Origin of the sequence: Ruminococcus sp. AM42-11 (assembly GCF_003480145.1) — a bacterium.
Classification (GTDB): Bacteria; Bacillota; Clostridia; order Lachnospirales; family Lachnospiraceae; genus Blautia_A; species Blautia_A faecis.
In genome coordinates this window covers 57672-115342 of the sequence record NZ_QUIO01000009.1, presented here as the reverse complement: position 1 = coordinate 115342, position 57671 = coordinate 57672, and the positions used below count along the sequence as shown (strand labels likewise).

Annotated in this window: 50 protein-coding genes, 1 tRNA gene and 1 pseudogene (1 of these 52 only partly in view); 45 read left to right on the top strand and 7 right to left on the bottom strand. The window is 41.0% G+C overall.

Annotated features, from left to right (window positions below; genetic code table 11):
* The first annotated feature begins 37 nt into the window (after window positions 1–37).
* The 4 genes from DW904_RS07545 (at window position 38) to DW904_RS07530 (ending at window position 3376) form a co-directional block, all read left to right on the top strand.
* Window positions 38–253: a hypothetical protein gene (locus tag DW904_RS07545; protein ID WP_118578947.1), complete on the top strand. Its 216-nt coding sequence runs from the start codon at window positions 38–40 to the stop codon at window positions 251–253.
* 25 nt (window positions 254–278) lie between these two features.
* Window positions 279–620: a phosphoenolpyruvate-utilizing N-terminal domain-containing protein gene (locus DW904_RS07540; protein WP_118578944.1), complete on the top strand. Its 342-nt coding sequence runs from the start codon at window positions 279–281 to the stop codon at window positions 618–620.
* Window positions 617–1984, top strand: a complete 1368-nt coding sequence (gene ptsP / locus DW904_RS07535) for a phosphoenolpyruvate--protein phosphotransferase (RefSeq protein WP_118578941.1) — start codon at window positions 617–619, stop codon at window positions 1982–1984. Before DW904_RS07540 ends, ptsP begins: the two co-directional genes overlap by 4 nt.
* 84 nt (window positions 1985–2068) lie before the next feature.
* Window positions 2069–3376 carry a DUF362 domain-containing protein gene (locus tag DW904_RS07530; RefSeq protein ID WP_226854567.1) on the top strand — a complete coding sequence of 436 codons (1308 nt, stop codon included), beginning with the start codon at window positions 2069–2071 and terminating at the stop codon, window positions 3374–3376.
* Window positions 3377–3527: 151 nt separating this feature from the next.
* On the opposite strand, the gene DW904_RS07525 is transcribed toward DW904_RS07530, so the two are convergent.
* The gene (locus DW904_RS07525; RefSeq protein WP_118578938.1) at window positions 3528–4409 is read right to left on the bottom strand and encodes a homocysteine S-methyltransferase family protein; all 882 of its coding nucleotides are present in this window, start codon (window positions 4407–4409) and stop codon (window positions 3528–3530) included.
* A gap of 315 nt (window positions 4410–4724) precedes the next feature.
* On the opposite strand from DW904_RS07525, the gene DW904_RS07520 reads away from it, so the two are divergent.
* The 32 genes and pseudogenes from DW904_RS07520 (at window position 4725) to DW904_RS07365 (ending at window position 40158) form a co-directional block, all read left to right on the top strand.
* Complete coding sequence (locus tag DW904_RS07520) at window positions 4725–6371, top strand: LCP family protein (RefSeq protein ID WP_118578935.1); 1647 nt, start codon at window positions 4725–4727, stop codon at window positions 6369–6371.
* Between the two features lie 237 nt (window positions 6372–6608).
* A complete protein-coding gene (locus tag DW904_RS07515; protein ID WP_118578932.1) occupies window positions 6609–6929 on the top strand; it encodes a hypothetical protein in 321 nt (106 codons plus the stop codon).
* Between the two features lie 380 nt (window positions 6930–7309).
* Window positions 7310–8452 carry a site-specific integrase gene (locus DW904_RS07510; protein WP_118578929.1) on the top strand — a complete coding sequence of 381 codons (1143 nt, stop codon included), beginning with the start codon at window positions 7310–7312 and terminating at the stop codon, window positions 8450–8452.
* Window positions 8453–8699: 247 nt separating this feature from the next.
* Window positions 8700–9884, top strand: coding sequence for a transposase (locus tag DW904_RS07505; RefSeq protein ID WP_118579001.1), 1185 nt, complete (start codon window positions 8700–8702; stop codon window positions 9882–9884).
* A 259-nt stretch (window positions 9885–10143) separates the two neighbouring features.
* Window positions 10144–12207: a nucleoside-diphosphate sugar epimerase/dehydratase gene (locus DW904_RS07500; protein ID WP_118578926.1), complete on the top strand. Its 2064-nt coding sequence runs from the start codon at window positions 10144–10146 to the stop codon at window positions 12205–12207.
* A gap of 14 nt (window positions 12208–12221) precedes the next feature.
* Window positions 12222–12719, top strand: coding sequence for a PglB (locus tag DW904_RS07495; protein WP_118578923.1), 498 nt, complete (start codon window positions 12222–12224; stop codon window positions 12717–12719).
* 30 nt (window positions 12720–12749) lie between these two features.
* On the top strand, window positions 12750–14813 hold the full coding sequence (locus tag DW904_RS23730; protein WP_243110333.1) for a sugar transferase: 2064 nt from the start codon (window positions 12750–12752) through the stop codon (window positions 14811–14813).
* A gap of 17 nt (window positions 14814–14830) precedes the next feature.
* Window positions 14831–17128, top strand: coding sequence for a glycosyltransferase (locus DW904_RS23725; RefSeq protein ID WP_243110332.1), 2298 nt, complete (start codon window positions 14831–14833; stop codon window positions 17126–17128).
* Window positions 17128–18261, top strand: coding sequence for a glycosyltransferase (locus tag DW904_RS07475; RefSeq protein WP_118578921.1), 1134 nt, complete (start codon window positions 17128–17130; stop codon window positions 18259–18261). The genes DW904_RS23725 and DW904_RS07475 overlap by 1 nt, the downstream gene beginning before the upstream one ends.
* 11 nt (window positions 18262–18272) lie before the next feature.
* Complete coding sequence (locus tag DW904_RS07470) at window positions 18273–18710, top strand: oligosaccharide flippase family protein (protein WP_118578919.1); 438 nt, start codon at window positions 18273–18275, stop codon at window positions 18708–18710.
* A complete protein-coding gene (locus tag DW904_RS07465; RefSeq protein ID WP_243110331.1) occupies window positions 18632–19690 on the top strand; it encodes a polysaccharide biosynthesis C-terminal domain-containing protein in 1059 nt (352 codons plus the stop codon). Before DW904_RS07470 ends, DW904_RS07465 begins: the two co-directional genes overlap by 79 nt.
* A complete protein-coding gene (locus DW904_RS07460; RefSeq protein WP_118578915.1) occupies window positions 19687–20409 on the top strand; it encodes a DapH/DapD/GlmU-related protein in 723 nt (240 codons plus the stop codon). Before DW904_RS07465 ends, DW904_RS07460 begins: the two co-directional genes overlap by 4 nt.
* A gap of 2 nt (window positions 20410–20411) precedes the next feature.
* Window positions 20412–21737: an oligosaccharide repeat unit polymerase gene (locus DW904_RS07455; RefSeq protein WP_118578913.1), complete on the top strand. Its 1326-nt coding sequence runs from the start codon at window positions 20412–20414 to the stop codon at window positions 21735–21737.
* Window positions 21724–22713 carry an acyltransferase family protein gene (locus tag DW904_RS07450; protein ID WP_118578911.1) on the top strand — a complete coding sequence of 330 codons (990 nt, stop codon included), beginning with the start codon at window positions 21724–21726 and terminating at the stop codon, window positions 22711–22713. Before DW904_RS07455 ends, DW904_RS07450 begins: the two co-directional genes overlap by 14 nt.
* 10 nt (window positions 22714–22723) lie before the next feature.
* Window positions 22724–23761 (top strand): polysaccharide biosynthesis protein, encoded by a 1038-nt coding sequence (locus DW904_RS07445; protein WP_118578909.1) that lies wholly within the window; start codon window positions 22724–22726, stop codon window positions 23759–23761.
* A 19-nt stretch (window positions 23762–23780) separates the two neighbouring features.
* Window positions 23781–24959, top strand: a complete 1179-nt coding sequence (gene wecB, locus DW904_RS07440) for a UDP-N-acetylglucosamine 2-epimerase (non-hydrolyzing) (RefSeq protein WP_118578907.1) — start codon at window positions 23781–23783, stop codon at window positions 24957–24959.
* A gap of 18 nt (window positions 24960–24977) precedes the next feature.
* Complete coding sequence (locus DW904_RS07435; RefSeq protein ID WP_118578905.1) at window positions 24978–26174, top strand: NAD-dependent epimerase/dehydratase family protein; 1197 nt, start codon at window positions 24978–24980, stop codon at window positions 26172–26174.
* Window positions 26175–26224: 50 nt separating this feature from the next.
* Window positions 26225–27462: pseudogene (locus tag DW904_RS07430) on the top strand (nucleotide sugar dehydrogenase).
* 68 nt (window positions 27463–27530) lie between these two features.
* Window positions 27531–27698, top strand: a complete 168-nt coding sequence (locus tag DW904_RS22800; RefSeq protein ID WP_202187686.1) for a hypothetical protein — start codon at window positions 27531–27533, stop codon at window positions 27696–27698.
* Window positions 27699–28080: 382 nt separating this feature from the next.
* Window positions 28081–28701 carry a hypothetical protein gene (locus DW904_RS07425; protein ID WP_202187685.1) on the top strand — a complete coding sequence of 207 codons (621 nt, stop codon included), beginning with the start codon at window positions 28081–28083 and terminating at the stop codon, window positions 28699–28701.
* Window positions 28701–29039 (top strand): hypothetical protein, encoded by a 339-nt coding sequence (locus DW904_RS07420; protein ID WP_118578903.1) that lies wholly within the window; start codon window positions 28701–28703, stop codon window positions 29037–29039. The genes DW904_RS07425 and DW904_RS07420 overlap by 1 nt, the downstream gene beginning before the upstream one ends.
* Window positions 29040–29066: 27 nt before the next feature.
* Window positions 29067–30905 carry a glutamine--fructose-6-phosphate transaminase (isomerizing) gene (gene glmS, locus DW904_RS07415; RefSeq protein WP_118578901.1) on the top strand — a complete coding sequence of 613 codons (1839 nt, stop codon included), beginning with the start codon at window positions 29067–29069 and terminating at the stop codon, window positions 30903–30905.
* An 81-nt stretch (window positions 30906–30986) separates the two neighbouring features.
* The gene (gene glmM / locus DW904_RS07410) at window positions 30987–32375 is read left to right on the top strand and encodes a phosphoglucosamine mutase (protein ID WP_118578899.1); all 1389 of its coding nucleotides are present in this window, start codon (window positions 30987–30989) and stop codon (window positions 32373–32375) included.
* Window positions 32376–32651: 276 nt separating this feature from the next.
* A complete protein-coding gene (locus tag DW904_RS07405) occupies window positions 32652–33110 on the top strand; it encodes a hypothetical protein (RefSeq protein ID WP_118578897.1) in 459 nt (152 codons plus the stop codon).
* 27 nt (window positions 33111–33137) lie between these two features.
* On the top strand, window positions 33138–33329 hold the full coding sequence (locus DW904_RS07400) for a hypothetical protein (RefSeq protein WP_118578895.1): 192 nt from the start codon (window positions 33138–33140) through the stop codon (window positions 33327–33329).
* Window positions 33330–33376: 47 nt separating this feature from the next.
* A complete protein-coding gene (locus tag DW904_RS07395) occupies window positions 33377–33814 on the top strand; it encodes a DUF3990 domain-containing protein (protein WP_330634130.1) in 438 nt (145 codons plus the stop codon).
* On the top strand, window positions 33807–34250 hold the full coding sequence (locus DW904_RS07390; protein WP_118578893.1) for a hypothetical protein: 444 nt from the start codon (window positions 33807–33809) through the stop codon (window positions 34248–34250). Before DW904_RS07395 ends, DW904_RS07390 begins: the two co-directional genes overlap by 8 nt.
* Window positions 34251–34295: 45 nt before the next feature.
* Complete coding sequence (locus DW904_RS07385) at window positions 34296–35114, top strand: SIR2 family protein (protein ID WP_118578891.1); 819 nt, start codon at window positions 34296–34298, stop codon at window positions 35112–35114.
* Window positions 35090–37468, top strand: a complete 2379-nt coding sequence (locus tag DW904_RS07380) for a hypothetical protein (protein ID WP_118578889.1) — start codon at window positions 35090–35092, stop codon at window positions 37466–37468. Before DW904_RS07385 ends, DW904_RS07380 begins: the two co-directional genes overlap by 25 nt.
* Before the next feature lie 286 nt (window positions 37469–37754).
* Window positions 37755–38789 carry an Rpn family recombination-promoting nuclease/putative transposase gene (locus DW904_RS07375; RefSeq protein WP_202187684.1) on the top strand — a complete coding sequence of 345 codons (1035 nt, stop codon included), beginning with the start codon at window positions 37755–37757 and terminating at the stop codon, window positions 38787–38789.
* A 149-nt stretch (window positions 38790–38938) separates the two neighbouring features.
* Window positions 38939–39286: a PD-(D/E)XK nuclease domain-containing protein gene (locus DW904_RS07370; RefSeq protein WP_330634131.1), complete on the top strand. Its 348-nt coding sequence runs from the start codon at window positions 38939–38941 to the stop codon at window positions 39284–39286.
* 491 nt (window positions 39287–39777) lie between these two features.
* A complete protein-coding gene (locus tag DW904_RS07365) occupies window positions 39778–40158 on the top strand; it encodes a hypothetical protein (RefSeq protein ID WP_118578885.1) in 381 nt (126 codons plus the stop codon).
* A 180-nt stretch (window positions 40159–40338) separates the two neighbouring features.
* Here DW904_RS07365 and DW904_RS07360 read toward each other — a convergent pair whose 3' ends face one another.
* The 5 genes from DW904_RS07360 to DW904_RS07340 form a co-directional block, all read right to left on the bottom strand.
* Entirely contained in the window at window positions 40339–40932 is a 594-nt protein-coding gene (locus tag DW904_RS07360) for a hypothetical protein (protein ID WP_118578883.1), read from the bottom strand.
* A gap of 123 nt (window positions 40933–41055) precedes the next feature.
* Window positions 41056–41823 carry a CpsD/CapB family tyrosine-protein kinase gene (locus tag DW904_RS07355; protein ID WP_118578881.1) on the bottom strand — a complete coding sequence of 256 codons (768 nt, stop codon included), beginning with the start codon at window positions 41821–41823 and terminating at the stop codon, window positions 41056–41058.
* Window positions 41823–42572, bottom strand: coding sequence for a Wzz/FepE/Etk N-terminal domain-containing protein (locus tag DW904_RS07350; RefSeq protein ID WP_118578879.1), 750 nt, complete (start codon window positions 42570–42572; stop codon window positions 41823–41825). The genes DW904_RS07355 and DW904_RS07350 overlap by 1 nt, the downstream gene beginning before the upstream one ends.
* Before the next feature lie 75 nt (window positions 42573–42647).
* Complete coding sequence (locus DW904_RS07345; RefSeq protein ID WP_118578877.1) at window positions 42648–43130, bottom strand: LCP family protein; 483 nt, start codon at window positions 43128–43130, stop codon at window positions 42648–42650.
* Window positions 43124–43657, bottom strand: a complete 534-nt coding sequence (locus tag DW904_RS07340) for a hypothetical protein (protein ID WP_118578875.1) — start codon at window positions 43655–43657, stop codon at window positions 43124–43126. The genes DW904_RS07345 and DW904_RS07340 overlap by 7 nt, the downstream gene beginning before the upstream one ends.
* A gap of 448 nt (window positions 43658–44105) precedes the next feature.
* Here DW904_RS07340 and DW904_RS07335 point away from each other — a divergent pair, with 448 nt between their 5' ends.
* The 3 genes from DW904_RS07335 (at window position 44106) to selB (ending at window position 49127) form a co-directional block, all read left to right on the top strand.
* Window positions 44106–45488: an exopolysaccharide biosynthesis polyprenyl glycosylphosphotransferase gene (locus DW904_RS07335; protein WP_118578873.1), complete on the top strand. Its 1383-nt coding sequence runs from the start codon at window positions 44106–44108 to the stop codon at window positions 45486–45488.
* 24 nt (window positions 45489–45512) lie between these two features.
* Window positions 45513–47351 (top strand): glutamine--fructose-6-phosphate transaminase (isomerizing), encoded by a 1839-nt coding sequence (gene glmS, locus DW904_RS07330; RefSeq protein ID WP_118578871.1) that lies wholly within the window; start codon window positions 45513–45515, stop codon window positions 47349–47351.
* 135 nt (window positions 47352–47486) lie between these two features.
* A complete protein-coding gene (gene selB / locus DW904_RS23720; protein ID WP_243110330.1) occupies window positions 47487–49127 on the top strand; it encodes a selenocysteine-specific translation elongation factor in 1641 nt (546 codons plus the stop codon).
* A 34-nt stretch (window positions 49128–49161) separates the two neighbouring features.
* Here selB and DW904_RS22795 read toward each other — a convergent pair.
* Window positions 49162–49258: transfer RNA gene (locus tag DW904_RS22795), tRNA-Sec, on the bottom strand.
* A 261-nt stretch (window positions 49259–49519) separates the two neighbouring features.
* Here DW904_RS22795 and plsX point away from each other — a divergent pair.
* The 6 genes from plsX to trpS all read left to right on the top strand — a co-directional run.
* Complete coding sequence (gene plsX / locus DW904_RS07320; RefSeq protein WP_118578869.1) at window positions 49520–50545, top strand: phosphate acyltransferase PlsX; 1026 nt, start codon at window positions 49520–49522, stop codon at window positions 50543–50545.
* A 79-nt stretch (window positions 50546–50624) separates the two neighbouring features.
* Entirely contained in the window at window positions 50625–51308 is a 684-nt protein-coding gene (rnc, locus tag DW904_RS07315; RefSeq protein WP_118578867.1) for a ribonuclease III, read from the top strand.
* An 18-nt stretch (window positions 51309–51326) separates the two neighbouring features.
* A complete protein-coding gene (smc, locus tag DW904_RS07310; protein WP_118578865.1) occupies window positions 51327–54887 on the top strand; it encodes a chromosome segregation protein SMC in 3561 nt (1186 codons plus the stop codon).
* A gap of 14 nt (window positions 54888–54901) precedes the next feature.
* Window positions 54902–55843 carry a signal recognition particle-docking protein FtsY gene (gene ftsY, locus DW904_RS07305; protein WP_118578863.1) on the top strand — a complete coding sequence of 314 codons (942 nt, stop codon included), beginning with the start codon at window positions 54902–54904 and terminating at the stop codon, window positions 55841–55843.
* Between the two features lie 29 nt (window positions 55844–55872).
* Window positions 55873–57084, top strand: a complete 1212-nt coding sequence (ilvA, locus tag DW904_RS07300; protein WP_118578861.1) for a threonine ammonia-lyase — start codon at window positions 55873–55875, stop codon at window positions 57082–57084.
* Window positions 57085–57326: 242 nt separating this feature from the next.
* A protein-coding gene (gene trpS / locus DW904_RS07295) for a tryptophan--tRNA ligase (protein WP_118578859.1) crosses the window boundary here: on the top strand, window positions 57327–57671 show its start. 717 nt of this gene lie beyond the right edge of the window; only the first 345 of its 1062 coding nucleotides appear in the window; its start codon is at window positions 57327–57329; its stop codon lies beyond the right edge, outside the window.

Below are 57671 nucleotides of genomic sequence, written 5' to 3'. Positions count from 1 at the left end.
ATTAATTCAGTAAAAGGATAACATCAGGAAAGAGCCTGTGAGTGAACCATTCGGGAGAAAAACGGATAAATCACTGTGCAGGCTCTTTTTTTATGTAATAGAAAAGTCCTACCGGGCAGGATTGCACTGCGGAGAAAGGAGAGAGGTCGCTGGAGGTGGAGAATGCTTGCACATATATGTTTCCGGGGCCAGAGAAAACAACACTGATATTGACAAAGTTTCGCCAGTGTGTGATTATTATTTACAGAAATAAATGAGTTTTTTAGAGGAGAAACAAAATGGAAATATACAAGGGAGCTTCCGCCTTTGCGGGGATTGCCATTGGGAAAATCAGGTTTTATCGGAAAGGTGAATATCAGATCCGACAGCATCAGGCAGATGATGTAAAAAAGGAACTGAAGAATTTTGATGTGGCTCGTCGGCATGTGATGCAGACCTTGAAGGAAGAGTATGACAGAATGTCAGAAAAACAAATGGACACAGCTGATCCTGAATTGGATATGGAACCCCAACCTTTGGATAGAATTGTGAAAGTGAATGGGGAAAATGGAACAAACCAGATCCTGGAGCAGGCAGAGCTTCTGGCTCTGGCAGCTTTCTCCGTGCGGTACAGAGTATGATCACAGGGGAAAAGGTGACTGCTGCTTATGCAGTGCAGACCACAAGAGATGAGATGCAGAGTACTTTTTCCAGGCTGAACGATCCGACCATAAAGGAACGAATCCACAATGTAAGCCGCATCTCCAGTCTCCTTCTGGAAATTCTCGGGGAAGATGAGAACAAAATTGATCTGGGAGAGGAACCAGTCATTCTGGCAGCAGATGCCCTTTCTCTTGCAGAACTGATGGAAATGGATAAGGAGAAGCTTCTGGGTATTGTCACCCGCAAAGGTTCTGCTACCTCTCACGCTGCGATCCTTGCGAAAAATATGGATATTCCCTGTGTTACAGGTATTGGGATTCCACAGTCAGAAGAAGAGTGGGAAGACAGCATTGCCATTATTGACGGATATACGGGAACCATCTATCTGGAACCGGATAATGAGGTACGAAAAGAATACGAGATTCGCCGAAAAGCAGATCTGGTAGAGCGGGAATCCCTTTTGAAGCTGAAAGACAAGGGCGATATTACGAAAGATGGACGTGAAGTGGGAATCTACGCGAATATTGGCAGTCTAGATGATTTAAACAGTGCCCTTTATTATGGGGCAAAGGGAATCGGACTGCTGCGAAGCGAGTTCCAGTATCTTGGCAGGGAGAATTATCCCGGGGAAGAAGAACTTTTTCAGGCATATAAAAAAACTGCTGAGACTATGGGCGACCGCCTGGTAGTTATCCGCACCGCCGATCTCGGGGCTGATAAGCAGGCTTCCTACCTTGAAATTCCGGTAGAAACCAACCCTCTCATGGGTAATCGCGGAATCCGTCTCAGTCTGGACCGGAAGAACCTGTTTAAAACCCAGATCCGTGCCATTTACCGCGCGAGCTGGTATGGCAATCTGGGGATGATGTACCCTATGATCTGTTCGGAAGAGGAAATGGATGAGGTTGAAGCTCTGGTGTTGGAAGTAAAAGAAGAGCTGAAGGCAGCAGGTATACCCTTTAAGAAAATCCGGACTGGAATTATGATGGAGACTCCGGCAGCAGTGATGATTGGGGAAGAGCTGGCGAAACGTGTGGACTTTCTGGGAATCGGAACCAATGACCTGACCCAGTACACCTTGGCCATGGATCGTCAGAATCCGCTTTTACAGAAGAAATATGATGATCATCACCCTGCAATTTTGAAAATGATAAAGATGATTGTAGATGCAGGACACGCGCAGAATTGCAAAGTATGTCTCTGTGGGGAACTGGCGGCAGATACCAGATTGACGGAGACATTTTTGCAGATGGGGGTAGATGCATTGTCTGTGGTACCGGCATGTATATTACCAGTGAGGAAGGCACTGAGGGCGGTTTTCATCGCAGAAATGAGATCTTAGCTTATCCTCTGCGACTGTATTGAGGCGTGCATGTATATGTGAAGAATTGCAGAATAATTACAAAATAAAACGAGAGCACCAGACATGCAGATCCAGATTACAGGCTGTATGTTTGAAAATATGGGTAGAAACATGAACACAAAAAGCAAAGTAATTGTACTTCCTTGTAAAGCTTATGACGAAGAACGAATTTATACATTTATGAAAGAAGGTATGGCTCAGCTGGGCGGTCTGGACAACCTTATAGATAAAGGAGAAAAAATCCTTTTGAAGCCTAACCTTTTGAAAAAAGCAGAAGTGGAGAAAGCGGTCATCACTCATCCGGTTGTGGTGGGTGCCTTTGCCAGGATTCTACGTGAGGAAGGTTATAAGAATATTGTGCTTGCAGATTCCTGTGGCCACGGAACTACGAAACAGGTGATCCAGGGCACCGGAATGGACACTTATCTGGAAAAATACCAGATTCCGGCTATTGATTATACGAAAGGCGTTCGTGTGGAAAATCCGGATGGTGTCCAGGCGAAGGAATTTATCCTTCCGAAAGAACTGCTGGAGGCAGAGTGTGTGATTTCTCTTTCCAAAATGAAAACCCACGCTCTGGAGCGAATTACAGGAGCAGTGAAGAACAGCTATGGATTTGTATATGGGAAAAATAAGGCCATTGGTCATACTAAATATCCCAGCGCGGACAGCTTCGCCCGGATGCTTATTGATCTGAACCAGTATGTAAAGCCAAGACTTTATATTATGGATGGAATCACTGCAATGGAGGGAAATGGACCGGGCTCCGGAGACCCGGTAGCCATGAACCTGATTCTGATGTCCACAGATCCGGTGGCACTGGACAGTGTGTTTGCAAGACTGGTTTATCTGAAACCGGAGATGGTTCCTACCAATTACCATGGGGAGAAGATGGGACTGGGAAATTGCAGGGAAGAAAATATTGAGGTTGTGGTAGTTGAGGAGAATCCTTCGACATCAGCAGTGCGTGATGAAGGAAGTGAAATAACTGGGCGAGAGAAGCAACACCAGAATGCAAATGTCTCTGTAGATAAAAAGCAGATTGGTATTGATGTGGTTTGTAATGTAATTTCGATGGAAGCCTTAATAGAAAAATACGGCAATCCCAATTTCAACGTAGACCGCACGAAAGTACGAAACAATGTCTGGACAAAGCTTGCCAAGGCTCTGAATATTTTCCAGAAGAAACCATACATTGAGCCTGACAAATGTATCCGTTGTGGAATCTGTGTAAACAGCTGTCCCGTGCCTGGAAAAGCAGTAGATTTTCGAAATGGCAAAAATAATCCGCCTGTTTATGATTATAAGAAGTGTATTCGTTGCTTCTGCTGTCAGGAAATGTGCCCGAAGAAGGCAATTAAGGTGAAGTGAGTGTAAAATACTCCGAAGGGAACATCGGAGAAACATCGGAGAAACATCGGAGAAAATATCGGAGAAACATCAGAAGAATTTCGGAGATAAAGAAGAAAAGCCACTACCGAGCGTCAACTAAGTTGTGACGTTCTACAGTGGCTTATGTATTTTATCGTCCGATCATCTTCGCCACTTCCCTGATATATTCTGGTGTGGTACCGCAGCAGCCCCCTACAATACCGGCACCTGCATCAATCAGAGCTTTCACATGTCTGGCAAAATCCGGCGCATTCATGGAATAAATGGCGTTTCCATTATCATCAATGAACGGCATACCGGCATTCGGCTTGGCAATGACCGGAATGGAAACATTTTCCTTAATATTGCGGATAACAGAAACCAGCTGATCGGGACCAACAGAGCAGTTCACGCCCACAGCATCTGCACCAGCAGCCTCCAGAGAAACAGCAGCCTCGATAGCATTTCCACCGCTGAAAATACTTCCGTCTGCGTCTACCGTCATGGTACACATAATCGGCAGCTCGCAAACTGTAGAAGCAGCATCCACAGCTGCCAGAGTCTCTTCAATATTGATCATGGTCTCAGCAACGATCAGATCCACGCCGGAATCCTTCAGAATTCCAATCTGCTCCTGATACATTTCGAAAGCTGCCTCATAGGTCATCTCCCCGGCAGGAGCCATCATTTTACCACTGGTGGTAATATCCGCAGCAACGTAAACCTTATGGTCTGCCGCATCAGCGACTTCTCTTGAATAGGAAACCAGAGTGCGGTTGATCTCCTCCATACGGTCCTGCAGACCATGCATGGTAAGACTTACACGGTTGCCGCCAAAAGTAGGAGCGTAGATAATATTGCTTCCCGCTTCGATATAAGCTCTCTGAAGATTCTGGATCACATCCTTATGCGCCAGCACCCATTCCTCTGTGCATACACCCTTCGGCATACCGGCTGCCATCAGGTTGGAACCTGTAGCGCCGTCCAGAAGAACAATATTCTGTGCCAGTTCCTGAAACTCTTGTTTTGTCATATTGTAATTCCTCCTTAAATTGGCAGAATATTGCATTCAAATGATATTTGCATAACATGCCGCCCATTGTGGTCTGCAACCATCTGGCGAACATTTATCCTGCCGGATACGGTTGATTTCGTCATATTCCTGTCCGCGTCCTGGAAGTTATAACGTTTTCATAAAAAAATTTTATAAATCTTTCGTATTATAACACTATTTAACTTGATTTTCCAGTTGTCAGCGTATAAAATATAAGATATGCTTTTGATAGGTGCTGACTATAAAGTGAACAGCAGCCCTTAATGACAAAAGAAATAAAAAAGGAGCTAAAAGATGAGTAGAAGGAGAAGAAGAAACGACTGGATACCAGGCGCGGTGATCACCATCATCGTCATTATGCTTTCTGTTGTTTTTATGGGACTTCTGGCAATGACCAAGATGATCCCGACCATTTATATGCTGATCATCGGCATTGTACTTGCGGTGATCGCAGCCATTATCTGGCTGTTGGTATGGCATACCAGATACACAGGCCGCTTTATTGGCGGAACTGTTTTGGCAGTGATCATGATTGCCATTCTGGCATTCGGCGGTTTCTATATTAATAAGACAAGATCCGCCATCAGCAATATTTCCGGTGAGACTACAGAGGTCACACAGATGGCTGTTTACGTAAAGAGCGATGATGCCGCTGATTCTGTAGAGGCAACTGCCGGATATACTTATGGTATTCTTTCCTCACTTGACCGTGAGAATACAGATGGCGCTGTAGCACATCTGAACAGTCAGTTTGGTACAGAAGTACAGACTAAGGAATACGCAGGTCTGACAGAGCTTGCTGACGGAATCCTGAACGGTGAAGTAAATGCCATGCTGCTGAACAGCGGATATCTCAGTGTATACGAGGATATGGACGGATATACAGATTTCAGCACCAAGATAAAAGAGGTTGGAACGGTAGATGTTGAATCCACAATTCAGTCTGCGGAAGAGTCCACCCCTGTAGAGCCAATCACTACATCCAATGGCGGTAAGATTTACACCATCTATCTCAGCGGTATTGATACCAGAGGTGAGATGACAGCCAAGAGCCGAAGCGATGTTAACATCATTGCTACTATTAATACAGATACACATGAGGTTCTGCTGGTTTCCACACCTCGTGATTACTATGTACCGCTTTCCATTTCAGGTGGAGTACCGGATAAGCTGACACATGCCGGTATTTATGGTATTGATGTGTGCATGGACACTCTTGGAATGCTGTATGACATTGATATTAACTATTACTTCAGAATCAACTTCGGTGGATTTGTGAAAGTAATTGATGCACTTGGTGGAATTACAGTTTATTCTGATTATGACTTTAATTCCGGAAATATTACAGGATATCATTTCAACCAGGGTGAGAACTATTTGAATGGTGAGCAGGCTCTTGTATTTGCAAGAGAGAGATATGCGTTCCAGGAGGGTGACCGCCAGAGAGGTAAGAACCAGATGGCAGTTATCCGTGGTGTTATAAAGAAGGCACTTTCTCCGGAAATCCTTACCAGCTATTCCTCCATTCTTTCCAGTCTGGATGGATGCTTCGGTACTAACATCACATATGAAGAGATCGCACAGATCCTTCAGCAGCAGCTTACCAACGGCGGCGACTGGACAATCGTTTCCTACAGTGTAGACGGAACCGGTGCTACTGAGAAGCCATATTCCATGAGCCAGAAGGCATACGTTATGGTTCCGAATTACGACACAGTAAATAAGGCGAAGAGCCTTATGGAAAAGGTTCGCAACGGTGAGGTGGTTACCCAGGAGGAAGCTGACGCACCAGTTAGTGGAAGCACAAGCACTGACAGCACCTCCACAGAAACTGTGACTGAGCCAGGTACAGTAGCATCTGAGACACAGGCTGCGACAGATACCACTGCAGCAGATGGAACTACAACCGAAGGCGCAGCTGATACTATTACACAGCAGTAAAGAGAATGAGATTCCTCTGGTGAGAGGAATCTAAATATAGAAAGAAGCAAATCATTATATAACGTGGTTTGCTTCTTTTTTTGATGAATTTATAAACTTTTAAGATGATTTTTATATTACATTGTGATAAAATGTTGATATAGCAGAAGGAAAGGCGGGTGAATCTGAGCTTACATTCTTGGATTTTACAGAAGATGACATCGCACAGCTTAGTATGACACCACTTATGGGGGCCAGATGAGCCGTAAGGATAAGATTAAAGAAGGAATTCTAATAGCGAAAGAAGAGCATAATGATATGGCGGATAAAGTGATGGCTATGTTGTATACTCTGGCAGATAAATTTCTGGATGGAATAGAGCTTGATGAGATTAAGGAGGCGATGGTTATGACGAGACTGGGACAGATGATAGAGAAAGATGGACGTGAAAAGGAGCGTATAGCCTTAAATACGCTGAATAAAAAATTACTTTCTTCCAATCGTATTGAAGATTGTATAAAAGCTACAGAAGATGAAGAATATCAGAAAAAACTCATGAAAGAATTTGGTATAAAATAAATAAAACCTGGCCGGGACATCACTTACCTGATCGTTCCCGGCCCTAACTATGTTAAATGGGTAGTTTAAAAGCAAATTTGCATAACCCACCACCCAACCGGAAACAATAAAAAAAGATGACCTCCAAGTCGCATTATTTCAGTAATGCGACGGTCATCCAGGCAGTTTTTCTGCTTTCTTTCCCATCGTCGTTTTACATTCTATCGCGAATAACAGGGAAAGTCAACCAATTATAGCGACTATAGACTCTTTTTGTCGAATTATACCATAATTTATTCCAAATTCACCTTTTCCCATTAGTTTTTCAAAGGGATTTTTTCGATATAAAATAATTGAGTGGTCATATAATTGGTACATACTTATAGAATAAGGAGGCAGCTATGTGCAGAAAAGGTGAAAACATACGCAAACGCAAGGACGGACGCTGGGAAGCCCGTTATATCAAATACCGTGATCCGGAGGGAAAAATCCACTACGGTTCCCTCTATGGCAAAACATATGGCGAAGTAAAGGACAAACGAAACAAAAAAATTGCAGAGGTACCAAGCTATGGACATCTGGTGCGAAATCCTGGCATTTTAAATTACCAGACTACCTTCGAAACAGCCGCAGAACATTGGAAACAGGAAATCCGCTATACCATCAAGGACAGTACTTTTTCCAATTATGAAGCGATTCTGAAGAATCAGCTTCTTCCGGAGCTTGGCAGCACCCAGATACGGAAAATCAGCAATTCTCAGATCACGCAGCTTATTCATAAGAAAAAAGAGCTGGCATTGTCTGCAGGAACCATTCATGTAATTTTAAGCGTACTCCGCAGCATTTTGAACTTTACATCAAAGGGAGGCGTCTATACCAGTGAACCAATCCGCTACCCCCATTTGGCTGGCACCAGCCAGGAGGTGCAGATTATGAAGCTTGCAAACTATAACCAGCTGGAGAAATTTCTTATTGACAATATCAGCGATTTCCATTTCGGTCTGCTGCTTTGCATGCATACCGGCATCCGTGTAGGCGAACTCAGCGGCCTGCGCTGGGAAGATGTGGATTTCACCCAGCACAAAATCCGCATACAGCGTACTGTGATCCGCATCAAAAATCTAGATCAGACCGCTAATCCGGACACTGGAAAAATTCCAAAAACCATTCTGTATATCGGTCCGCCGAAGACAGAGCATTCCAACAGGGAAATTCCATTGCCAGACAAGCTGCTGTTTTATGCGAAACGTTTTCGCAAAGATGGCTCCGCATATATTTTGTCTGGAACTGCCAGATGCATGGAGCCACGGGTAATCCAGCGCAGATATGCAGCACTGCTGAAAACATGTGGAATTCCCCCCATTAAAATCCATGCTCTCCGGCATCAGTTTTCCTGTCGCTGGGTAGAGCATGGCTTCGATACCAAGTCCCTGTCCGAAATACTTGGACATACTTCCGTGCGAACCACACTAGATCTGTATGTGCATATCCAGGCGGAAACGAAACGGCAGTATATGAATCAGATGATGGAGCAGGCAATATAACAGAATGAACAATTTCAGAAAAGGCAGTTATGCCAGAGAATTCTCTTTTGAGAGACCTCTGGTGTGACTGTCTTTTTTTGCTGTCTGGAAAAGGTGACCGGATACTGAAAAATCTCAATTTCCAAAATAAGGGGTCTTTATTCGTGGTCGATAGTCCAAATTGTACTGATTTTCTGCTTGTTTGCAGCGCAAATCCGCATTACTGAAATATTACGAAAGAAACCAGCAGAAATCACAGACAAAATTTATGAAAACAGGATACAGCATCCGAACCTGGCGCATGCGCCTGGTTTGTCCGGAGCCTATATGGCTGGCCAGAACAGAAGAATATTTTCAGAACGTGGTGGAGTTTTACTACCACCTTCTGAGACAGCATGAAGAACTGTGGAACAGCAGCCTCTTCGACATCCAGCGCAGCCTGGAGCTCCTGACCCTGGCAGGTCGGGACGGCAGACAGCCCACCAACCCCTTACCAATGGGGAAAGTACCTGTCTACCTGAGACGCGCAGCCATCAACAAAGCATCTGCCACAGTAAAAAGCACCCAGGAGCTTCAATCCGGATTCCCTGAGAAGCTGGAAGCCAAGGTTACTTTTTTCAAAGGAATGTATTCCGACCTCACCGACAGATCCATCTGCCTGAAGCTGTGGAACGGTGAGAAATGGATCTGGACAGACTGCAATCTGAAAGGACGCCCCTTTCCCCAAGATGGTCAGCTAATGTCGCCCACCCTGGTAAAAGAGGGCAGGCGCTACCTGCTGAATATCCCGGTGAAACAGGAGAACAGCGATGCCCGCACTGCCAAAGAACGAATGGCAGAAGGCACGAACCTGTGCAGTGTCCGTTTTACAAACACAGACACCTTCGCAGTGTGCTGCATTCTGGATGAGCAGGGAAATCAGCTGGCTGTACACACCTGCCGGGGCGGAGATGCGTACCGCCACCGCTACAAGCTGCTGGAGACCAGAATACAGAAATCCAGACCAAACACAGTGGGAGACAATAGTCCCCAGCCCAACCGGAAGTACTACATGCACCTGAAGAACCTGTCCGAGCATTACGCCCACCAGGTCAGCCGGGAAATCCTGAATTTCTGCAAAGAGAATCAGGCAGGAATCATTATCCTCCCCGATTACGACCAGAATTTCACCCGAATGGCAATGGTAAAAAGTGGCAATTTTTCCCCGCTTCACTTAAGCAGTAAGATCCGGACCAACCTGCAGTACAAAGCCTGGGCAGAAGGCATTCTGGTACTGGAAACCAGAACAGACGGCCTGAAAGACAAATGTGCCATCTGCGGCGGCAAGGTTCGCCGGAAGGGAAATGAATTCCTCTGTGAAAATGGTCATCAGGGAAACCGCTTCCTGAATGACGCCAGAAATCTTGGCAGGAAATGCCAGGACAGTTTTTTTCGCGGAAGTAGAACAAAATAATTATTGACAACAAAGAAAAAATGATAATAAGCAGCGTTACGAACGCTCTTATCTATAAAACCGGGTAACCGGGCAAAGAGGCTGCGCCAGTGACGCAGGCTTTTCGGCAGACCACCGCCGGTGCGGGTTCCGGACTTCCCCAAGATATCATGGGAGTCGCCGAAGCACCAGACAGGAAGCTATCTGGTAAGTGGTCAAAGTTATGAAAAAATGGGAGGAAAGGACTGGGGGGGGGTAACTCCGTCCATATGATTAAGAAATGACAACGAAAAAACAAAAAACCGAACGCAAAAAAAGAAAGTTGGAGCATTGGCAGGTAATCGCACTTTACCTGATTATTTATGATGTGATCGCCGTAAACGCCGCATACTTTCTTGGACTGTGGTTCCGCTTTGATTGTACATACTCCGCAATACCTGGAGAATATTTGTCTGCCTATCTGAAATTTGCACCATGGTATACAGTATTCTCTGTTTTTGTCTTTTGGGCATTGCGCCTCTATAACAGCGTATGGCGTTTCGCAAGCTACAGTGAGCTGTTAAGAGTTGGCTTATCTACTATACTTACATTCCTGTTCCAGATAATTGGAATCACATTTTTTATTCAGAAAATGCCACTGTCCTATTATCTCTTCGGAACAATCATTCAATTTTGCCTGATTACAGGAATCCGTTTTTCATATAGATTTGTTCTTCTGGAAAGAACACGGAAACAGAAGGAAGAGGAGGGTCCGCTTCATCACATTATGCTGATCGGTGCCGGTCAGGCAGGACAGATCATTCTCCGCGACGTGGAACGTGCCAAAGAGCCAAAGGGAAAGGTCTGCTGTATTATTGACGATAACCCCAACAAATGGGGACGCTATATGGAGAGTGTGCCCATTGTAGGCGGTCGTGATGACATTCTCGCAAGTGCAAAGAAATACAAAATCGACCAGATCCTTCTGGCAATTCCAAGCGCAAGTGCAGCAGAGCGAAGAGATATCCTGAACATCTGCAAAGAAACCAAATGTGAAATGAAGATTCTTCCAGGTGTGTATCAGTTCGTCACCGGAGAGGTGTCCCTCAGCAAAATGAAAGATGTGGCAGTGGAAGACCTTCTTGGAAGAGAACCGATCAAAGTAAATATGGATGAGATTTTTCGCTACATCAGTGGAAAAACCATTCTGGTAACTGGTGGCGGCGGTTCTATCGGTAGTGAGCTTTGCCGTCAGATTGCAGCCCATGCGCCGAAGCGACTGGTGATCTTCGATGTATATGAGAATAATGCCTACGACATTGAACAGGAGCTTCGTTCCAAATATCCCCATCTGGATCTGGTAGTACTGATCGGTTCCGTGCGTGATACCAGAAAGATTAATGATGTATTTGAAACATACAAGCCAGACATTGTTTACCATGCAGCTGCCCATAAGCATGTACCTCTTATGGAGACAAGCCCATGTGAGGCCATCAAGAACAATGTAATGGGAACCTATAAAACAGCTCATGCAGCTTTGAAAAATGGCTGTCAACGTTTCGTACTGATCAGTACAGACAAAGCCGTTAACCCAACCAACATTATGGGAGCCAGCAAGCGTCTCTGCGAGATGGTTATTCAGACAATGGATAAGATCAGCAGAACCGGAAGAGAAGATCTGCTTCCATTACTGGGAAGCCACTATGAGGACAGCGAGGAAGCACTTGCAGAGGTGGCAGCGACTTGTGAAAATCCAGGAGCAAATGGCGAGAGAAAATACAGGACTGAGTTTGTGGCAGTGCGCTTCGGAAATGTGCTGGGAAGTAATGGATCTGTTATTCCGCTGTTTAAGAAACAGATTGCCAAAGGTGGTCCGGTAACCGTTACCCATCCGGATATTATCCGTTACTTTATGACCATTCCGGAAGCGGTAAGTCTGGTGCTTCAGGCCGGAACCTATGCAAAAGGCGGTGAGATATTTGTACTTGATATGGGAGCCCCGGTAAAGATTGATACATTGGCAAGAAACCTGATTAAGATGTCTGGTCTGACTCCGGATGTAGATATCAAAGTGGAATATACTGGCTTGAGACCAGGTGAGAAACTCTATGAAGAAAAACTGATGGCGGAGGAAGGTCTGACCAAGACGGATAATGATCTGATTCATATCGGTAAACCGATTCCGTTTGATACAGATGAGTTCTTGCATCAGCTTGAGAATCTGGCTCTAGTAGCTTATGGAAATGATCCAGACATTAGAAGTTATGTGGAAGAGATTGTACAGACTTATCATCCGGCAGCAGATGACTTGAAGATACATGGTGACACCTATAAAAAGCTTTTTCATGAGGCTGTTAATAAGTAATAAAGGATAATTATATGGATAAAAAAATATTGATTATAGGTGCTGGAGGCCATGGAAAAGTAGTTAAGGAAGTAGCCGAAGCATGCGGATACAAAAAAGTAGATTTTCTAGATGATAATAGTAGTGATGCTATTGGAAAAATAGAAGAATTAAATTTGTATCTAAATGAATATGAAAATGCAATCGTAGGAATTGGAAATAATTTATTTCGAAATGAGATGTTAGACCGGTTAAAGAAGGCTGGATATCAGATTCCTGTGCTGATACATCCTACTGCGTATGTCAGTCCATCTGCAATAGTATCAGAGGGGACGGTAGTTGAACCGCTAGCTATTGTGAATGCGAATTCTCAAATTTATAAAGGTTGCATTATTTCGGTTGGTGCGATTGTAGATCACAATGTTGTGTTGGAAGAATGTGTACATGTAAATGCTGGAGCTATTGTAAAGGCTGGTGCCAGGGTGGTACAAAATCGCAAGCTTGAAGCAGGCGAAGTGGTCCTTGGTTATTAAAGTAATGGAAATGATGAGGAGTAAGTGTATATGTCTGGTAACAAGAAAGTAAAAAAGTTCATAGGTGTTGCAGGAACATTGTTTGGAACAGTATTTGCAGGTTTGAAGTTATGTGCAAAGAAACAAGAAGGAAAATCTGTATATAGTGATGAACCCTCTGAGCAGAATCCTATGGAAGGGAAAAAAGTTGTTTTTGTGCAAGACGACAACGATTGTGAAAATGCGGATGGAGTACGAGGACATCTTGAAGCGGTAGGAGATAGTGATTATAATCCAGGTTTTTATGAAAAGTATGTAAAAAGAGCATTAGATGTAGTGTTATCTTTTGGAGGATTAGTGGTTCTTTCTCCGGTTTTTATAGGACTTTCTCTTGCAATTTTTATTGATGATCCGGGACCAATTTTTTTTACACAAAAAAGACTTGGACAGAATAAGAGATATTTTAAATTACATAAATTTAGAAGCATGAAAATGTGCACACCACATGATGTTCCGACTCATATGCTTGAAAATCCAGATCAGTATATTACAAAAGTTGGTAAATTTATTCGTGCACATAGTTTAGATGAACTGCCTCAGATATGGGATATTTTTGTTAATAATATGAGTGTTATTGGACCGAGACCGGGACTTTGGAATCAGGACGTGCTGACAGCAGAACGTGATAAATATGGTGCAAATGATGTAAAACCAGGACTTACCGGATGGGCACAGATTAATGGAAGGGATGAATTGGAGATTTCCGAGAAAGCAAAACTTGACGGTGAATATGCTAAGAAGATTGGTTTATTAATGGATATTAAAGTATTTCTGGGATCTCTTCATGTGTTTGGAAAAGACGATAGCGTTGTAGAAGGGGGTACTGGGGAGTTAAAAAAACATTCGGATGAAGGTGCAGATACCGAAAAAAAAAAGATTCTTGTAATATGTCAGTATTATAAACCTGAACCATTTAGGATTTCGGATATTTGTGAAGAAATGGTTTGGCGTGGACACGAAGTTCATGTTGTTACAGGATATCCGAATTATCCAGAGGGAATTCTTTATGAAGGATATGGAAAAGGAAAACATATTGATGAAGTTATAAATGGCGTAAAAATACATCGATGCTTTACAATTCCCAGAGAATCAGGAACACTGAAGCGTATGTTGAATTATTATAGTTATGCTATTTCGGCGTCTGCATATGTTCTCTCTAAAAAATGTGTTTCGTCAGATGGAAAGTCTTTTGATGTTGTTTTTTGTAATCAATTATCTCCAGTTATGATGGCTGATGCAGCAATTGCATATAAAAAGAAATACAAAGTTCCGATTATAATGTATTGTTTAGATCTTTGGCCAGAGAGTCTTATTGCAGGTGGAATTACCAGAGAATCAATAATATATAAATATTATCATTTGGTAAGTAAAAGAATTTATAAAAAAATGAACAAAATTTTAATTACAAGTCGTATGTTCTCTAAATATCTTACAAATGAATTTGGAATTGCAGATGAAGTAATTGAATATTTACCGCAATATGCAGAAGGGATTTTTGAGTTAATGCCGGTTAAACCGGAAAATGGAGTATTTGATTTCATGTTTGCAGGCAATATTGGGGCTGTGCAATCTGTTGAAACTATTATTAAAGCAGCAGAGTTGCTAAAAGAGGAACCGATAAAATTCCATATTGTAGGTGGAGGATCTGATTTAGAGAGATTACAGGCGTTAGGCGCTAATTTAGATAATGTTATATTTTATGGAAGAAGACCTGTAGAAGAAATGCCTGAATTTTATGCAAAAGCGGATGCAATGTTAGTAACTTTGGCAGCAGACCCTGTCCTTTCATTAACTTTGCCCGGAAAAGTACAAAGTTATATGGCTGTTGGAAAGCCAATTATTGGATCAATAGATGGTGAAACAAGAAAAGTTATAGATGATGCAAAATGTGGCTTTTGCGGTGAGGCAGAAAATGCGGAGCAATTAGCCGAAAATATCAAAAAGTTTATCAATGTTGCTGATAAAAATATTATGGGACAGAATGCTCGAAAATATTATGAGGAAAATTTCGAGGAAAAATTATTTATGGATATGCTTGAGATGAAGTTTAGTTAAAAGAGTAGAGAATGCGTATGAAAATATTAATGATTAATGTAGTTTGTGGGATTCGTAGCACTGGAAGAATTTGTACTGATCTTGCTACGGTATTAGAGTCGCAAGGCCATGAAGTAAAAATTGCATATGGTAGGGAAAATGTGCCGAAACAATATGAAAAATATGCAGTGAAAATCGGAAGCAATTTTGATGTAAAAATGCATGCCGTAAAAGCTCGATTATTTGATGGTGCGGGATTTGGGAGTAAAAGAGCTACAGAAAAATTTATTGAATGGGTGAAATGTTTTGACCCTGATGTAATTCATCTTCATAATATTCATGGATACTATATTAATGTTGAGATATTATTTCGATATTTGAAGTTAAGTAGGAAAAAGGTAATATGGACTTTACATGATTGTTGGAGTTTTACGGGACATACTGCTTATTGTGATGCAATTGAATGCAAAAAATGGATAAATGGGTGTCATCATTGTTCGCTTCGTAAAGCATATCCAGCTTCGCTTATTGACAACTCTTATAGGAATTGGTTAAAGAAAAAGAAAATATTTACAGGTGTTTCTTATATGACAATTATTACACCTTCTGAGTGGCTAAAAGATTGGGTAATGAATTCTTTTCTAAAAGAATATCCAGTAAGAGTGATTAATAACGGAATTGATACTAGTCAATTTGAATCATTGGAAAGTGATTTTAAAAAGAAAAATGGCATTGAAAATAAATTTATGTTATTAGGTGTATCTACTTCATGGGATGATATGAAGGGATATTCTGATTTTATTAAAATCGCTAAAGTGCTAGAAGATGATTATGTAATTGTTCTTGTGGGACTAACAAAGACGCAATTAGAAACATTACCCTCAAATATATTAGGAGTTGAAAGAACATCAAGTGTTAGAGCATTAGCTGAAATATATACAGCGGCAGATCTGTTTTTGAATTTGTCGTATTGTGAAAATTATCCTACTGTAAATATTGAAGCAATGGCGTGCGGAACTCCAGTATTAACATATAAAACTGGTGGGAGTCCAGAAATTGTGCTTGAAAATAACGGATATGTTTGTACGAGAGGTGACATATCTTCTATCATAAATAAAATAAGAGAAATTAGAAAAAATGGTACAAATAGAATTACGTTGGAAAAAACATTATATGATAATGCTAGTATGATGAAAAAGTATATGAAAGTATATAATGACGATATTATGAATAAGAATTTAAAAGTCCTTTTTTTAACAAATGTTCCGTCACCATATAGGGTGAATTTTTTTAATGAACTTGGGAAAAATGTAAACTTAACTGTCTTGTATCAAAAAGAACAGTCTTCAGAAAGAAATGAAAAATGGAGTGCAGAGGCAGAGAATAACTATAAGAGTATTTTTTTAAAAGGAAAATCGACAGGGGTTGATAATGCATTTTGTCTGGAAGTAATTAAATATATTGATAGATCCTATGACGCAATAGTTATATGTGGAAATGCTTCACCAACAGAAATATTAGCAATTGAATTTTGTAAATTACGGAAAATTCCATATATTTTGGAAGGGGATGGTGCATTTATAAAAAAGGGTAATTATTTTAAAGAGAAATTAAAGAGACACTTAATTGCTGGTGGAGATTTATTTTTATCTACTTGTAGTGAACATGACAAATACTACGAATATTATGGTGCAAAATTAAACAAAATAGTAAGATATAGATTCTCATCTCTTGTAGAAGAAGACATTTTATCGCAGCCAATAGAGAAGGAAGAAAAGAAAAGGCTAAAAGAAAAAAATCATATATATGAAGAAAAAATTATATTGGCAGTAGGACAGTTTATACCTAGAAAAGGTTTTGATGTTCTTTTGAAAGCTGTGGTAGGTTTACAAAAAGATGTTGGAATTTATATTGTTGGGGATAATCCAACTTCAGAATACCTGGAATTTATAGAGAGAAAAAGTATTAAGAATGTTCATTTTGTTGGATTCAAAACTAAAGAAGAGTTGAAAGAATATTATAAGTTAGCTGATATATTTGTATTACCTACAAGAGAAGATATATGGGGATTAGTTATTAACGAAGCAATGGCTTATGGATTACCGATTGTTACAACAAATAAATGTAATGCGGGTCTTGAACTGGTAAAGAATGGTATAAATGGATACATAGTTCAAGTAGGGAATGTTGAAGAGCTTAGGTGTGCAATAATTGATTCACTTTTACGGAGTGATGAGATGGGATATAGCGCATTAAAAGCAATACAATCGTACACCATTGAAAATATGGTAAAAGATCATGTAGATATATTAAAGAAGTATAAAGGAGTCTTGTAATGAAATTATTATATGTTGCACCTGTCCCTATTGATTTTAAAAATCTAGATGGAGTGCCGAAGAAAATATTATGTCAAGCAAATGCTTTAGCAAATGCATTTGATGTTGAGATTATATATTATTTTGCTGATAATGTTTGCTTATATAGTTTAAAGGATAAAAAAAGAAAAGTTATAGGAAAGGCTTCGTCAAAATTGTCGGTATTACGACAGGCTTATAAACTACTTGATAAAGAAGAATATAAAGGAATTTATATTAGATATCCTCGTTCTGATTATTACTTTGTTAGATTACTAAAAAAGATAAAAAGGCAGTGTATTTGCAATATAGTAGAAATTCCAACATATCCATATGATATGGAGGGGGCGGAAACTATAAAGGGGTGTTTTATAAATTTTTTAGATCATGTTTACAGGAATAAATTGTCAAAATATGTAGATAGGATTGTGACATATTCTAATGATGTAGAAATATTTGGAATTCCAACTATTAATACTATAAATGGAATTGATTTTGGAAGTATATCTTATGATGATGAAAAAATTGATACTGATAAGTGTATTAATTTGATTGCTGTATCAGCAATGTTTAGAGTTCATGGATATGAACGGCTAATTGAGGGAATGCATGATTATTATTCGTGTGGTGGTTCTAGAATGATAATTTTAAAATTAGTAGGTGAGGGAGATGAATGCGAAAAATATAAGGAACTTGTAACAAAATATGGTCTTCATGATAATGTCATTTTTTACGGTGCAAAGTTTGGAAAAGAACTTCAAGATATTTATAGGGGGAATGCAGTAGGAATTAATTCATTGGCAATTCATAGACAGGGGTTAAGTAGTGAAAGTACATTAAAAACAAAAGAATATGCTGCTAAGGGATTACCTGTGCTCTCTTCGTCATATGTTGATTCATTTTCACCAGAAGGAAATAAAAGATATGTGTTACAGATTCCACCAGACGAAACAAATGTTGACATTGAAAAGATGATATTGTTTGTAGATTCCTTATATAGTCAAGAGATTTCTGAAGTGAGAAAACTAATTAGAGAAGATGGAATGAAGACCTGTGATATATCTATAACAATGAAGCCAATAATTGATTTTTATAAAGGGAAATGTAAAGGATGATTATAAAATAAATGAAAGGACTAAAAAAAAATTTAATAATAAATGTCAGTTATCAGTTGTTTGTAGTAATAATTCCCTTGATTTTAGCGCCTTATGTAAGTAGAACTATAGGAGCAGAGGGTGCTGGGATTTATTCTTATACATATAGTGTTTCTTATTGCTTTGCTTTAGTAGGAATGCTAGGGGTGGCAAACTATGGAAATCGTACTATTGCATCAATTGGAAGTGATATAAAAAAAAGAAGTAAAGCTTTTTGGGAGATTTGGTCAATACAGGTGGCTGTTTCAGTAATGGCATGTACGGCATATATTATATACTGTACCTTTTATATTGAAATAAAATTATTGCATATATACAAGTTATTACTGTTTTGTGCTCAGTCTTTGATATTAGTTGGTTTTTTTATGGAATTGAAAAATTTCAAATTACTGTTTTTAGAAACTTGGTAGTTAAATTATTAAATTTAATACTGATTTTTTTGTTTGTAAAGTCAAGAAATGATTTGAACATCTATACTCTTATTATGGCGTGTGGAACATTGTTGAATGGATTATTATTGTTTCCTTTTTTAAAAAAAGAAATAACATTTGTAAAACCTAGATGGAATTCAGCAAAAGAACACATTAAACCTATTGTAATATTATTTTTTCCAGTTATTGCAATTAGTATTTATAAAATAATGGATAAGGTAATGATAGGAACGTTATCTACAACAATTCAAACAGGATATTATGAATATGCTGAAAAAATAATCGGGCTACCGGGAACGGTAATAACTGCAGTGGGGGCGGTTATGCTTCCAAGACTAGCTGCATTGATTGGTCAGAATGATGATAGAAAAGCAAAATATTTGATACAGGTTACAATGGAAATAATGATGTGTTTAACTTGTGCTATGGCTTGCGGAATATTTGGAATTGCCAATGATTTTGCTTCGATTTTTTTTGGTAAAGAATTTGCAGCAAGTGGTTTGATAATGATGGGATTGGCTCCTGCAGTTTTGTTTCAAGGATGGGCAAATGTTATTAGAACTCAATACCTTATACCGGCTGAAAAAGATGCTATATATGTTCAATCGGCATGGCTTGGGGCAATAGTTAACTTAATAATAAATGCATTACTAATACCTCATTTCAAAGCATTAGGTGCTGCTATAGGAACGGTATGTGCTGAATGTGCGGTTGCTAGTTATCAAACTTATAGAATAAGACGTGAGCTTCCGATATTGAATTATTTAAAACAATGCATATATTATGTGGTGCCCTCAATCTTCATGATTATTGCAATTAAAATGATTTCAAACTGTTTAAAAGTCAATTCTGTAATATTGTTGATTGCAGAAATTGTAATTGGAGGAATAATATATGTTGCGGTAGCAGCACCATTTGTACTAAGAAGATATAGAACCTTAAAAGGTGAAAAAATATGAATTTGAAATTGTTATTTATAAAAGTTAGATTAAAATATTTTCCTAAAAAAGCGGGAAAATATGACTTTAATAAAATTTTAAAAGCATCTGGAATAGAAGTGGGCGAAAATACTATTTTTTATGATCCAAATTCTATGTCTATAGATAGAGAGAGACCATGGATGCTGAAAATAGGAGATTATTGCAAGATAACTAAAGGCACAATAATTTTGACTCATGATTATAGCCGATCGGTGTTGAGGAGGTTTTACGGTGAAATTATTGGAGAAGCTGGAGAAACTGTAATTGGTAATAATGTTTTTATTGGAATGAATAGTATTATTTTGATGGGAACTAAAATTGGAAATAATGTGATTGTAGGTGCGGGGAGTGTAGTAAGTGGTGAGATACCGGATAATTGTGTTATTGCAGGGAATCCTGCAAAAATAATCAGATCATTGGAGGATCATTACAAAAAGAGAAAAGAGAGAAGTCTTTGTGAGGCTGAAATATATTATAGAAAATTTAAGGAAAAGTATGGAAGAAGACCATCGGTAAAAGAGATGGGGCCTTTTTTTCCTTTATTTTTAGAACGATCAAAAGATGCGATTAATAGAGAGAATGTTAATGTGAATTTGAATGGTGACGATATGCAAGATATAATTGAGTGTTTTCTAAAATCGGAGCCAATGTTTGAAAATTATGAGAGATTTATCAATTATTTAGAAAGAGATGATTAAGAATGTATATAGTAGTGTATACTCTAATGTTATTAATCACATTATGTGTTGGGCTTCGAATTTATAAAGTCGCTTTTAACCCAATTACTGTATGGGCGTCTTTATGGTGTCTAATTGGTATGTTAAGTAATATTGCTTTTTATGATTATTATCCTCCATCTAATTTTGTTAATAATTTTATTATAGTAGGAATTATTATATATACAATTTATTGCGCTTTTTATGGATTGCATAATTTACGTATATGTAGAAGTTCATTTTATTCTGAGGACATCTGCGATAATTTAAAACAAAATGTTTTTTGGACAGTTAATATAGTGGCAATTCTATTTGAAATTCCATATCTGTTGCGAGCTATTCGTACATTAATGAATCACGGATTTCAATTAGTATATTTGAGGGGAGTGTTAACTGATTCTACAGAGGGAATTGTTTCTGGAGGTTTGGCAAGTATTATTAGAGATAGTGGGGTGAAAAATGTTTTCACGTTAACTGCATTATATGCAGCTGTTTTGATATTTACTGAGAAGAATACAAAACAAAAAAGAAATATTATCATATTGGCAATTGCTGAAACTGTTGAATATTGTGTCGCAAATGCTGCACGTGCATATTTAGTTAATTTCATTTTTTATGTTATATTTGCACTATTATTTTTAAAAAGAAAAAGCATTATATCAATGATTAAGAGCAATAAAAAAGTAATTTTATTATTTTCAGTATTGCTTGTAGTAGGACTAATAATACAAAACTCAAGAGCGTCTGATATGTCAATTCTTAAAACTATATATATGTATTATTGTTCGGGTCCTAGCTATTTGACAAAGCTGTTAGGTGATAGTTCTACTGCTATTCGAGTTGGAAGAGATTATTATTATGGAACAGTTACATTGGGATTTATTGCTAATTTATACTATTATTTAAAAATTGGATTAGTAGGAATCAATAATTCTACGGTAAAACTAATCGCCAGTGTTATTACAATTAAGCAGTATTTTGTTGGTTCTCATACTTTACTTAATGCGATGTGCACATGTTTTTATGCTTTTTTAGTAGATTGGGGAATATGGGGAGCTGCTATTGGACCGCTTATTGCGGGTATATTATCATGTAGATATTATAAATTGATGAAAAAAAGAAGGTCTGTTGGAAGTATAGCTATTTGTATTTATGTTTTTTATTTAATGTTTCGTACTGTTTTTAAATGGGATTTATTATATATTGATTTCTCGGTTGTTCTATTATTGAACTATTTTATATGTCCAATACCTGGACAAAAAATTGTATGGGGGAAGGTAAAACAGGAGGCTTTTTATGAGGCAAAATAATAGAATAATAGTTTTAGATCAATTAAAAGGATTGGGTATCCTTTTTATGATAATTGGACATATAGAATTTGCGGAATGTATAAATAAGTACATATATAGCTTTCATATGCCGTTGTTTTTTGTAGTATCTGGTTATGTTTATAAAAAAAGTACACTAAAGTTTGAGAAGTATATAAAAAGACAAGCTAAATTGCTATTAGTTCCATATTTAGTATGCGGAATATTTTTTAGTATTATATTTTATTTGAGTGGACACAGTTTTAATGTTGAAAAGGTATTTCGCAATTTTGTTTTTCCTAATAAGTATCCTTTTGATTGGTGTGGTGCAATTTGGTTTTTAATGGCAATATTTATTGTAAAAATCATATTTGAGGCAATTAATAGAATTAGAATTGCTGGGGTGAGAAATTTTATTTTAATATTTTTAATTGCTTCTGGCTGGGTTATAGCATACAAGAGAATGAAGCTTCCTCTATGTATTGATACAGCATTAATTGCATTGGGATTGTATTTAATTGGGTACTTATGTAGACTGGGAAGTTGTGTTATTACTGAACGGCTTAAAAGAGGAAATGAAGTATATTTTTTCTTAGCTATATGTTTTGGAATTTCAATGCTTTGTTTTGCGAATGAGACTGTAAATATGCGTGAAAATCAGTATGGTAATTTGGGGCTATTCTATTTATCTGGATTAGCTGGAATTATATCTTGGTTACTTATTTTTTATATAGCAGATAGAAAGAAAAATATATTCTTAAAAAAATTAGTATTTTTGAGTGATAATAGTATCGTGTACATGGAATTGAATCAGTTTATTATTGCGATATTTAATGTATTAGTACTGGCAAGATTTGAATCACTGGCAATACAAACTCTATTGAAATTGATAGAAGTCATTTTTACGGTAGGAATAATTGCAGTTATAGCAAAAACGTTAGGTAAAAATAGTAAATTAAAAATAATTGTTGGAAAGTGAGGAAACTAGAATGTCTTTGTTTACAGGTAAAACACTCATGATCACAGGAGGAACAGGTTCATTTGGAAATGCTGTTTTAAATCGTTTCCTTAAAACTGATATCGGAGAAATTCGTGTATTCTCTCGTGATGAGAAAAAACAGGATGATATGCGTCATGATTTCCAGGCTAGAATGCCAGAAGTTGCCGATAAGATTAAATTTTATATTGGAGATGTACGTGATCTGCAGTCTGTTAAGAGTGCAATGCACGGTGTTGATTACATATTTCATGCAGCTGCATTAAAACAGGTACCTTCTTGTGAATTTTTCCCAATGGAGGCAGTAAGAACAAATGTTGTTGGAACAGATAATGTTCTTACTGCGGCTATTGAAGAAGGCGTAGAGAGTGTTATCTGCTTATCTACAGATAAAGCAGCTTATCCAATTAATGCTATGGGAATAACAAAGGCTGTTGAGGAGAAAGTTGCCGTGGCAAAGTCAAGAACTTCAGGAAAAACTAAGATTTGCTGTACTCGTTATGGAAATGTAATGTGTAGCCGTGGTTCCGTTATTCCGCTTTGGATTGAGCAGATTAAGCAAGGTAATCCAATTACTTTAACAGAGCCATCTATGACACGTTTTATCATGTCTCTTGAGGAAGCAGTTGATCTTGTACTATTTGCATTTGAGCATGGTGAAAATGGAGACTTATTAATTCAGAAAGCACCTGCCTGCACGATTCAGACACAGGCAGAAGCTATTTGTGAGTTATTTGGTGGCAAAAAAGAAGATATCAAAGTGATTGGTATTCGTCATGGTGAGAAGATGTACGAAACTTTGCTTACAAATGAGGAATGTGCAAAAGCTGTTGATATGGGGAACTTTTACAGAGTTCCAGCAGATAATCGTGGTTTAAATTATGATAAATATTTCAAAGAGGGCGATGAGCAGAGAAATACATTAACTGAGTTTAATTCCAATAATACCAGAAGATTAAATCTGGAAGAGACAAAAGCGAAAATTGCTTCTCTTTCATATATTCAGGAAGAACTTGCTAAGATGGAGTAATTAGGGAGAGAAAAGGGATATGGGTGATTATAAGAATATTAAATGGAAAGAAAATGGAAAATTAAAGCTTCTGATTATTGTAGGAACGAGACCTGAGATTATTCGTCTTGCAGCGGTTATAAATAAGACTCGAAAATATTTTGATGTAATTCTGGCACATACAGGTCAGAACTATGATTATAATCTGAATGGAGTATTTTTTAAAGATTTGAGACTTGATGATCCGGAAGTGTATTTGAATGCAGTTGGCTCTGATCTTGGAGAAACCTGTGGAAACATTATTGCACAGAGTTACAAATTGATGGTAGAAATTAAACCAGATGCAGTATTAGTTCTGGGAGATACTAACAGCTGTCTTTCTGTTATTGGAGCAAAAAGATTACATATTCCGATTTTCCATATGGAAGCTGGTAACAGATGTAAGGATGAGTGCCTTCCAGAAGAGACAAACCGTCGTATTGTAGATATTATTTCTGATGTAAATATGGCTTATTCAGAGCATGCGCGTAGATATTTAGCGGATTGTGGTTTGCCAAAAGAACGTACATATGTAACTGGTTCTCCAATGGCTGAGGTATTACACAATAATCTGGAAGAGATTGAAGCATCCGACATTCATGCTCGTCTGGGCTTAGAGAAAGGAAAATATATTCTTTTATCTGCCCATCGAGAGGAAAATATTGATACAGAGAAAAACTTTTTATCATTGTTTAATGCTATTAATAAAATGGCTGAAAAGTACGATATGCCAGTGCTGTATTCTTGCCATCCTCGTAGCAAAAAGAGAATTGAAGCATCTGGCTTTAAATTAGATCCCAAAGTAATTCAGCATGAGCCATTAGGATTCCATGATTATAATTGTCTTCAGATGAATGCTTTCGCAGTTGTATCTGATTCTGGTACACTTCCAGAAGAGAGCAGTTTCTTTACATCTGTTGGACATCCATTTCCAGCTGTATGCATTCGTACGTCTACAGAGAGACCGGAAGCATTAGATAAAGCATGCTTTATTTTATCTGGTATTGATGAGAAGGGATTATTGCAGGCTGTAGATACAGCGGTTGAAATGAATACAGCGGGAGATTATGGTATTCCAGTTCCCGATTATATTGAAGAAAATGTTAGTTCAAAAGTAGTAAAGATCATTCAGAGTTATACCGGAGTGGTAAATAAAATGGTCTGGAGAAAAGATATTTAGGAAAGAGAGTGGGCGGATATGAACATATTAGTAACAGGAGCAAAGGGCATGGTCGGAACCGCCTTGGTAAATAATCTAAAAAATATTCGAGATGAGAAAAACAGAACAAGACCTGGGATTCATGTAGATGAAATTTATGAGTATGATTTAGATTCTACTGAAGCAGAATTAGAGCAGTTTTGTCAGAAAGCAGATTTTGTTTTTAACCTGGCTGGGGTAAATCGTCCTGAAAACCCAGAAGATTTTATGAAGGGAAATTTTGGATTTGCATCAAAATTGTTGGATACTTTAAAAAAATACAATAACAAAGCAACTATAATGTTATCTTCTTCGATTCAGGCAACTTTGTCAGGACGATTTGGTGACAGTGAATATGGTCGTTCTAAGAAGGCGGGAGAAGAACTGTTCTTTTCTTATGGAGAGGAAAATGGTGTTAAAGTTGCAGTTTATCGATTCCCGAACCTAATGGGACATAGTCGTCCGAAATATAATTCTGCTGTTTCTACTTTTTGTTGGGCTGTGGCAAATGATGAAGAGTTTACTGTAAATGATCCGTCTACAGAACTGGAACTGCTTTATATTGATGATTTAGTGGAAGGAATGTTTGATTTATTAGAAAATAAAGAAAAACATTGTGAGTTTAATGGCGTTGAAACTATTGAAAAAAATGAAGGCCGATATTGTTATGTTTCAGTTACACACAAAGTAACACTGGGTGAAATTGTGGATTTATTGAAGCAGTTTAAAAATCAGTCCAGTACATTAATGATGCCCAAAATGCCAGATGGCTCTTTTGCAAAGAAATTGTATTCTTTATATCTTACTTATTTACCGACCGAGAAATTTAAGTATGCTCTGAAAATGAATGTTGATGATAGAGGTTCTTTTACAGAATTAGTTCACACGGAAGATTGTGGACAGGTATCTATTAATATTAGTAAACCTGGTATTACGAAAGGTCAGCACTGGCATAATTCAAAGTGGGAACTTTTTATTGTGGTTGCAGGTCATGGCTTGATCCAGGAACGGAATATAAACACTGGAGAAAAGGTTGAATTTGAGGTTTCTGGGGATAAGATTGAAGCAATCCATATGATTCCAGGTTGGACACATAACATTATTAATTTAAGCGAGACTGAGAATTTGGTAACTGTTATGACCTGTAATGAAATATTTAATCCAGAACATCCAGATACATTTTTTGAAAAAGTATGAGATGTTTGGATGAATCATAAAAAAGTATAGTTGGGAAGGAAGTTTGAAATATGAAAATTGCAGTAGCTGGTACAGGATATGTTGGATTATCTATTGCGACATTATTATCTCAACATCATGAGGTAATGGCAGTTGATATTATTCCAGAAAAAGTAGAATTGATCAATAAAAGAAATCACCAATTCAAGATGAATATATTGAAAAATATTTAGCTGAAAAATCTTTGAATTTAACAGCGACTCTGGATGCAGAGGCTGCCTATAAAGATGCTGACTATGTTGTAATTGCAGCGCCGACTAATTATGACAGTAAGAAAAACTTTTTTGATACTTCAGCTGTAGAAGCAGTTATTAAACTGGTAATTGAATATAACCCAGACGCAATTATGGTAATCAAATCAACAATTCCAGTTGGTTTTACTGCAAGTGTCAGAAAGAAATATCATTGTGACAATATTATTTTTAGCCCAGAGTTTCTTCGTGAGTCAAAGGCATTGTACGACAATCTTTATCCATCAAGAATTATTGTTGGAACTGATGTTGAGAATGCCAGACTAGTAAAAGCGGCGAATACTTTTGCATCTCTTTTACAGGAAGGTGCCATTAAAGAGAATATTGATACTCTGATTATGGGATTTACGGAGGCAGAGGCTGTGAAACTTTTTGCGAATACATATCTTGCTCTTCGAGTTTCCTACTTTAATGAATTGGATACTTATGCAGAAATGAAAGGTTTGAATACACAGCAGATTATTGATGGTGTTTGTTTGGATCCACGTATCGGCTCGCATTATAATAATCCATCATTTGGATATGGCGGATATTGTTTGCCGAAGGATACTAAGCAGCTTCTGGCAAACTACGAGAATGTACCGGAAAATTTGATTGAGGCAATTGTAGAGTCTAATCGTACCAGAAAAGATTTCATTGCAGACAGAGTACTTCAGATGGCTGGATATTATGGATATGAAGATGAAAATACTTATGATGCAACTATGGAAAAAGAAGTTGTCATTGGCGTTTATCGTCTGACTATGAAATCTAACTCTGACAACTTCCGTCAGAGCTCTATTCAGGGCGTTATGAAACGAGTTAAAGCAAAAGGGGCGACAGTAGTAATTTACGAGCCGTCTCTGGAAGATGGATCAACTTTCTTCGGAAGCAAGGTTGTAAATGACTTAGCAAAATTCAAGGAAATGAGCCAGGCTATTATTGCGAATCGTTATGATAGCTGTTTGGATGATGTGCAGGAGAAAGTTTATACTAGGGATATTTTCAGAAGAGATTAGTCAATTTCACTTAAATAAGTAAACAGTTTAATATTAGCTTAAGAAAAATGGAGGAGGCGAAGCAAGAAGTGCAAGAAAAAGCAAAAAAATTTATTCCTTGGTTAATAACAAATATTGCTTTGCCTATATTGCCTGTACTTATTAAATTTATAATTGTGATATTTGCCGATAATACTAAAATATCTGTAGCAGTTTTGGATTCAGTTGAATTGCTTTATTACAATTTGTTTATTTGAAGCATTGGGGTCTGTCCCCATAAAGGCAGAGTGAAATTCCTAAAAGTTTTCTAAAAAACTTATTAAATAAATTTCATACTTTTCCAATATATTTTTCTTCCAGAAAAGGAAACAGTATGCTATCCTATATACATCATAAGAGTTTCAAACCTACATAAGCTCTTCTGAAAAACAAATCATATGTGAATAAAAGGGGTCTGTTCCCATAAAGACAGAGTGAAATTCCTAAAAGTTTTCTAAAAAACTTATTAAATAAGTTTCATACTTTTCCAATATATTTTTCTTCCAGAAAAGGAAACAGTATGCTATCCTATATACATCATAAGAGTTTCAAACCTACATAAGCTCTTCTGAAAACAAATCATAGAAGGTGGTGAAATCCATGGGAAAAAAGGATATCATCACAAAAGAGTACATGGAGGACACAGAGGTTTTTGCGGATGTGTTCAACCATATGATTTACAAAGGAGAAAAGGTCATTGACCCTAAGAATTTGAAGGAACTGGATACGGCGAATGTAATTATTCCATATGGAGCTGATGGGGCGGAGGTGCCATATCAGAAATATCGGGATGTGTTTAAAATCCTGTGTGCTATGGAAGATGAAAATGCGGTGTATCTGCTCCTGGGAGTGGAGAACCAATCCAATGTTCATTATGCAATGCCAGTGAAAAATATGGTTTACGATTCGCTGGAGTATGCAGCGCAGGTGCAGAAAGCAGAGGCTTCTCATAAAAAAGCGCGGAAGGAGAAAGAGCCTAAGGAGAAGAAACCGGATTCCGCAGAGTTTCTTTCAGGCTTTTACAGAGAAGACAGGCTGCTTCCGATTATAACAGTAGTTGTGTATTTCGGGGCTGATAGCTGGGATGCGCCTAGGTCGTTACATGAGATGTTGGTGGTACAGGATAAAAACATATTGTCGTTGGTTCCTGACTATCGGATTAATCTGATTGCACCAGGGGAGATGAGTTGGAACATTTTACTTCTAATTTCCGGGAAGTGATGAAGTTCATCAAATATTCTGGTGATGGAGAGAAATTAGAGCGGTTTGTAAATGCGAATGCAGCATTTGAAAATGTGGATAGGAAGGCTGTCCGTGTAATGGAGGAGATGACTGGAATGAAGATAGAAAGAAAAGAAGAGGAAGAAACGGTGAATGTTTGTAAGGGACTTCGGGATTTACAGGAAAAGGGACGAGTTGAAGGAATCCAGATCGGTGCAGAACATGAACAGCGACTTACCAAAGCTCTGCTGAATGACAACCGCATTGACGACCTAAAGCGTGCCCTTGAAGATCCCGCTTTTCGCCAAAAACTCTTGGAAGAGTATGGAATTGACTAAACAGTTATAGAGGAGAGAACAAATTTTATGTGTGGTATCGTATCCTACACCGGCCATTCCCAGGCTGCGCCCATCCTTCTGGATGGTTTATCGAAACTGGAATACCGCGGCTATGACTCAGCCGGTCTTGCCGTTCGTGACGGGGAGAACAAGACAAGAATCGTAAAGGCGAAAGGCCGTCTGAAAGCATTATCAGAGAAAACCGACCATGGCCATGCCCTGGCTGGTACCTGTGGAATCGGTCACACCCGCTGGGCTACCCACGGGGAGCCTTCTGAGACCAATGCTCATCCACATACTTCTGATGATGGAAATGTGGTCGGTGTTCACAATGGTATCATTGAGAATTACCAGGAACTGAAGAATAAGCTTCTTCGCAAGGGCTATGAGTTCTATTCTTCCACGGATACCGAAGTGGCAGTGAAGCTCATCGATTACTATTACAAGAAATACGAGCATACTCCGGTGGATGCCATCAACCATGCCATGGTCCGTATCCGCGGTTCCTATGCCCTGGCGATTATGTTCCAGGATTATCCCGGGGAGATTTATGTTGCCCGCAAGGACAGTCCTATGATTATCGGTGTGGAGAACGGAGACTGCTATGTAGCTTCTGATGTTCCGGCGATTCTGAAATATACCCGCAATGTTTATTACATCGGAAATCTGGAGATGGCACGTCTGGCAAATGGGACTGTTACCTTTTACAATCTGGACGGAGATGAGATTGAGAAAAAGCCAACGCAGATCAAATGGGATGCAGAAGCAGCTGAAAAAGCAGGCTACGAGCATTTCATGCTGAAGGAGATCCATGAGCAGCCAAAAGCCGTTCAGGATACGTTGAATTCTGTATTAAAGGATGGTGCTATCGACCTGTCTTCTGTGGGACTTACGGAGGAAGAGCTTCAGTCTTTTTCCCAGGTATATATTGTGGCATGTGGTTCTGCCTATCACGTAGGCGTGGCATGTCAGTATGTGCTGGAGGATCTGGCGCAGCTGCCGGTACGTGTGGATCTGGCATCTGAGTTCCGTTACCGCAGCATGCCTCTGGATCCCAACGGTCTGGTGATCGTGATCAGCCAGTCCGGCGAGACTGCAGACAGCCTTGCAGCCCTCCGTCTTGCGAAAAAGAAGGGGCTGAAAACCCTTGGAATTGTCAATGTGGTGGGAAGCTCCATTGCCCGGGAAGCAGATAATGTATTTTATACCCTTGCTGGTCCGGAGATTGCAGTTGCCACAACGAAAGCCTACAGCACCCAGCTGATCGCCGGTTATTGCCTTGCCGTTCAGTTTGCGCTGGTGCGGGGCTGTATTTCCAAGGGGCGCTATCAGGATCTTATCTCCCAGCTTCAGTGTCTTCCTGAGCAAATCCAGAAGATCCTGGACGACAAGGAACGGATCCAGTGGTTTGCTGCCAAACAGGCCAATGCCAGGGATGTGTTTTTCATCGGACGTGGACTTGATTATGCCATCAGCCTGGAAGGCAGCCTGAAAATGAAAGAGATCAGTTACATCCATTCTGAGGCTTACGCAGCAGGAGAGCTGAAGCATGGTACTATCAGTCTCATTGAGGACGGCACTCTTGTGATTGGTGTGCTCACCCAGTCTGAGCTTTATGAGAAAACTATTTCCAATATGGTAGAGTGCAAAAGCCGCGGAGCTTATCTCATGGGGCTGACTACCTATGGAAATTATAATATTGAAGATACTGCTTCCTTTACCGTTTATGTTCCAAAGATAGAGGAGTGCTTTGCCACAAGCCTTGCGGTGATTCCGTTACAGCTTATGGGATATTACGTCAGCGTGGCAAAGGGACTTGACGTGGATAAGCCGAGAAATCTGGCGAAGAGTGTTACGGTAGAGTAAATTTGCAACAGTCTTATGGGTGCGGTGAGCAGAAACGGCAGATGTTTTTCGGGGGAAAAACAACAGGATGAGGTTATAAAAATGGGAAAATATTTTGGTACAGATGGCTTCCGCGGAGAGGCAAATGAAAACCTGACAGCAGATCATGCATATAAAGTAGGCCGTTTTCTCGGCTGGTATTACGGAGAACTGAAACGCCGGAACGGTGACGACACGCCGGCGCGTATTATAATAGGAAAGGATACTCGCCGTTCCAGCTATATGTTTGAGTATACACTGGTTGGCGGACTGGTGGCTTCCGGTGCGGATGCATATCTTCTCCATGTCACGACCACACCTTCCGTGGCCTATGTGGCAAGAGTGGATGAATTTGACTGCGGTATTATGATCTCCGCAAGCCACAATCCATATTTCGACAATGGAATCAAGCTGATCAACGGAAACGGGGAGAAGATGGACGAGGAGACCATTTCCCTTGTGGAAGCCTATCTGGATGGAAATCTGGAAGTTTTCGGGCAGAAATGGGAGGAGATTCCTTTTGCAAAGAAGGAAAAAATCGGCTGTACAGTAGACTATGTTTCCGGAAGAAACCGTTACATAGGTTATCTGATCTCTCTGGGTGTCTATTCCTTCCGCGGCGTGAAGGTGGCGCTGGACTGTGCCAACGGAAGCTCCTGGAACATTGCCAAGGCTGTTTTTGACGCTCTCGGCGCCAAAACCTACGTGATCAATGCCCAGCCGGACGGCACCAACATCAACAACAATGCCGGTTCTACCCATATTGAGGGACTGCAGAAATATGTGGTGGAGAATGGAATGGACGTGGGTTTTGCCTATGATGGGGATGCGGACCGTTGTCTTTGTGTGGATGAGAAGGGCAATGTGATCACAGGTGACCACATTCTGTACATCTACGGAAAATACATGAAAGAGCGCGGCAAGCTGCTGACCAATACAGTTGTCACCACCGTCATGTCCAACTTCGGTTTGTACAAGGCCTTTGATGAGCTTGGAATCGACTACGCGAAAACAGCCGTTGGAGACAAATATGTATATGAGTACATGATGAAAAACGGCTGTCGTATCGGCGGTGAGCAGAGCGGGCATATTATTTTCAGCAAATACGCCAGCACAGGGGACGGAATTCTTACCAGTCTGAAGATTATGGAAGTTATGATGGCGAGAAAGAAAAAGCTCAGTGAGCTTTCAGAAGGCTTCACCGTTTATCCTCAGGTGCTCACCAATGTGAGAGTGACCGACAAGAAGGCTGCGCAGGATGATGCAGATGTGCAGGCAGCGGTGGAGAAGGTTACAGAGGAACTGGGCGATACTGGAAGAATCCTGGTCCGTGAGTCCGGAACAGAGCCGGTTGTGCGTGTTATGGTGGAAGCGGAAAGTGAAGAAATCTGCCAGAAGTATGTGGATATGGTTGTGAATGTAATTAAAGAAAATGGGTATGTGGCCGGATAACGGCTGGATGCCGTAGATGCTGCCGCCCGGCGTGTGCCGGGCGGTGGTGGTATATATAAGATAAGTTATAAAATAATATAATAATTGGTCTTGGAGTTACAATGTTTTGAGGCACTTATGAAAATCAAATACTTAGGGGCAGCTGTTGTATTTCATACTTTTCCAATATATTTTTCTTCCAGAAAAGGAAATAGTATGCTATCCTATATACATCATAAGAGTTTCAAACTTACATAAGCTCTTCTGAAAAACAAATCATAGAAGGTGGTGAAATCCATGGGAAGAAAGGATATCATCACAAAAGAGTATATGGAGGACACAGAAGTATTGGAACATTTTACTTCTAATTTCCGGGAAGTGATGCAGTTTATAAAGTATTCAAAAGATACGGAGAAACTGAGTCAGCTTGTGAAAGGAAATGATGCATTTGAAACTATGGACAGGAAGGCTGTTCGTGTAATGGAGGAGATGACTGGAATGAAGATTGAAAAAGAAGTCGAGGGAGAAAAGGTGAATGTTTGTAAAGCGATTCAGGGCATTGAGGAAAAGGGGCGAATCGCTGGATTAGCAGAGGGACGTGCTGCTGGAAGGTCTGAAGGAATCCAGATTGGCGCAGAGCATGAGCAACGACTTACCAAAGCTCTCTTGAATGACAACCGCATCGACGACCTAAAGTGTGCCCTTGACGACCCTGCTTTTCGCCAAAAACTCTTGGAAGAGTATGGAATTGATTAAGCAGCTATAGAGGAGAGAACAAATTTTATGTGTGGAACCGTATCCTGCATCGGTCCTTCCCAGGCTGCACCCATCCTTTTGGATGGGTTATCGAAACTGGAATACCGTGGCTATGACTCAGCCGGTCTTGCCGTTCGGGATGAGGAGAACAAGACAAGAATTATAAAGGCGAAAGGCAGCCTGAAGGAATCTGCCAGAAGTATGAGGATATGGTTGTGAATGTAATTAAAGAAAATGGGTATGTGGCCGGATAACGGCTGGATGCCGTGGATACCACCGCCCGGCGTGTGCTGGGCGGCGGTGATGGGTATAAGATGAGTTATAATTTAAAATATTACTGGATTGCACTACGCCAGGCTATACGTTGGGCAAATCGTGGAATTGGTGAACCAATAATTAATTTTTACGAATATGAGCCAAATGAAAGTTTAAATATACTGAAGTTTCCAGAAATATCGGATGAATGGCTTGATTTTATTGCAAAATGCAGAAGCGGTGCAACTCACAATTATGATATTGTAGAAGGTCCTATGGCGAATGATACGGTTTGGAACTATGTAAACGATTTCCTGGCTGGAAGAATTAACAGAAAACAGTTTTGGGCATTGGCAGAATTCAAGTATCCGACTCATCAGATTAGTTTTCATACATTATCTGCCCTTAATTGTTTGAAATTTGTAAAAAGTGAGGTGATTTATGACTGAGAAGGAACGAAACGATTACTTTTATGTATGTGCATTGATCGAATATATTGCAAGAGAAACTTTGAATCATCGTGGGGATATTGTGAGTGCGATTGGCAGAAAAGGTGTGGAGAAGCTTTTGCATGATGCTGAAGTAGATCATTGTCTTAGCTTTGAGCAGGTTGGAGATGAGGTTATTTCCTATTATAAAATAAAAAATGGAAATTTCGATACAATATCAGCCTGCAAATATTCAGTGCCAAGTTTCCTGGATATTGGAAAGCTTTATAGCATCATGATAGAAGATTGTGCAAAGCCTGGAAATGAAGTGCAGGAATTGATTAATATATTCAACTCTTTTATAAGCGATGAAATATCAAATTTTAACTCGGATTTGTATTACCAGAATCCGGATTATCTGGAATGGTCGTATAGAGAAGGAAAGCTGTTGGATTAAACGAAGCTGAAAAAGGTATATAGGCAAAAATATGGGGGAACCGCTATGGATAATATACAGATTCTTCAGGAGTGCTACTCCAGAGTTACTTTAATTCCTGTTGTTGGCAGTGGACTATCCATTCCAATGGGGTTACCGAGCTGGCGGGAATTAATAGAAAAATCAGCTGATTATTTTTCCGTATCAGATGAGAAAAAAGAATGTATCCGTAAATGTCTGGATTGTAATGAATATTTAGATGCTACAGATGTTATCCTGGAAGCTGGCGTATCTGATCAAATGCTTCGGGAATACATTGCAAAGAGCATGACCGAGGCGAAAGAAAATTCAAATTCAGTTGACAATAATTATCGGGATCTGGCTTTATTTTCAAAGATTCGTTACATGACCACAAACTATGATCAGTATATAAATGACTTTGCTGAGGCAAGAACTTTTTGCCTTGAAAATCTGGAAAATATACAGATTAATCAGTTTGCTTATTCAGCTTATGATCATGTAGTAATTCCATTACATGGTGAGATAAGCAGACCTGAAAGTATTGTGTTGTCACGCGATTCCTATCAGAAACTTTATAATACCGATAGCTTCAAGTCTGAATTTGAGCATATGAGAACCCATTTTACATTTTTATTTATGGGGTTTTCATTTGAGGATAAATATATCCAAAAATTATTTGATAAGATTTTACATTACTACCAGGCGCAGCATTTTATTCTGTTTGATAAAAGTGAAGCAGATAAAAATGCTGAAAAAATTGAGCGAATTAAAACCCAATATGGAATTGAGACTGTATTTTATGATGCGTCAAAAAAGGGACACATAGATGGAATAAGGGATTGCCTCAGAATATTTTTAAATTAAGAGATATAGATGTAAATAGTGCATCTGTAGAGGTACTGCCAGTCAATAAGAAATTTGATATGCAACTGTTTGAAAAGAAAATTATTGAGAAGGGAAAGCAGTTGATAAACAGCGAGCAGGCAACCAAATTGTATGATCTTTATTATGCTGAATACGAGAAGCAGGATTTTGCATCAAAGTCAGTAGCTTTTAAAATAAATATTGTGTGCGGACTTTTATGGTATTACGGAGTACTGCGTAAAGATGCTGAAGCAGTCAAATTGCTGGATAGTGTATATGAAGATAAGGAAATATATGCAAATAGAAATAAAATTTCTTTTATGCAGGGGCAACTGTATTGCAATTTACGGGAATTTGATAAAGGAATAGAAGTTCTTGAAAATAATGGCAGGAACAGAATTCTATCAGAACTACTGCTGGATATTATAAAAGTTTATAAACAATTTTTGCCGGATGCCAATCATATTAGTGGTCAGATTCCGGTCTATACAAAATCGCCAAGAAGTGATGAAGAAAATAAAAGATATCGTGAAGCATATCTTGGCTTAAAGAAAAAATATATTAATCCAGATACATATAATCTTTTAAATCTTAAAGATTATGAGGACAGGGAATCTGAGAGCGTAGCTTATTACTGGCTTGGGCTTGCATCAGGACAGCTTTTTCATGAACATAAAGAGGCTATAGAATATTTATTGCGTGCAAGTGAACTGGATGATTTAATGGTTATACATGAGGAATTGGCAAATAATTATTTCGAATTGGCGAGAACTGAGCTTCGCTATGAGAAAAATCCAAAAAAATATCAGATTGATGTGGAGTGTTTGTTTAAGGCGAAGATTCATTTTCAGTATATCATGAATTTTTCAGATGAAGAGGTTGTTCACAGTTTTGTTGAGAAAAGTGGTTTTGCCTATCTTCAGACTTTATATTGGTTGAAGGAATATATTACGTTTTATGATTTTTACAATAAATATGAAAAATATTTGCCGGATAAAGATTATATTTGGATGTTAAAAGCGGAAACGGATGCTGAATATCACCATATTGTGGGAAACGATTTGTTAAAAAAGCTGAATCCCAAAGATAGAAGCTATATTGAATATCGTTGTGTATATGGCAGAATTGAATTGTTTCACCATATTAATCCAGCTGAATATGTGCGCCTTTGCAATGCACTTATAATACATGCGCAAAAAGATTACCCTATTGAAGACAGACGTATATTTCAAATGGTACTTGATGTCGCAATAACTGGAAAAAGCATTCAGTTTTATGAGGATTTAAGAAAGCAATATCCCCAGGAGTATTTTCAAGATGCTGAAAATATAGGATTTGTCGATGAATTATACGGTAATATGGAGGCTGCATATAAGAAATTTTCTAAAATGTTTGAGGAACATAAGGATTATGATGGTTCATTTAGAATCATGAAGGGCTTTTTGATTCGAAATAAAAAAAGAAAAGAATATAATCATTTGTATGATCAGCTTATGGCAGATCCGCCTGATATTTCATATGAACAGCCGCAGTTTTATGCAGATCGTGTGCGGGAAGAACTTTTGGATTGGAATGATAAGTTTAAAGCTATGGAGCTTTATTCACTTTATTATGATCAGATCAAAGGAGATATGACCCTGGCGAAAGAACTTGAGGAGGCTATTAAAATTAATATTGCGGATTATTCTGGTTATGAAGAGCGTATTGCATGGAATCGGTATATGCTTACAAAAGCACCTCAGTATGCAAAAATACAAATATACGATACCATTTTAAAGCTTTATGTGGCAAATATGAAATATAAAGAAGCTGTTGCTGTGGTGGAAGAAATGCAGCAATTAAAAATTCCATTTATGAGCAGGTTTGATCAATGCACTATGGTGTGTGCCAGACCGCAGAAAAGTTCTTTCTATGTTGGTTGGGGTGGGAAAATAAGAGCATCTTTTAGTTCGGATAAAAATTTTATTGCCGGTTTGCTTAATCGGGCGCATTTAAATTACTGGTATAGGATGCCAGGACTTAATGCGGTTGGAATGGAAATTATCGTTCCTATGAGAACTATCATTTGCATTTTTAGAGAGAACCGTCAGAAGGAATTATTGGCAATTAAGAGAATCCACATCATGTACTCAGGAATAATTGGGTTGCAGGATAGCTTGTGGAGAGAAGAAAGTCCATTCCTTAGAATGATTTTGCAATGGCTCGAAAAAGCAGATAATGTGGTCGTAGCAGCTCCTGACTTTATGTTTGCTTGTAAAGAAATGAAAGGGGACAATATGATAAATGATTGTGCAGAAGAAGTGCAGATTAATCTATATGCGAAAGAGCATCAAGATTATATATGTTTAAAATAGCCATAAAGCAGCCACGGTGATGGGTATAAGACGAGTTATAATTTAAAATATTACTGGATTGCACTACACCATGTTTTGAGACACTTACAAAAAAGTTGTTGAGGAGCGTAAGAAATGGGGCTTCCGTCTGGTCGTGGTCCGGTGGAAAAGTGTATACAAGATAAATTATATAATAGAAAAGTATGGAAAATTGTTCGTTTTTTGGTCTTGCTGATACGCATTAAATATGCTAAATTTAACTTGTAAATATCTTTTGTCTGTGATTTTGTTTCCATATGGAGGTACGATGAAGAAAGAATTACAGTCACAGGGCAAAAGAGAAAAGCACATAGATTATGATGTTACATCGCATATCAGGGATGTGAATGGACATGAGATTTTCAAGAATAATCGCCTGACGAGTCAGTTTTTAAGTAATTATACAGGAATTCAGATGCTGGCTGGAGTGCGACCAGAAGATATCGAAGATGTAACAGAACGGTACCATGCGTTTCTTGGAATCGAATTTGAATCAGACACCATCAAAAAGGTATGCCTGCACCAGGCAGATGGGACACCAGACAGGGAGATTTATGTGATCTCCTTGATTGAGCATAAAAGTGCAGTAGATTACGACGTTGCGATGCAGCTTTTTCGTTACATGAGTGTTATCTGGTACGACTATCGGATGGAGCAGAATAAGAAAAAGAAAGATGCAAATCGCAGAAAAGCATTCAGATATCCGTTGATCATTCCCTTTGTCTATTATGAAGGGAAAGAAAAGTGGACGGCAGGCCTGCATTTGAAAGACCGTATAGAGTTCGCGGAAGAAATGAGCGAATACATACCCGATTTTCAATACCACGTAGTCAGTGTGCAGCAATATACGAATGAGGAACTCAGCAAAAAAGGAGACGATATGGCTCTTGTAATGCTGATTAATAAAATCCAAAATCCGGAGGACTGGAAAAGGTTTACAGAAGAAGCAAGAGAATTCATGGACACTGCATACGCCCAGGCACCGGATGAGATAAAAGAAGTTATTATAAAAGTACTGTGGGCACTGCTAAAAAAGATGAATGTGCCGAATGAAGAAGCCCGGGAACTGATGGGCGAGATTGGAGGGCATGGTATGGGAATCTTATTTGAAAATGCGGAAAAGATGGACATACAGGCTGAACGAAAGAATACACAAAGAGAGAAAGAAAGGGCAGATGCAGAGCAAGAAAGGGCGGATGCGGAGAAAGAAAGGGCGGATGTAGAGAAAGAACGCGCAGATGCGGCAGAAAGGCAGCTTGCAGAACTGCGTGAAAAACTTGCCAGATTAGAAGCGGAGAAATAATAGGAAAATATAAAGAAAGTGGAGAAAACAACACAGGCAAAGGAAATATACTAAAAAGCGGAGGCATATGTCTCCGTTTTTGCATAGGAAGCACAAAATATTGCTACGTTACTTGTAAATTATGGCTGCATCCAAACTATGCGGAAGAAATGAATGCTTTGCTTCGCCAAACGATTAGTTATCATGATTACCGGGAGGATTTCTACCATGCTTTCCTTGCTGGTATTTTTACCGGTGCTGGATATATGGTGGATTCTAATAAAGAGCATGGAGAAAGACGAAGTGATGTGGTTGTTTATGATTCCATCAATGGACGCGTGGCAGTCTTTGAGGCAAAGTACACAAAAGTTCTGAATAATCTAGAAGCTGAGTGCGATATGGCTCTGCAGCAAATAGATGATCGGATGTATGCAAAAGAATATGAGGATGATTATGATCAGATTTTCTGTTATGGTATTTCATTCTTTAAAAAACGCTGTATGGTGAAGAAAAAATAAAGTAAGCGAAATCCACTTATGCTTGATCTGACTCATGAGATTACAGTATCCAGATTACACATACAATCATCCACTGTATAGTTCTGGTATGAAGATCTCTAATGCTGCGTCAGAAAAAACTATTGGATGCTATAGCACAGAGCTGACGGAGCAATGAAGAAATTATGCAGTACCTGCACAGTAAATCTGGAATGTGACAAATACAGAGCAAAAAATCTCGTTACTGTTTACTGGTAACGTTCCGCGAGGCGTTTTTTGTGAACAAAGTTCACAGAAAACCCGAGAATTGCGGCGCGAAATCATGCGAATGCATGATTTCTGTGCATCGCGAAGCGCGTTACTGTGAACGGAGTGAACAGTAACAAAATCTCGAAATTTTTAGATAAAAACAGACAGATAAAACTTGTGAAGCTCCTGTTTCCGTGCTATTATGAGCATAGAAATTTGAAGCAGCAAACAGCTGCGAAAATAAAGGAAAGATGTGAGAGAAAATGAAGGAAACAATACAGGACGTACTTCAGCTGATTTTACAGGCCGATGATATCAAATATGTAAAAAATAGCGGTATATTGAATTATGGACTGGATTTGAAACAGGTGGTGGAACGTGAAATTGAATTGTCTGTTTGCAAGGATGATAAGGAAATATTGCTTGCGATGAATTATGACATAGAGCAATGCTCTGTTCAATTTCAGATTGTAGACTGCACGGAGGAAGAGGAGAAGAAGATTATAGATCTGGATTTTGCTTTAAACGGCGCCGAAGCTACGGTGGATTTTACAAAAGCGCTTAATTTATATTTGTTGAGTATCGGTTATATTGATGAAGGCGACCTGGAAGAGTATCGTCAGAAGGTCAGCCGCCTGAGCTGAGAGTAATATGTGAGGCGAAAATCAGTAACAATATATGTTGACGTGCTTTGCGAAGTAAAAAGATGATAGAAGCGATAAATTCTCAGCAGATTTAATGGTATTGCGGATTTTTTGCTTTTTCTGAATAATAAAAACAGCTCCCTGCGTGGTCAGAGAGCTGTTTTTTATTATACACCAGGATTATTTAACTGTAACGGTGATATATTTGTTTACTGTCTTGTAGTTTTTAGCTTTAACAGTAACTTTTACCTGATAGGTACCTTTCTTGGTTCCCTTAGCAACTACGATCTTACCGTTTTTGTTAACTTTGATCTTGGAGTTGTTTGTTGTGTAAGAAACTTTACCAGTTTTCTTAGTTACTTTGATAGCTTTCTTAAGAGTCTTGCTGTTCTTCTTAACTGCAGAAGCCTTTACAGTATATTTGTCAGTAGACTTTAAGGTAACCTTCTGAGTTTTAGCTTTGATCTTGTAAGTAAGAGTCTGTGTATATCCGGCATATTTTCCTTTACCGATGATGGTAACTTTGTATGTTCCGGCATTCTTACATGTTTTAACTTTTACTGTGTAGTATTTAGCTTTGATTGTTTTTCCAGCTTCATTCTTAACTACAACCTTTGGCTGCTGTTTCTTACCAGTGTAAGTTACAGTTTTCTTGGTAAGAGAAGCATTGAAAGATGTTTTTACAGGTGAATCTGCTGCAAAAACAGTAGTGCTGATGAGAAGCATCATTACTGCAGCCAGGATGGTTACAGCTACTTTTTTGAATGATTTCATTGGTAACACCCTCTATTTCTTAATTTAATGTATTTAATAAACGGTCTCCCCACGCAGACCCGTTTATCCGGAAGTTGGATTGCTGTGAATAAAGTTCACAGCCGGTAAAAATAGTACAAACGGTTATTTTCCGGTAGAATTCTTATCTGTGGCAGCGGAGTCAGAGCTGTTTTTCTTATCCTTAGGCTCATAACCATAGCCGTATCCATAACCATAACCGTATTTTCCATAGCCATACTTGCCATAAGCACGTCCCTTTACATCGGCACGGTTCAGGACTGTACCCAGGAGCTTGCAGCCAGACTGCTGGATCTCATATAGAGACTGCTTGATCAGAGTACGCGGTGTAGTACCGGCACGTACGACCAGAACTGCGCCGTCGCACAGGGAAGCGATAAGTGCTCCGTCTGATACACTGCCAAGCGGCGGGGAATCTATAATAACAAAACGATAATTCTCTGAAAGAGTATTCAGAAGCTCTTTGAAACGAACGTCTTCCAGAAGAGCGGAAGGATTCTCAAGGAGCTGTGTACACGGAACCATATAGCCGTTTGGAATATTGGTACTATATACAACGTCCTCATATTCTGCCATGCCGGAAAGATAGTGGTTCAGTCCCATGGTAGTGTCATCGTCATAGTCCATCTGAAAACGTGTTTTCATAACGGATTTACGAAGGTCAACATCTACCAGAACAGTAGGAAATCCTGCTTCTGCAAGCATTTTCCACAGGTAGGAGGAAATGGTACTCTTACCTTCATTAGGCTGGCAGCTGGTCAAAAGGATCTTGCGAGTATTTTTACCGCAGAATTTAATATTAATACGAAGTCGGTTCATCGCTTCGGAAACTGCATAGGGCAGCTCCGGAAGGTTTACATTAAGCTGGTTCATTATTTCTTACGACCTCTCTTTCTGCCGCGTCTGCGGTGCTGCTCCTCATCCAGATCGATTACCTGATCGCTGTCAGGGATAGTGGTAAGAGGTACCAGCCCAAAATATTTTTCCATATCATCTGCAGTATGGATGGTGTCATCCATCAGATATTTTACAATAAAGAATGCTGCACAGATGAGAAGTCCAAGCAGAGCACCGATCATGGTGAACTTGGTATAGCTTGGAGCTACTTTACTCTCAGGAAGCTTGGCATGCTGTGCCAGATTCGGAGCAAGTGTGCTCATGGTATCCGGGAGATAATCAATGGCTTCCTCAGCCATAGTTTCAGCCAGATCCATAGCCATCTGCGGATCGGTAGAAGTAGCAGTAATCTCCAGAATACGGGTATCGCTTGGGTTATTCAGTGAAAAAGCTTTAGCCAGTTCATCGGATGTAACATCCAGATCCAGACGGTCAATGACACGGTTCAGTACCGGATAGCTGAGCATCAGCTGTTCATAGTCTGCAGTCAGGGAAGTACCAAGATTCAGGTCACTTAAATTGACTACAGAATCGTCTGAGGCAGATACTACGTAAAGCTTGGCTGTGGATTCATAGGTAGGTGCGATAAAGAAAAAGGAATACGCACCCAGAAGTACAGCGCCTGCAATAAGACTGATCAGCAGATAACGCCATTTGTCTAACAAGACGTAGCCTAGATCCACAAGGTCGATTTCCACCTCGTCGTTTGTGAGTTCTTCGTTCATGTCGGGTCTCCTTAATTTTGTTTATTGTAGCTGTTCAGTATCTTCCTAGCTACGATTTATTTTCTAACAGGAAAATTATTTCTTTTCCTTATAAAAAAGCGAAAGGATCGCTTCCTGAAGGCTGTCCGGATCAGGAGTGAAAGTCTGCCAGCCATCCTCGTCGAAGTCGGCAGTTCCTTCTATAGATACTTTCTCCTCCTCTTTCTCATCGGAAAGAAGAAGGGCAAGACGGGAAAACTTCTTGGCACTGATGTTGGTAGTCATGTAGTCCTCAAGTGCATGATAAAGATCCAGCGGGAACGTCTTATCTTCACTGCATTTCGCCTGGAAAACAGGCTTGAAAGCTTCCTCGTACTGGGCCTGACGGCTCATCCGGTTCTCGTTCAGTCCGTCGGCAACTGTCTTGCGCTCACGGATGAAGCGTTCCGCGTCCTTTCCGTGCAGGGTGACAGTCTGTCCTTTGATCAGCGTGTCACTGTCGGGAAAATCATCCTCGATGGTGACGGTGACACCGCCAACCATATCATTTACCACTTCGATGGCGCTCATGTTTACCATTGCAAAGCGTCAATCTTGTGACCTCCAAGGAGTGTGGAAACTGCATCCACGGTATTCTCTGCCCGGGTCTCATGATCCAGGCTCATGGCGTGTGCCAGGGAAAGCTGGCATTCTGTGGTATCTATGTAAGAGCCGTCATCTGCAAGGCTCTTCACCGGAGTCATGGTGTTCCGGTCGATGGTGAGAAACTTGCAGGTGTCTGTGCTTCTGTCGCGGACAAGCACAAGCAGCACATCACACTGACCGGTGCCGTCGTATTCCTTGATCTCGGTTATCTTATCCGGAGAATCAATTCCGGCGAAAAGGTAAGTCTCAAGATTCCCCTTCGGAACGTAGGTAACACCTTTATAAGTGATCTGGTCAGTATCCTGTGTGGAAGAGGATGCACTCCGGGTCACAGCATGGCTGTTGGCAGAAGTGAGAACACCTGCAGCTGAGCCTATGCCAAGAACGCCAGCGGCAAGTCCTATGGCGAGATATTTTATTTTTTTATTTTTATTCTGTCTGGAAATTTGATTATGACGCATTGATTCCTTTCTGCAGACCGAGGTATACTTCGCAGCTGTTCACTCCGTTCACAGCAACACGCTCCGCGATGCATAGAAATCATGCATTTGCATGATTTCGCGCCGCAATTCTCGGGCTTTCTGTGAGCCTTGCTCATAAAAAACACCTCGCGGAACATTCCCTGTGAACAGTAACGGAACAGTACCTGTAAACCGTCACTCTGAAAATTACATATTGACAAAACTTAGAATCTGTTATTTACTTCACATTATAAAATATCATATTGTATAAATATTATATTGCTTTACCACAATATGTACTGATTTTATCACGGTTTGGGGTGGATATCAACCTGCTCTGTCATTTTTTGTCAAAAATGAGTGACGAAAAAAATCGTTTTCCTCTGGGATTTTTTGTGCTATACTTATACAACGTATAGATTTCAGAGGAAATTTACTGGAGGAAAAAATGGAAAATCGCGAACGATATAAGAGACTGATCATGTTTTTGGCGTCTGCGGTGATCATAGCTATTGAAACATTGCTTTTCGCCTATATCTGGTATAAATTTTATGCCCACAAGGAGGTCATCGGCAGACGCTTTGACAGAGGCAATCAGGTAGTCATTGGCCTGTATGTGCTGATGATATACTTCTTTTACAAAATTTACGGTGGTTTTAAGGTGGGTTATTTGCGGGTATTTGAAGTAATCTATTCCCAGATCCTGTCTGTGTGCTGCGTGAATTTTATTACCTATTTACAGTTGTGCCTGATCGGCCGCTGGCGTCTGGGAGAGCATCTGACACCTATGCTGGCTATGACGGGGATTGACCTGGTGATCGTTGTCATATGGGTGGTTGGTATGCGTTATGTGTACACCAGACTGTATCCGCCCAGACAGATGCTGATGATTTATGGCGGACGTAATCCGGGAGATTTAAGGAATAAGTTTGAGACCAGAGAGGATAAATATGCCATTAAAGAGATGGCATCCCTTTCCCTTGGCCTTGACGTGATCAAGGAGAAGATCAACGGATATAAAGCAGTTGTGATCGGGGATATCCCGTCCCACGAACGAAATCTTCTTCTGAAATACTGCTTTGAGAAGGATATCCGCTGTTATTCTATTCCGAAGCTTTCTGATATTATGCTCCGGAATGCAGACGATATTCATTTATTTGATACCACGCTTCTTCTTTCCAGAAACCTGCGTCTGACAGCAGAGCAGCTGTTTTTCAAAAGAATTGTGGATATTATATTTTCCCTGGCAGGGCTGGTGATTGCATCTCCGTTTATGATTCTGATCGCACTTGCTATTAAGCTTTATGATGGCGGTCCTGTTTTTTATAAGCAGCCGCGTCTTACGAAGGATAAGCAGATCTTTATGATCCTGAAATTCAGAAGCATGAAAATGGACTCTGAAGTGAAGGGTGCCCAGCTGGCGAAGAAAGAGGATGACAGGATCACACCGGTCGGGAAGCTTATCCGCCGGATCCATTTCGATGAGCTGCCACAGATTTTTAATATACTGAAAGGTGATATGTCTCTGGTAGGCCCAAGACCGGAGCGGCCGGAGATTGCTGCACTGTATAGTGAGAGGATTTCTGAATTTGATTACCGCCTGAAAGTGAAGGCCGGACTTACCGGTTATGCCCAGGTTTATGGTAAATACAACACGACACCTTATGATAAGCTGAAACTGGATCTCACCTATATTGAGACCTATTCTCTGAAGCTGGATCTGAAGCTTCTGATGCTTACCTTCAAAATCCTTTTCCAGAAGGAAAATACAGAAGGGGTTGAGGCATGGCAGAAGACAGCCGGCCAGGAGAAAAACGAGGAGAATGATTAAGACTGAGACTGAGGAGGAAATTTTATGTGTGGAATTGTTGGTTATGTAGGAGATGAACAGGCGGCACCGATTTTGCTGACAGGCCTTTCCAAGCTGGAGTACAGAGGCTATGATTCAGCCGGTATCGCAGTTCGAAACGAGGCAGCTGATAAGATCGCAATCGTAAAGGCGAAAGGGCGTCTGAAAACTCTGATCGAGAAGACAGACGGCGGCTCAGCCGTACCGGGTACCTGCGGCATCGGTCATACCCGCTGGGCGACTCATGGAGAGCCTTCTGAGATAAATGCCCATCCTCATTGTACAGATGATAAGTCCGTAGTACTTGTTCATAATGGAATTATCGAGAATTATCAGGAACTGAAGGCGAAGCTTCTTCGTTCCGGTTATATGTTCTATTCTCAGACAGATACAGAAGTGGCTGTGAAGCTGGTAGATTACTACTATAAGAAAACCGGAACCCCGTTGGAAGCAATCTCCAGAGCAATGCTCCGTATCCGCGGTTCTTATGCTTTTGGTGCTATTTTCAAGGACTATCCGGGTAAACTGTTTGCAGCCCGCAAGGACAGTCCGCTGATCATTGGAAAGAGCGAGAACGGAAGTCTTATTGCTTCTGATGTTCCTGCGATCCTGGATCAGACCAGAAGGGTTTATTATATCGGCAATCTTGAAATTGCGGAGCTTTCTCGTGATGAGATCCATTTCTATAATATCGACCGTGAAGAAATTGAAAAAGACGTTGTGGAGATCCAGTGGGATGCAGCTGCTGCTGAGAAGGGCGGCTATGAGCACTTTATGCTGAAAGAGATCCATGAGCAGCCGAAAGCCGTTCAGGATACCATTGGCGCGTATGTAAAAGAGGGACACATTGATTTTTCCGAGACAGGGCTTACAGATGAGAAACTGGCTTCTCTTAAGCGAATCTATATCATTGCCTGTGGTTCTGCTTACCATGTTGGCATGGTTGGCAAATATGTGATCGAATCCATGGCGAAGATCCCGGTTGAGGTGGATGTGGCTTCTGAGTTCCGTTACCGTGATCCGATCCTTGTGGAGGATTCCATGGTGGTTATTATTTCCCAGTCTGGAGAGACCGCAGACAGTCTGGCTGCTCTTCGTCTTGCCAGAGATAGAAATGTTCCGGTACTTAGCGTAGTCAATGTTGTAGGCTCCAGTATTGCAAGAGAGAGCGATTATACGTTATATACTTATGCGGGACCTGAGATTTCTGTTGCCACCACCAAGGCTTACAGCACCCAGCTGATCGCCATGTATCTGCTGGCTATCCAGAGCGCTTTTGTCCAGGGAAAGCTTGAGGAGGGGAATGTGACCCGTCTGCTTGCTGAGATGGAGACCCTGCCGGACAAGATCAGCCGTGTTCTGGATGATAAGGAGCGTATCCAGTGGTTTGCAAGCAAGTATGCAAATGCCCATGATATTTTCTTCATCGGACGAGGAATTGACTATGCTATCAGCATGGAAGGAAGCCTGAAGATGAAGGAGATCAGTTATATTCATTCTGAGGCTTACGCAGCAGGTGAGCTGAAGCACGGAACGATCAGCCTTGTAGAGGATGGTACTCTGGTGATCGGTGTGATGACCCAGAAGGATCTTTTTGAGAAGACACTGAGCAATATGGTTGAGGTAAAGAGCCGTGGTGCTTATCTGATGGGACTGACCAGCTATGGCAATTACAGTATTGAGGATACCGCTGATTTCTCCGTATATGTTCCCAAGACGGAGAAGTATTTCACAACCAGCCTTGCAATTGTTCCGCTGCAGCTGATGGGATATTATGTCAGCGTAGCGAAGGGCCTGGATGTGGACAAGCCGAGAAACCTGGCAAAATCTGTTACTGTAGAATAATGTTATTAAATAACTGAATTATATTTCCAAACAACAGAAAAAAGACAATATTGTTATAAACGTAAACATGGCGCGGAGAAGTGGTTTCTTCGCGCTGTTTATTTGAAAGCGAAATAGTGGGATTGTTCGAACAAAATGGGGCATGAAAAAGATATGGAAGAAAAAAGGTACAGGATCATAGGTACTGCCGGACATATTGATCATGGTAAGACCTGGCTGGTCAAGGCGCTGACAGGCACGGATACGGATCGCCTGGCAGAGGAAAAAAGGCGGGGGATTACAATTGAAAATGGTTTTGCGTTTCTGAAATTTCCGGATGGCAGGGAAGCAGGGATTATTGACGTGCCAGGTCATGAAAAATTTATAAAGAATATGCTGGCCGGAGCTGGCGGAATTGACATTGCCATGGTAGTGATCGCAGCGGATGAGGGAGTAATGCCTCAGACCAGGGAACATCTGGCAATACTTTCCCTGCTTGGTATTCGAAAGGGTATGATTGTACTCACCAAAGGTGACCTGGAATGGAAAAAGGGACTTGACCAGGAAATCAGGGAATTTGCAGAGGGAACGTTTCTGGAAAATGCGGATGTGGTAGTGACCAGTGCTGTGGATGGGCGTGGGATTGAGGAACTGCGCAGGGTGTTGTGGAAACTGTGCACCGCCGGAAAAAACACGGAAAATCAGAAGCTTTCCCGAAAAGAAGGTGACAGCTGCACAGGCAGAATAGGTACAAAAGGATCTGCGTTTCGTCTGCCCATAGATCGTGTGTTTTCTTTAAAGGGTTTTGGAACCGTAGTGACAGGGACGCTGCTTGATGGCAGTTTAAGCTTGAATTATGACACTATGCTTTATCCCAGGGCTGAAAGGGTAAAAATCCGGGGAATTCAGGTGCATGGACAGGAAGTATCCGAAGCTGCTCCGGGACAGCGGGTGGCAGTGAACCTTCCGGGGATTGGAAAAGAGCATATCTCCCGGGGAGAAATTCTGGCAGCAGCAGGAAGTATGGAAGGTACCATGATAGCAGATGTACGGCTGCAGCTGTTGAAATCAGGACAGCGTTCTTTAAAAAGCGGTACCCGTGTTCATCTTTATCATGGTGCGGCAGAACTGGTGTGTAAAATAATTCTGTTTGACAGAGTAGTGCTGAAGCCTGGTGAAGAGGCCATAGTCCAGCTTCGGATGGAGCAGGTGACGGCAATGAAAGCAGGGGATCATTTTGTTATAAGATTTTATTCGCCAGTAGAAACCATCGGCGGTGGAGTTGTGCTGAATCCCAATGGGGAAAAAAGGAAAAAAGGACAGAATGCAGATGCTGCCGTTCGTTACGCATGTACCGGAAAGGAAAGAAAAAAAGCACATGCTGCAGGAAAAATAACAGAAGAAATGTGTGGGAATTCTGTCTATTTGCAGCTGCAGGAATTATATCTGAAATCGGGCTTTATGCCTCTGCTGACAGATGAAGTGAAGAAAGTATTTTCCGGTGAGCGGGATTTTTCAGAAGTGTTCTTTGCCATGGTGCGGGACGGTGTTCTTGTACGGTTTGACGAGAAGCATTATATGCACTGGGAAATACGGCAGAAAGCTCTGGATATGGCGTATCTGTTATATGAAGAAAAGGGTATGATCCGGACTGGAGAATTTCGTGACCGTCTGGGAATATCCCGTAAATGTGCGATCATACTGCTGGAGGGGTTTGACAGAGAGCGGATTACAGTTATGGAAAATGGAGGAAGAGTATTAAAACGAAACTTGCAGCAGGCAGACCGGTCTCAATGAGAAGAGTAAGAATGGAAAGCTGGGTATGCTTTTTTGGCGGGAACATATGGGAATCGAACCCATCCGGGACGGGATTAGCGCCCCACACTGGTTTTGAAGACCAGGAGGCACACCGGCACCTATCTGCTCCCAGTGAGAGTATAGCGGAGATTGGAAGCTTCGTCAACCACAGCCTTTGGGTCAGAAACCTTTCTTTGATTCCCTATTGACTAAGAGGGGGCAGATAAAGTAGAATAGTATTATTCGGGATAGTGTACCTTGTAGCCTTTTTCAAACATGCTATGGTATGGAGGAGCTGTTGAATTGGGCTGTGTTTTGCATATCCCGATTATAATGGATGTTTTCACATTACCAGATTACAGTATTGAAGAATATCCGAAGAGGAGAAAAATATGGCAGAGACAGTTAGAGTTGTAGTAGATGCCATGGGCGGAGACAACGCTCCGGCAGAACCAGTGAAAGCAGCCGTAGAGGCTGTTGCCGAGAGGGAAGACATTGATGTGATCCTTACCGGCAGGCAGGATGTAATTGAGAAAGAGCTGAGTAAATTTCAGAATTACCCCAAGGAAAGAATCCAGATCGTGAATACCACAGAGGTGATCGAGACAGCAGAGCCTCCGGTTCTGGCGATCCGTAAGAAGAAAGATTCTTCCATTGTGGTAGGACTGAATCTTGTGAAGAAGCAGGAAGCAGAAGCATTTGTTTCCTCTGGAAGCTCAGGCGCTATTTTAGTAGGTGGTCAGGTGATCGTAGGAAGAAGCAAAGGAGTACAGCGTCCGCCGCTGGCACCCTTGATTCCTACCCAGAATGGTGTGTCACTTCTTATTGACTGCGGTGCGAACGTAGATGCCAGACCAGAGCATCTGGTACAGTTTGCGAAGATGGGTTCCATCTATATGGAAGACGTGGTTGGAATCAAGAACCCTCGTGTTGCCATTGTAAACATTGGTGCAGAGGAGGAGAAGGGAAATGCCCTTGTGAAGGAGACGTTCCCTCTTTTGAAGGAATGCCCGGGGATCAATTTTATTGGAAGTATTGAAGCAAGGGATATTCCGGCTGGTTATGCAGATGTGATTGTCTGCGAGGCTTTTGTCGGGAACGTGATCCTGAAGCTTTATGAAGGACTTGGAAGTACCTTTATGAAGATGCTTAAAACCGGCCTTATGAAAGACACCCGCAGCAAGGTTGGAGCTCTTCTGGTGAAACCGGCCGTCAAAGAAACCATGAAGGCATTTGATGCAAGTGAGTACGGCGGAGCTCCTCTTCTGGGTCTTAAGGGACTGGTTGTGAAGACACACGGCAGTGCCAGGGCGGTTGAGATTCGTCACGCTATTTTTCAGTGTGTTCAGTTCAGACAGCAGAAAATCAATGAGAAAATCGCTGCCCATATGGTGGAAGAGACACCAGAAAAAGCATGATCATCCATGCATTGCAGCAGACTCTTCGGCAAAGACCTGCCGGGGGTCTGCCAGCTAGTCAGAGGGAAGGAAGTTTATCATGGAAAAAAAGTTAAAAGCATTGGAGAACCGGATCGGTTATGAGTTCAGGAACAGAAACCTTCTGATCCTTGCACTGACACATAGTTCTTATGCCAACGAGAAGAAGCTTGGTAAGGCAGGCTGCAACGAGCGTCTGGAGTTTCTTGGAGATGCAGTTCTGGAGCTGATCAGCAGTGATTTTCTTTATAAGAAATTCACCCAGATTCCAGAGGGCGAATTGACCAAGAAGAGAGCCAGCCTGGTTTGCGAACCCAGTCTTGCTTATTGTGCAAGAGATTTCGGACTGCCGCAGTATCTGCTCCTTGGAAAAGGTGAGGACATGACTGGTGGAAGAAACCGTGACTCTATTGTTTCCGATGCAACAGAGGCTCTGCTTGGAGCTATCTATCTGGACGGTGGTTTTGCTAGCGCAAAGGAGTTTGTTCTGAAATTCATTCTGAACGATCTTGAGAACAAACAGCTCTTTTATGATAGCAAGACCATCCTGCAGGAAATCGTACAGGAGAAGGGAACCCATCTTGTGGAGTACCATCTGATAAAAGAAGAAGGCCCGGATCACAATAAAAGCTTTACCGTGGATGTGCTTGTCAGCGGTCATGTGATGGGTACCGGAGTAGGACATACCAAGAAAGCTGCCGAGCAGGAAGCTGCTTACCAGGCAATCCGGAAGATGAGAAAATAATAACAAGGGTTCGAATACATGTATTTAAAAAATATTGAAGTGCACGGGTTTAAGTCCTTTGCACAGAAAATCAATTTCGAATTTCATAATGGAATTACGGGAATCGTTGGCCCCAACGGCAGTGGAAAAAGCAACGTAGGTGATGCGGTCCGCTGGGTCCTTGGAGAACAGAGCGCCAAGCAGCTTCGAGGCGGAAACATGCAGGATGTTATTTTTTCCGGCACGGAGACCAGAAAGCCCCTTAGCTTTGCTTCTGTTGCCATTACTCTGGATAACAGCGATCACAAGCTTCCGGTTGATTTTAATGAGGTTACGGTTACCCGAAGACTTTACCGCTCCGGTGAAAGTGAATATCTTATTAATGGAAGTGCCTGTCGTCTGAAGGATATTAATGAGATGTTTTACGATACCGGTATTGGGAAAGAGGGCTATTCCATCATCGGGCAGGGACAGATCGATAAGATCTTAAGCGGTAAGCCGGAAGAGCGCCGTGAGCTTTTTGACGAAGCTGCCGGAATCGTAAAGTTTAAGCGAAGAAAGGCAACTACCATTAAGAAGCTGCAGGACGAGCAGGCGAACCTGGTGCGTGTTACCGATATTTTAAGTGAGCTTACCAGACAATTGAGTCCTTTGGAGCGCCAGTCCGAGACAGCCAGAATTTATCTTGCCAAAAGAGACACTTTGCGGGAATTGGATGTGAACAGTTTTCTTCTGGAAAACGAGGAGACCAGCCGTGAATTAAAAGAGCTGGATACCAAGAATACCAGGGCCGCTGAGGAGCTGGAGGAGAATCAGAAGGCCTACGAGCAGACGAAAGTGGAATATGACCGTCTGGAAGAGGAACTGGAACAGTTGAATTCCCAGATGGATCAGCTGCGTGAAGAGACGCAGAATAAGGCAATCCGCAGGCAGCAGCTGGATGGTGAGACCAAGGTACTTCGGGAACAGATTTTGTCCGGAGTGCAGAGCGAAGAGCATTACAAGAGCCGTCTGCAGACCATTGAGGCGGATCTGAAGGAACGTCAGGAATCTCTGGAGAGGCAGGAGGCGGAGAAATCCCAGCTCCATGCAGCTCTTCTGGAAGCAAGGAAGCGCCAGGAGGCAGAAGAGGACCGGATTTCCAATATTCAGGCACAGATCGAAGAGTGCTCCCAGGCAGTGGAGAATGGCAAGAACGAGATTATCGAGCTTCTCAATACCCGTGCCACTACCAAAGGAAAAGCCCAGCGTTTCGATACCATGATGGAGCAGATCGATATCCGTAAAGCGGGAATCAGTCAGAGACAGCTTCATTTGAAAACAGAGGAAGCCCAGCAGCAGAGTGAGCTGGAGAAGGCAAAGGAGAAGTTTCAGGGAATTACCACACTTATCCAGGACATGAATGCAGAGTGTCAGCGCCTGGATAATGAAGTACATAAAATTACAGATGAATTAAAGAAACAGAACGGCCAGATGGAAATCGGCCAGAGCGCATATCACCGTGAGGCTTCCAGGCTGGAATCTTTGAAAAATATTACAGAGCGCTATGACGGATACGGAAACAGTATCCGCCGTGTAATGGAACAGAAGGACCGAGTACCGGGAATTAAGGGTGTTGTAGCAGATCTGATCCAGGTAAATAAGGAGTATGAGATCGCCATTGAGACGGCTCTTGGCGGAAGTATTCAGAACATTGTCACAGACAATGAACAGACTGCCAAGCATATGATCGAATTTCTGAAGAAAAACCGTTTCGGCCGTGCTACGTTCCTTCCACTTAACAGTATCAATACTAGAAGTGGTTTTACCCAGAGGGATGCGCTGCAGGAGCCGGGAGTGATCGGGCTTGCCAGTGAACTGGTAACTACAGGTCCGGAGTATGCCGGACTTGCTACTTATCTTCTGGGTCGTGTGCTTGTGGTGGATCACATTGACAATGCCATTGCCATTGCGCGAAAGTACCGGCACAGTCTTCGCATGGTAACTGTGGAGGGTGAATCCTTCAGTCCGGGCGGTTCTATGTCAGGTGGTTCTTTTAAGAATAACAGCAACCTTCTTGGCCGCCGCCGTGAGATCGAAGAACTGGAATCCAGTGTGAAGGCTCTTCAAAAAGACATGGATGACATGCAGACGGCTATTAATGATAATCGAAGCAAGCGTAATGTTATGCGTGACACCATTGCAGATCTGCAGGAAAAACTGCGTCAGCAGTATGTTGCCCAGAATACGGCGAAGATGAACATTAACCAGGTAGAAGCCAAGACAAAGGAAATCCAGGCTGGCTATGGAGAGATTCAGAGAGAGCAGATGGAAATCCGCCGTCAGATCGAGGAGGCAGAGGCTGATCACAGCAAGATTGCCGAAGAATTGAAGGCTTCTGAGCAGGATGAGAAAGAACTGGAGACTTTTATCCAGAATAAACAGGAAGAATTAGAGACCTGGAGGGCTGAGGAGCAGGAGGTTTCCAAGAAACTGGAGGCTCTTCGCCTGGGAGCAAGTACAGCCCAGCAGAAAGAAAGCTTCGCAGCAGAGACTCTGGGCCGTCTGACTCATGAGATGGAAGCTCTTCGCCAGGAGGAAGCAGATATTCATGAAACGCTGGAGCTTGGCGTCGAAGAGAATGAGAGAAAGCGTCAGTCTGTAGAGAATCTGGAGGCAGTGATCCGGACTTTGGAAGAGGATGAAACCAAGGCGAAGGCTCAGATGGAGAGCTGGCAGAGTGTGAAGGATGAAAAAAATGCCAGCCACAAGGCATTTTTTGAGAAGCGGGACCAGCTGTCCGGCAGGATTTCACTTCTGGACAAAGAGTGTTACCGTCTGAAAAGTCAGATCGAGAAGCTGGAAGAGCACAGGGAATCTCAGATTTCCTACATGTGGAATGAGTATGAGATCACCCCGAACAATGCCCTTCAGTACAAAAAAGAAGAGCTGAACGATCTGAAAGCCATGAAGAAAGAAATTGCCCAGGTGAAGGATGAAATCCGTAAGCTTGGTAACGTTAATGTAAATGCAATTGAGGAATATAAGGAGATTTCAGAGCGTCATGCTTTCCTTTCCGGACAGTATGAGGATCTGAAAACTGCAGAGGCACAGCTGGAGAACATTATCCAGGAACTGGATGAGGGAATGCGTAAACAGTTTACGGAGAAATTCCAGGATATCCAGAGAGAGTTTGACAAGGCTTTCAAGGAATTGTTTGGAGGCGGTAAGGGCACTCTTGAACTTGAGGAAGACGTGGATATTCTGGAAGCAGGAATTCGCATTATTTCCCAGCCGCCGGGCAAAAAGCTTCAGAATATGATGCAGCTTTCCGGTGGTGAGAAGGCACTTACTGCAATCGCACTTTTGTTTGCAATCCAGAATCTGAAGCCGTCGCCATTCTGTCTTCTTGATGAGATCGAGGCGGCACTTGACGATTCGAATGTAGGTCGTTTCGCAGGCTATCTTCAGAAGTTGACGAAGAACACTCAATTCATTATAATAACACACAGGCGTGGTACTATGAATGCCGCAGACAGACTTTATGGTATTACCATGCAGGAGAAAGGCGTCTCCACGCTGGTTTCCGTTGATCTTGTGGAAAACCAGCTTACGCAGTAAAAGGAGGAGAGGAAATGGCAGAGGAAAAGAAAGGCTTTTTTAAAAGACTTGTCAGTGGCCTGACAAAAACAAGAGACAACATTGTGGCAGGATTCGATTCTCTTTTCACCGGCTATTCAACAATAGATGATGATTTTTATGAGGAACTGGAAGAAATCCTGATCATGGGTGACATTGGAATCAATGCCACCACAGCCATTCTGGACAAATTAAAAGACCAGGTGGAAATCCGAAATATCAGGGATCCCAAGGAGTGCAAGCAGCTTCTTATTGATACCATCAAGGAGCAGATGACGGTAGACAGCACAGAGTACGAGTTTGAAAACCGCAAATCCGTTATTCTTGTGATCGGTGTCAATGGTGTTGGAAAAACAACTTCCGTTGGAAAACTTGCCGGCAAGCTGAAAGACCAGGGCAAAAAGGTTATTCTTGGTGCTGCGGATACTTTCCGTGCAGCAGCAGGGGAACAGCTGACCCAGTGGGCGAACCGGGCAGGAGTGGAGATCATTGGCGGTCAGGATGGAGCAGACCCGGCATCAGTTGTCTATGATGCAGTGGCAGCAGCCAAGGCCCGCAATGCAGACGTTCTGATCTGTGATACCGCAGGAAGACTTCATAATAAGAAGAATCTTATGGAAGAGCTTCGCAAGATTTACCGCATTCTGGAGAAGGAATATCCGGAAGCGTATCTGGAAACTCTGGTGGTTCTGGATGGAACGACAGGACAGAACGCACTTGTGCAGGCAAGACAGTTTGCAGAGGTGGCAAATGTAACCGGTATCATTCTTACCAAGCTTGATGGTACAGCCAAGGGTGGTATTGCGGTGGCAATCCAGTCTGAGCTTGATATTCCGGTGAAATATATCGGCGTTGGTGAGAGCATTGACGATTTACAGAAATTCGATGCAAATTCTTTTGTGGATGCGTTGTTTGACATTCATCCGGATGAAAACTAACCCCACAGACTACAGGAGGAAAAATAAAAATGCTTACATTAGAGAGTTTTGAAGAAGCGGCAGAAATAGTTAAGCAGGTAACCCAGGAGACCAAGTTGGTGAAGAGCAGTTATTTCTCTGAACTCACTGGAAACAAGGTTTTCTTCAAACCAGAGAACATGCAGAGAACAGGTGCATATAAGGTGCGTGGAGCTTATTATAAGATCAGTACTCTTTCCGACGAGGAGAGGGGCAAAGGCCTGATCACAGCTTCCGCTGGAAATCATGCACAGGGTGTGGCATATGCGGCACACAAATACGGTGTGAAGGCCGTGATCGTAATGCCGACCACTACACCGCTTATTAAAGTAGAGCGTACAAAAGGGTATGGCGCAGAGGTTATTCTTCATGGTGATGTTTATGATGAGGCCTGTGCATATGCTCTGGAGCTTGCTGAAGAAAAGGGCTATACCTTTATTCATCCTTTTGATGATCCTGCAGTTGCTACCGGCCAGGGAACCATTGCTATGGAGATCATTCAGGAGCTTCCTCTTGTAGATTATATTCTGGTGCCAATCGGTGGAGGCGGACTTGCAACAGGTGTATCCACACTTGCCAAGCTTCTTAATCCTCATATTAAAGTAATCGGTGTAGAGCCAGCAGGTGCAGCCTGTATGAAGGCTTCTCTTGAGAAAGGGGAGGTTGTTACACTGCCCCATGTAAATACCATTGCAGATGGTACTGCAGTTCAGACTCCGGGCTCTCATATTTTCCCATATATCCAGGAGAATCTGGATGAAATCATCACGGTTGAGGATGATGAGCTGATCGTTGCATTCCTGGATATGGTAGAGAATCACAAGATGATCGTTGAGAATTCAGGACTTCTGACAGTGGCTGCGCTTCGTCATCTTGATTTCAAGAATAAAAAGGTTGTGTCCATTTTAAGTGGTGGAAATATGGATGTGATTACCATGTCTTCTGTAGTACAGCATGGCTTGATCCAGCGTGACAGAATCTTTACCGTATCTGTTCTTATCCCGGATAAGCCTGGTGAACTGGTACGTGTGGCTTCTATTATTGCAGAGAATCAGGGAAATGTTATCAAGCTGGATCATAACCAGTTTGTAAGCACAAACCGTAATGCAGCTGTAGAACTGAAGATCACTCTGGAGGCGTTTGGTACAGACCATAAGAATCAGATCGTGAAAGCGCTGGAGACTGCCGGATGCAGACCGAAAGTAATTCGCGCAAGTCTGTAATTGAAAAATAGAAGCATTTCCCCTCCTTGCAGTTAATAACTGAAGCAACATCACAAATGGTATGAATAAAGTTAGTTACTGTGAACGGAGTGAACAGCAACTAAAGTTAGTCTATGTGCTTTGGGCGTTTTGCATATTCATGTAAAAAATGGGGAGTGTTTGCTGAAATGATTATAAATAAGTACAACTGTGTTGGTTAAAAAAAGGATCGGCATGGCGGTGAATATAAGGAGTAGCAAACTATGAAAAAAGTAATTTTAACAGGAGACCGCCCTACAGGCCGTCTTCATGTGGGACATTATGTAGGCTCTTTATCTGAGCGTGTAAAGCTTCAGAATTCTGGAAATTATGACGAGATTTATATTATGATCGCGGATGCCCAGGCGCTTACTGATAACGCAGAGCACCCGGAGAAGGTTCGTCAGAATATTATCCAGGTAGCACTTGATTATCTGGCTTGCGGGATTGATCCGGAGAAATCCACAATTTTCATCCAGTCTATGGTTCCGGAGCTTACAGAGCTTACTTTCTATTATATGAATCTGGTTACAGTAGCCCGTGTTCAGCGTAACCCTACTGTGAAATCT

Coding starts and splice junctions, on each gene's coding strand:
- DW904_RS07540 (WP_118578944.1), top strand. CDS start 279: ATGGAAATATACAAGGGAGCTTCCGCCTTTGCGGGGATTGCCATTGGG.
- ptsP (WP_118578941.1), top strand. CDS start 617: ATGATCACAGGGGAAAAGGTGACTGCTGCTTATGCAGTGCAGACCACA.
- DW904_RS07530 (WP_226854567.1), top strand. CDS start 2,069: ATGCAGATCCAGATTACAGGCTGTATGTTTGAAAATATGGGTAGAAAC.
- DW904_RS07525 (WP_118578938.1), bottom strand. CDS start 4,409: ATGACAAAACAAGAGTTTCAGGAACTGGCACAGAATATTGTTCTTCTG.
- DW904_RS07520 (WP_118578935.1), top strand. CDS start 4,725: ATGAGTAGAAGGAGAAGAAGAAACGACTGGATACCAGGCGCGGTGATC.
- DW904_RS07515 (WP_118578932.1), top strand. CDS start 6,609: ATGAGCCGTAAGGATAAGATTAAAGAAGGAATTCTAATAGCGAAAGAA.
- DW904_RS07510 (WP_118578929.1), top strand. CDS start 7,310: ATGTGCAGAAAAGGTGAAAACATACGCAAACGCAAGGACGGACGCTGG.
- DW904_RS07505 (WP_118579001.1), top strand. CDS start 8,700: ATGAAAACAGGATACAGCATCCGAACCTGGCGCATGCGCCTGGTTTGT.
- DW904_RS07500 (WP_118578926.1), top strand. CDS start 10,144: ATGACAACGAAAAAACAAAAAACCGAACGCAAAAAAAGAAAGTTGGAG.
- DW904_RS07495 (WP_118578923.1), top strand. CDS start 12,222: ATGGATAAAAAAATATTGATTATAGGTGCTGGAGGCCATGGAAAAGTA.
- DW904_RS23730 (WP_243110333.1), top strand. CDS start 12,750: ATGTCTGGTAACAAGAAAGTAAAAAAGTTCATAGGTGTTGCAGGAACA.
- DW904_RS23725 (WP_243110332.1), top strand. CDS start 14,831: ATGAAAATATTAATGATTAATGTAGTTTGTGGGATTCGTAGCACTGGA.
- DW904_RS07475 (WP_118578921.1), top strand. CDS start 17,128: ATGAAATTATTATATGTTGCACCTGTCCCTATTGATTTTAAAAATCTA.
- DW904_RS07470 (WP_118578919.1), top strand. CDS start 18,273: ATGAAAGGACTAAAAAAAAATTTAATAATAAATGTCAGTTATCAGTTG.
- DW904_RS07460 (WP_118578915.1), top strand. CDS start 19,687: ATGAATTTGAAATTGTTATTTATAAAAGTTAGATTAAAATATTTTCCT.
- DW904_RS07455 (WP_118578913.1), top strand. CDS start 20,412: ATGTATATAGTAGTGTATACTCTAATGTTATTAATCACATTATGTGTT.
- DW904_RS07450 (WP_118578911.1), top strand. CDS start 21,724: ATGAGGCAAAATAATAGAATAATAGTTTTAGATCAATTAAAAGGATTG.
- DW904_RS07445 (WP_118578909.1), top strand. CDS start 22,724: ATGTCTTTGTTTACAGGTAAAACACTCATGATCACAGGAGGAACAGGT.
- wecB (WP_118578907.1), top strand. CDS start 23,781: ATGGGTGATTATAAGAATATTAAATGGAAAGAAAATGGAAAATTAAAG.
- DW904_RS07435 (WP_118578905.1), top strand. CDS start 24,978: ATGAACATATTAGTAACAGGAGCAAAGGGCATGGTCGGAACCGCCTTG.
- DW904_RS07425 (WP_202187685.1), top strand. CDS start 28,081: ATGGGAAAAAAGGATATCATCACAAAAGAGTACATGGAGGACACAGAG.
- DW904_RS07420 (WP_118578903.1), top strand. CDS start 28,701: ATGAAGTTCATCAAATATTCTGGTGATGGAGAGAAATTAGAGCGGTTT.
- glmS (WP_118578901.1), top strand. CDS start 29,067: ATGTGTGGTATCGTATCCTACACCGGCCATTCCCAGGCTGCGCCCATC.
- glmM (WP_118578899.1), top strand. CDS start 30,987: ATGGGAAAATATTTTGGTACAGATGGCTTCCGCGGAGAGGCAAATGAA.
- DW904_RS07405 (WP_118578897.1), top strand. CDS start 32,652: ATGGGAAGAAAGGATATCATCACAAAAGAGTATATGGAGGACACAGAA.
- DW904_RS07400 (WP_118578895.1), top strand. CDS start 33,138: ATGTGTGGAACCGTATCCTGCATCGGTCCTTCCCAGGCTGCACCCATC.
- DW904_RS07390 (WP_118578893.1), top strand. CDS start 33,807: ATGACTGAGAAGGAACGAAACGATTACTTTTATGTATGTGCATTGATC.
- DW904_RS07385 (WP_118578891.1), top strand. CDS start 34,296: ATGGATAATATACAGATTCTTCAGGAGTGCTACTCCAGAGTTACTTTA.
- DW904_RS07375 (WP_202187684.1), top strand. CDS start 37,755: ATGAAGAAAGAATTACAGTCACAGGGCAAAAGAGAAAAGCACATAGAT.
- DW904_RS07370 (WP_330634131.1), top strand. CDS start 38,939: ATGAATGCTTTGCTTCGCCAAACGATTAGTTATCATGATTACCGGGAG.
- DW904_RS07365 (WP_118578885.1), top strand. CDS start 39,778: ATGAAGGAAACAATACAGGACGTACTTCAGCTGATTTTACAGGCCGAT.
- DW904_RS07360 (WP_118578883.1), bottom strand. CDS start 40,932: ATGAAATCATTCAAAAAAGTAGCTGTAACCATCCTGGCTGCAGTAATG.
- DW904_RS07355 (WP_118578881.1), bottom strand. CDS start 41,823: ATGAACCAGCTTAATGTAAACCTTCCGGAGCTGCCCTATGCAGTTTCC.
- DW904_RS07350 (WP_118578879.1), bottom strand. CDS start 42,572: ATGAACGAAGAACTCACAAACGACGAGGTGGAAATCGACCTTGTGGAT.
- DW904_RS07345 (WP_118578877.1), bottom strand. CDS start 43,130: ATGGTAAACATGAGCGCCATCGAAGTGGTAAATGATATGGTTGGCGGT.
- DW904_RS07340 (WP_118578875.1), bottom strand. CDS start 43,657: ATGCGTCATAATCAAATTTCCAGACAGAATAAAAATAAAAAAATAAAA.
- DW904_RS07335 (WP_118578873.1), top strand. CDS start 44,106: ATGGAAAATCGCGAACGATATAAGAGACTGATCATGTTTTTGGCGTCT.
- glmS (WP_118578871.1), top strand. CDS start 45,513: ATGTGTGGAATTGTTGGTTATGTAGGAGATGAACAGGCGGCACCGATT.
- selB (WP_243110330.1), top strand. CDS start 47,487: ATGGGGCATGAAAAAGATATGGAAGAAAAAAGGTACAGGATCATAGGT.
- plsX (WP_118578869.1), top strand. CDS start 49,520: ATGGCAGAGACAGTTAGAGTTGTAGTAGATGCCATGGGCGGAGACAAC.
- rnc (WP_118578867.1), top strand. CDS start 50,625: ATGGAAAAAAAGTTAAAAGCATTGGAGAACCGGATCGGTTATGAGTTC.
- smc (WP_118578865.1), top strand. CDS start 51,327: ATGTATTTAAAAAATATTGAAGTGCACGGGTTTAAGTCCTTTGCACAG.
- ftsY (WP_118578863.1), top strand. CDS start 54,902: ATGGCAGAGGAAAAGAAAGGCTTTTTTAAAAGACTTGTCAGTGGCCTG.
- ilvA (WP_118578861.1), top strand. CDS start 55,873: ATGCTTACATTAGAGAGTTTTGAAGAAGCGGCAGAAATAGTTAAGCAG.